59 protein-coding genes and 2 pseudogenes (1 of these 61 cut by a window edge) are annotated in these 55,200 nt (G+C 67.5%); 34 read left to right on the top strand and 27 right to left on the bottom strand.

Annotated elements, in window-relative coordinates:
- The 3 genes from ACYVF3_RS21025 to ACYVF3_RS21015 form a co-directional block, all read right to left on the bottom strand.
- On the bottom strand, positions 1-1,173 hold the 5' portion of the coding sequence (locus ACYVF3_RS21025) for an NAD(P)/FAD-dependent oxidoreductase (RefSeq protein WP_461155929.1). 69 nt of this gene lie to the left of the window's left edge; only the first 1,173 of its 1,242 coding nucleotides appear in the window; the start codon lies at positions 1,171-1,173; its stop codon lies off the left edge, out of view.
- A complete protein-coding gene (locus ACYVF3_RS21020) occupies positions 1,170-2,492 on the bottom strand; it encodes a cytochrome P450 (RefSeq protein WP_461155928.1) in 1,323 nt (440 codons plus the stop codon). The genes ACYVF3_RS21025 and ACYVF3_RS21020 overlap by 4 nt, the downstream gene beginning before the upstream one ends.
- A gap of 174 nt (positions 2,493-2,666) precedes the next feature.
- Positions 2,667-3,776 carry a LuxR C-terminal-related transcriptional regulator gene (locus ACYVF3_RS21015; protein ID WP_461155927.1) on the bottom strand — a complete coding sequence of 370 codons (1,110 nt, stop codon included), beginning with the start codon at positions 3,774-3,776 and terminating at the stop codon, positions 2,667-2,669.
- Positions 3,777-4,120: 344 nt separating this feature from the next.
- On the opposite strand from ACYVF3_RS21015, the gene ACYVF3_RS21010 reads away from it, so the two are divergent.
- From ACYVF3_RS21010 to ACYVF3_RS20975, 8 genes are all read left to right on the top strand, one after another.
- Positions 4,121-4,933: an enoyl-CoA hydratase/isomerase family protein gene (locus ACYVF3_RS21010; RefSeq protein ID WP_461155926.1), complete on the top strand. Its 813-nt coding sequence runs from the start codon at positions 4,121-4,123 to the stop codon at positions 4,931-4,933.
- 75 nt (positions 4,934-5,008) lie between these two features.
- Complete coding sequence (locus tag ACYVF3_RS21005) at positions 5,009-5,791, top strand: enoyl-CoA hydratase/isomerase family protein (RefSeq protein ID WP_461155925.1); 783 nt, start codon at positions 5,009-5,011, stop codon at positions 5,789-5,791.
- 61 nt (positions 5,792-5,852) lie between these two features.
- Positions 5,853-6,863, top strand: a complete 1,011-nt coding sequence (locus ACYVF3_RS21000; protein WP_461155924.1) for a hypothetical protein — start codon at positions 5,853-5,855, stop codon at positions 6,861-6,863.
- A gap of 22 nt (positions 6,864-6,885) precedes the next feature.
- Positions 6,886-7,803: a LysR family transcriptional regulator gene (locus ACYVF3_RS20995; RefSeq protein WP_461155923.1), complete on the top strand. Its 918-nt coding sequence runs from the start codon at positions 6,886-6,888 to the stop codon at positions 7,801-7,803.
- A gap of 163 nt (positions 7,804-7,966) precedes the next feature.
- Positions 7,967-9,136, top strand: coding sequence for an acyl-CoA dehydrogenase family protein (locus ACYVF3_RS20990; protein WP_461155922.1), 1,170 nt, complete (start codon positions 7,967-7,969; stop codon positions 9,134-9,136).
- Positions 9,133-10,197, top strand: coding sequence for an enoyl-CoA hydratase/isomerase family protein (locus ACYVF3_RS20985; RefSeq protein WP_461155921.1), 1,065 nt, complete (start codon positions 9,133-9,135; stop codon positions 10,195-10,197). The genes ACYVF3_RS20990 and ACYVF3_RS20985 overlap by 4 nt, the downstream gene beginning before the upstream one ends.
- The gene (gene mmsB, locus ACYVF3_RS20980) at positions 10,190-11,095 is read left to right on the top strand and encodes a 3-hydroxyisobutyrate dehydrogenase (RefSeq protein ID WP_461155920.1); all 906 of its coding nucleotides are present in this window, start codon (positions 10,190-10,192) and stop codon (positions 11,093-11,095) included. The genes ACYVF3_RS20985 and mmsB overlap by 8 nt, the downstream gene beginning before the upstream one ends.
- Positions 11,092-11,868, top strand: coding sequence for an enoyl-CoA hydratase (locus tag ACYVF3_RS20975; protein ID WP_406691891.1), 777 nt, complete (start codon positions 11,092-11,094; stop codon positions 11,866-11,868). Before mmsB ends, ACYVF3_RS20975 begins: the two co-directional genes overlap by 4 nt.
- A gap of 53 nt (positions 11,869-11,921) precedes the next feature.
- On the opposite strand, the gene ACYVF3_RS20970 is transcribed toward ACYVF3_RS20975, so the two are convergent.
- Both ACYVF3_RS20970 and ACYVF3_RS20965 read right to left on the bottom strand, forming a co-directional pair.
- Positions 11,922-12,461 carry an adenylate kinase family protein gene (locus tag ACYVF3_RS20970; protein ID WP_461155919.1) on the bottom strand — a complete coding sequence of 180 codons (540 nt, stop codon included), beginning with the start codon at positions 12,459-12,461 and terminating at the stop codon, positions 11,922-11,924.
- A 14-nt stretch (positions 12,462-12,475) separates the two neighbouring features.
- Positions 12,476-13,648 (bottom strand): CaiB/BaiF CoA transferase family protein, encoded by a 1,173-nt coding sequence (locus ACYVF3_RS20965; RefSeq protein ID WP_461155918.1) that lies wholly within the window; start codon positions 13,646-13,648, stop codon positions 12,476-12,478.
- Positions 13,649-14,105: 457 nt separating this feature from the next.
- Between ACYVF3_RS20965 and ACYVF3_RS20960 the strand changes: the two genes are divergently transcribed.
- Complete coding sequence (locus tag ACYVF3_RS20960; protein WP_461155917.1) at positions 14,106-15,620, top strand: aldehyde dehydrogenase family protein; 1,515 nt, start codon at positions 14,106-14,108, stop codon at positions 15,618-15,620.
- 81 nt (positions 15,621-15,701) lie between these two features.
- Here the strand turns inward: ACYVF3_RS20960 and ACYVF3_RS20955 are convergent, their stop codons facing one another.
- The 7 genes and pseudogenes from ACYVF3_RS20955 to ACYVF3_RS20925 all read right to left on the bottom strand — a co-directional run bounded on the left by ACYVF3_RS20955 (position 15,702) and on the right by ACYVF3_RS20925 (position 21,393).
- Positions 15,702-16,934: an NAD(P)/FAD-dependent oxidoreductase gene (locus ACYVF3_RS20955; RefSeq protein WP_461155916.1), complete on the bottom strand. Its 1,233-nt coding sequence runs from the start codon at positions 16,932-16,934 to the stop codon at positions 15,702-15,704.
- Positions 16,935-16,978: 44 nt separating this feature from the next.
- Positions 16,979-17,767: an SDR family NAD(P)-dependent oxidoreductase gene (locus tag ACYVF3_RS20950; protein ID WP_461155915.1), complete on the bottom strand. Its 789-nt coding sequence runs from the start codon at positions 17,765-17,767 to the stop codon at positions 16,979-16,981.
- A pseudogene (locus ACYVF3_RS20945) lies at positions 17,764-17,946 on the bottom strand (Rieske 2Fe-2S domain-containing protein); the annotation flags it as partial. The pseudogene ACYVF3_RS20945 and the gene ACYVF3_RS20950, both read right to left, overlap by 4 nt.
- Before the next feature lie 12 nt (positions 17,947-17,958).
- Complete coding sequence (locus tag ACYVF3_RS20940) at positions 17,959-18,090, bottom strand: Rieske 2Fe-2S domain-containing protein (protein ID WP_461155914.1); 132 nt, start codon at positions 18,088-18,090, stop codon at positions 17,959-17,961.
- A 50-nt stretch (positions 18,091-18,140) separates the two neighbouring features.
- Positions 18,141-18,665 carry an aromatic-ring-hydroxylating dioxygenase subunit beta gene (locus ACYVF3_RS20935; protein ID WP_461155913.1) on the bottom strand — a complete coding sequence of 175 codons (525 nt, stop codon included), beginning with the start codon at positions 18,663-18,665 and terminating at the stop codon, positions 18,141-18,143.
- Positions 18,666-18,669: 4 nt separating this feature from the next.
- Positions 18,670-19,980, bottom strand: coding sequence for an aromatic ring-hydroxylating oxygenase subunit alpha (locus ACYVF3_RS20930; protein ID WP_461155912.1), 1,311 nt, complete (start codon positions 19,978-19,980; stop codon positions 18,670-18,672).
- A 60-nt stretch (positions 19,981-20,040) separates the two neighbouring features.
- Complete coding sequence (locus tag ACYVF3_RS20925) at positions 20,041-21,393, bottom strand: MFS transporter (RefSeq protein WP_461155911.1); 1,353 nt, start codon at positions 21,391-21,393, stop codon at positions 20,041-20,043.
- A 254-nt stretch (positions 21,394-21,647) separates the two neighbouring features.
- Between ACYVF3_RS20925 and ACYVF3_RS20920 the strand changes: the two genes are divergently transcribed.
- A complete protein-coding gene (locus ACYVF3_RS20920) occupies positions 21,648-21,929 on the top strand; it encodes a hypothetical protein (protein WP_406691882.1) in 282 nt (93 codons plus the stop codon).
- Positions 21,926-22,990: a DODA-type extradiol aromatic ring-opening family dioxygenase gene (locus ACYVF3_RS20915; RefSeq protein ID WP_461155910.1), complete on the top strand. Its 1,065-nt coding sequence runs from the start codon at positions 21,926-21,928 to the stop codon at positions 22,988-22,990. Before ACYVF3_RS20920 ends, ACYVF3_RS20915 begins: the two co-directional genes overlap by 4 nt.
- Before the next feature lie 45 nt (positions 22,991-23,035).
- Here ACYVF3_RS20915 and ACYVF3_RS20910 read toward each other — a convergent pair whose 3' ends face one another.
- On the bottom strand, positions 23,036-23,845 hold the full coding sequence (locus ACYVF3_RS20910; RefSeq protein WP_461155909.1) for an IclR family transcriptional regulator: 810 nt from the start codon (positions 23,843-23,845) through the stop codon (positions 23,036-23,038).
- Between the two features lie 207 nt (positions 23,846-24,052).
- Between ACYVF3_RS20910 and ACYVF3_RS20905 the strand changes: the two genes are divergently transcribed.
- From ACYVF3_RS20905 to dmpG, 5 genes are read left to right on the top strand one after another with little or no spacing between them, the layout of a single operon-like run.
- Complete coding sequence (locus tag ACYVF3_RS20905) at positions 24,053-25,063, top strand: amidohydrolase family protein (protein ID WP_461155908.1); 1,011 nt, start codon at positions 24,053-24,055, stop codon at positions 25,061-25,063.
- A gap of 33 nt (positions 25,064-25,096) precedes the next feature.
- Positions 25,097-26,068 carry an alpha/beta fold hydrolase gene (locus ACYVF3_RS20900; protein ID WP_461155907.1) on the top strand — a complete coding sequence of 324 codons (972 nt, stop codon included), beginning with the start codon at positions 25,097-25,099 and terminating at the stop codon, positions 26,066-26,068.
- A gap of 29 nt (positions 26,069-26,097) precedes the next feature.
- Positions 26,098-26,949: a 2-keto-4-pentenoate hydratase gene (locus ACYVF3_RS20895; protein ID WP_461155906.1), complete on the top strand. Its 852-nt coding sequence runs from the start codon at positions 26,098-26,100 to the stop codon at positions 26,947-26,949.
- Complete coding sequence (locus tag ACYVF3_RS20890) at positions 26,946-27,890, top strand: acetaldehyde dehydrogenase (acetylating) (protein WP_461155905.1); 945 nt, start codon at positions 26,946-26,948, stop codon at positions 27,888-27,890. Before ACYVF3_RS20895 ends, ACYVF3_RS20890 begins: the two co-directional genes overlap by 4 nt.
- On the top strand, positions 27,890-28,912 hold the full coding sequence (gene dmpG / locus ACYVF3_RS20885; RefSeq protein ID WP_461155904.1) for a 4-hydroxy-2-oxovalerate aldolase: 1,023 nt from the start codon (positions 27,890-27,892) through the stop codon (positions 28,910-28,912). Before ACYVF3_RS20890 ends, dmpG begins: the two co-directional genes overlap by 1 nt.
- A 64-nt stretch (positions 28,913-28,976) precedes the next feature.
- Here dmpG and ACYVF3_RS20880 read toward each other — a convergent pair whose 3' ends face one another.
- Genes ACYVF3_RS20880 through ACYVF3_RS20860 form a run of 5 tightly spaced genes read right to left on the bottom strand, consistent with a single transcriptional unit; the run spans position 28,977 to position 33,915 of the window.
- Complete coding sequence (locus tag ACYVF3_RS20880) at positions 28,977-29,723, bottom strand: IclR family transcriptional regulator (RefSeq protein WP_406691874.1); 747 nt, start codon at positions 29,721-29,723, stop codon at positions 28,977-28,979.
- Positions 29,724-29,733: 10 nt separating this feature from the next.
- The gene (locus ACYVF3_RS20875) at positions 29,734-30,969 is read right to left on the bottom strand and encodes a CaiB/BaiF CoA transferase family protein (protein ID WP_461155903.1); all 1,236 of its coding nucleotides are present in this window, start codon (positions 30,967-30,969) and stop codon (positions 29,734-29,736) included.
- Positions 30,966-32,483 carry a tripartite tricarboxylate transporter permease gene (locus tag ACYVF3_RS20870; RefSeq protein WP_461155902.1) on the bottom strand — a complete coding sequence of 506 codons (1,518 nt, stop codon included), beginning with the start codon at positions 32,481-32,483 and terminating at the stop codon, positions 30,966-30,968. Before ACYVF3_RS20870 ends, ACYVF3_RS20875 begins: the two co-directional genes overlap by 4 nt.
- A 5-nt stretch (positions 32,484-32,488) precedes the next feature.
- Complete coding sequence (locus ACYVF3_RS20865) at positions 32,489-32,947, bottom strand: tripartite tricarboxylate transporter TctB family protein (RefSeq protein WP_461155901.1); 459 nt, start codon at positions 32,945-32,947, stop codon at positions 32,489-32,491.
- Positions 32,944-33,915 carry a tripartite tricarboxylate transporter substrate binding protein gene (locus ACYVF3_RS20860; RefSeq protein ID WP_461155900.1) on the bottom strand — a complete coding sequence of 324 codons (972 nt, stop codon included), beginning with the start codon at positions 33,913-33,915 and terminating at the stop codon, positions 32,944-32,946. Before ACYVF3_RS20860 ends, ACYVF3_RS20865 begins: the two co-directional genes overlap by 4 nt.
- A 238-nt stretch (positions 33,916-34,153) precedes the next feature.
- Between ACYVF3_RS20860 and ACYVF3_RS20855 the strand changes: the two genes are divergently transcribed.
- From ACYVF3_RS20855 to ACYVF3_RS20845, 3 genes are all read left to right on the top strand, one after another.
- Positions 34,154-34,804 carry an MFS transporter gene (locus tag ACYVF3_RS20855; protein WP_461155899.1) on the top strand — a complete coding sequence of 217 codons (651 nt, stop codon included), beginning with the start codon at positions 34,154-34,156 and terminating at the stop codon, positions 34,802-34,804.
- Positions 34,805-34,824: 20 nt separating this feature from the next.
- Complete coding sequence (locus tag ACYVF3_RS20850) at positions 34,825-35,460, top strand: MFS transporter (RefSeq protein ID WP_461155898.1); 636 nt, start codon at positions 34,825-34,827, stop codon at positions 35,458-35,460.
- Between the two features lie 238 nt (positions 35,461-35,698).
- Entirely contained in the window at positions 35,699-36,259 is a 561-nt protein-coding gene (locus ACYVF3_RS20845; RefSeq protein ID WP_461155897.1) for a cytochrome P450, read from the top strand.
- Positions 36,260-36,320: 61 nt separating this feature from the next.
- On the opposite strand, the gene ACYVF3_RS20840 is transcribed toward ACYVF3_RS20845, so the two are convergent.
- Together ACYVF3_RS20840 and ACYVF3_RS20835 are read right to left on the bottom strand one after the other, a co-directional pair.
- Positions 36,321-37,004: a TetR/AcrR family transcriptional regulator gene (locus ACYVF3_RS20840; RefSeq protein ID WP_461155896.1), complete on the bottom strand. Its 684-nt coding sequence runs from the start codon at positions 37,002-37,004 to the stop codon at positions 36,321-36,323.
- A 48-nt stretch (positions 37,005-37,052) separates the two neighbouring features.
- Complete coding sequence (locus tag ACYVF3_RS20835; RefSeq protein WP_461155895.1) at positions 37,053-37,436, bottom strand: carboxymuconolactone decarboxylase family protein; 384 nt, start codon at positions 37,434-37,436, stop codon at positions 37,053-37,055.
- Between the two features lie 100 nt (positions 37,437-37,536).
- Between ACYVF3_RS20835 and ACYVF3_RS20830 the strand changes: the two genes are divergently transcribed.
- From ACYVF3_RS20830 to ACYVF3_RS20770, 13 genes and pseudogenes are all read left to right on the top strand, one after another.
- Complete coding sequence (locus ACYVF3_RS20830) at positions 37,537-37,731, top strand: ferredoxin (protein ID WP_461155894.1); 195 nt, start codon at positions 37,537-37,539, stop codon at positions 37,729-37,731.
- Positions 37,728-38,177, top strand: a complete 450-nt coding sequence (locus ACYVF3_RS20825) for an FAD-dependent oxidoreductase (protein WP_461155893.1) — start codon at positions 37,728-37,730, stop codon at positions 38,175-38,177. The genes ACYVF3_RS20830 and ACYVF3_RS20825 overlap by 4 nt, the downstream gene beginning before the upstream one ends.
- A pseudogene (locus ACYVF3_RS20820) lies at positions 38,105-38,377 on the top strand (FAD-dependent oxidoreductase); the annotation flags it as partial. The gene ACYVF3_RS20825 and the pseudogene ACYVF3_RS20820, both read left to right, overlap by 73 nt.
- 101 nt (positions 38,378-38,478) lie before the next feature.
- Positions 38,479-38,904: an oxidoreductase C-terminal domain-containing protein gene (locus ACYVF3_RS20815; protein ID WP_461155892.1), complete on the top strand. Its 426-nt coding sequence runs from the start codon at positions 38,479-38,481 to the stop codon at positions 38,902-38,904.
- 32 nt (positions 38,905-38,936) lie between these two features.
- Positions 38,937-40,151: a cytochrome P450 gene (locus ACYVF3_RS20810; RefSeq protein ID WP_461155891.1), complete on the top strand. Its 1,215-nt coding sequence runs from the start codon at positions 38,937-38,939 to the stop codon at positions 40,149-40,151.
- Complete coding sequence (locus tag ACYVF3_RS20805) at positions 40,148-40,972, top strand: SDR family NAD(P)-dependent oxidoreductase (protein ID WP_461155890.1); 825 nt, start codon at positions 40,148-40,150, stop codon at positions 40,970-40,972. The genes ACYVF3_RS20810 and ACYVF3_RS20805 overlap by 4 nt, the downstream gene beginning before the upstream one ends.
- A gap of 406 nt (positions 40,973-41,378) precedes the next feature.
- On the top strand, positions 41,379-42,011 hold the full coding sequence (locus ACYVF3_RS20800) for a TetR/AcrR family transcriptional regulator (RefSeq protein WP_461155889.1): 633 nt from the start codon (positions 41,379-41,381) through the stop codon (positions 42,009-42,011).
- Positions 42,012-42,293: 282 nt separating this feature from the next.
- Complete coding sequence (locus tag ACYVF3_RS20795) at positions 42,294-43,532, top strand: NAD(P)/FAD-dependent oxidoreductase (RefSeq protein ID WP_461155888.1); 1,239 nt, start codon at positions 42,294-42,296, stop codon at positions 43,530-43,532.
- Positions 43,529-44,461, top strand: a complete 933-nt coding sequence (locus ACYVF3_RS20790) for an NAD(P)-dependent oxidoreductase (protein ID WP_461155887.1) — start codon at positions 43,529-43,531, stop codon at positions 44,459-44,461. Before ACYVF3_RS20795 ends, ACYVF3_RS20790 begins: the two co-directional genes overlap by 4 nt.
- Complete coding sequence (locus ACYVF3_RS20785) at positions 44,458-44,841, top strand: carboxymuconolactone decarboxylase family protein (protein ID WP_461155886.1); 384 nt, start codon at positions 44,458-44,460, stop codon at positions 44,839-44,841. Before ACYVF3_RS20790 ends, ACYVF3_RS20785 begins: the two co-directional genes overlap by 4 nt.
- A 29-nt stretch (positions 44,842-44,870) precedes the next feature.
- Positions 44,871-46,082, top strand: a complete 1,212-nt coding sequence (locus ACYVF3_RS20780) for a cytochrome P450 (protein ID WP_461155885.1) — start codon at positions 44,871-44,873, stop codon at positions 46,080-46,082.
- A gap of 116 nt (positions 46,083-46,198) precedes the next feature.
- Positions 46,199-46,393, top strand: coding sequence for a ferredoxin (locus ACYVF3_RS20775; RefSeq protein WP_406691857.1), 195 nt, complete (start codon positions 46,199-46,201; stop codon positions 46,391-46,393).
- Positions 46,394-47,245: 852 nt separating this feature from the next.
- Positions 47,246-48,244 carry a hypothetical protein gene (locus ACYVF3_RS20770; RefSeq protein ID WP_461155884.1) on the top strand — a complete coding sequence of 333 codons (999 nt, stop codon included), beginning with the start codon at positions 47,246-47,248 and terminating at the stop codon, positions 48,242-48,244.
- On the opposite strand, the gene ACYVF3_RS20765 is transcribed toward ACYVF3_RS20770, so the two are convergent.
- The gene (locus ACYVF3_RS20765) at positions 48,219-48,815 is read right to left on the bottom strand and encodes a hypothetical protein (RefSeq protein WP_406691854.1); all 597 of its coding nucleotides are present in this window, start codon (positions 48,813-48,815) and stop codon (positions 48,219-48,221) included. The genes ACYVF3_RS20770 and ACYVF3_RS20765 overlap by 26 nt on opposite strands.
- Positions 48,816-49,177: 362 nt before the next feature.
- Positions 49,178-50,299, bottom strand: a complete 1,122-nt coding sequence (locus tag ACYVF3_RS20760) for a hypothetical protein (RefSeq protein WP_461155883.1) — start codon at positions 50,297-50,299, stop codon at positions 49,178-49,180.
- Between the two features lie 284 nt (positions 50,300-50,583).
- Here ACYVF3_RS20760 and ACYVF3_RS20755 point away from each other — a divergent pair, with 284 nt between their 5' ends.
- Positions 50,584-50,799 carry a zinc finger protein gene (locus ACYVF3_RS20755; RefSeq protein ID WP_406691852.1) on the top strand — a complete coding sequence of 72 codons (216 nt, stop codon included), beginning with the start codon at positions 50,584-50,586 and terminating at the stop codon, positions 50,797-50,799.
- A complete protein-coding gene (locus ACYVF3_RS20750) occupies positions 50,796-51,017 on the top strand; it encodes a hypothetical protein (RefSeq protein WP_406691851.1) in 222 nt (73 codons plus the stop codon). Before ACYVF3_RS20755 ends, ACYVF3_RS20750 begins: the two co-directional genes overlap by 4 nt.
- Positions 51,018-51,231: 214 nt before the next feature.
- Here ACYVF3_RS20750 and ACYVF3_RS20745 read toward each other — a convergent pair whose 3' ends face one another.
- The 5 genes from ACYVF3_RS20745 to ACYVF3_RS20725 are packed head-to-tail and all read right to left on the bottom strand — an operon-like array spanning position 51,232 to position 55,039.
- Complete coding sequence (locus ACYVF3_RS20745) at positions 51,232-53,358, bottom strand: cell division protein FtsK (RefSeq protein ID WP_461155882.1); 2,127 nt, start codon at positions 53,356-53,358, stop codon at positions 51,232-51,234.
- On the bottom strand, positions 53,355-54,083 hold the full coding sequence (locus ACYVF3_RS20740; RefSeq protein WP_461155881.1) for a hypothetical protein: 729 nt from the start codon (positions 54,081-54,083) through the stop codon (positions 53,355-53,357). The genes ACYVF3_RS20745 and ACYVF3_RS20740 overlap by 4 nt, the downstream gene beginning before the upstream one ends.
- Positions 54,080-54,409, bottom strand: a complete 330-nt coding sequence (locus tag ACYVF3_RS20735; protein ID WP_461155880.1) for a hypothetical protein — start codon at positions 54,407-54,409, stop codon at positions 54,080-54,082. Before ACYVF3_RS20735 ends, ACYVF3_RS20740 begins: the two co-directional genes overlap by 4 nt.
- Positions 54,384-54,767 (bottom strand): WhiB family transcriptional regulator, encoded by a 384-nt coding sequence (locus ACYVF3_RS20730; protein WP_461155879.1) that lies wholly within the window; start codon positions 54,765-54,767, stop codon positions 54,384-54,386. Before ACYVF3_RS20730 ends, ACYVF3_RS20735 begins: the two co-directional genes overlap by 26 nt.
- Positions 54,764-55,039 carry a helix-turn-helix domain-containing protein gene (locus tag ACYVF3_RS20725; protein WP_461155878.1) on the bottom strand — a complete coding sequence of 92 codons (276 nt, stop codon included), beginning with the start codon at positions 55,037-55,039 and terminating at the stop codon, positions 54,764-54,766. Before ACYVF3_RS20725 ends, ACYVF3_RS20730 begins: the two co-directional genes overlap by 4 nt.
- Positions 55,040-55,200: the final 161 nt, after the last annotated feature.

Below are 55,200 nucleotides of genomic sequence, written 5' to 3'. Positions count from 1 at the left end.
GGACGCGATGAGCTTCTTGCCTGCCATGAATTCCGCTGGGCGATTGGCGGATTCGACGGCGATGATGTTCCTGCCGTCGTGGTGGAAGAGCGCGAACCGGCCGGTGGCGGGGTCTCCACGAAGGGCGGTGCGCGGTGCTGCCGGGATCAAGCCGGCGATCTTGAGCTTGAGGTCGAACTGGTCGGACCAGAACCACGGCACCTCGGCCGGAGAGGGCCCGGTACCGGTGATGGTGGCAACCGCTTGCCGCGCTTGTTCGGTGGCGCTCGGAATGCTTTCCAGCCTCGACATCGACCCGTTGCCGACCGGCCGGATGGTCACGTCTCCGATCGCGAGGATGTGCGGATCGCTGGTGCGCGCGTGCGCGTCGACCACCACGCCCTGCTCGCAGCGCAGGCCGGCATGCTCCGCGAGTTCCTGCCTGGGCACCGCACCGACGCCGACCAGCGCGGCCTGGCAGCCGAGGACACGTCCGTCACCGAGTTCGACGCCGTTGACGCGACCGTCCGAGCCCTCGATCGCCCGCACCTCGGCGCTGGTGACGATCCGGGTTCCGCGGGAGCGATGGTGCGCGGTCATGATCTTCGAGAGCTGCGCGCTGGCGACGCGAGCCAGCACGCGTTCCTCGCGTTCGACGACGGTGACCCGGATACCGGCGGAGCGGGCCACTGCCGCGACTTCGAGCCCGATGTAGCCGCCGCCGATGATGACGAGATCGCGCCGTTCGTCGACGCATTTGCGCAGCACCCGCGCATCGGCGAGGGTGCGCAACGACACGACGCCGTTGAGGTCGGTGCCGTGCACGTTCAGCGGGCGTGGGCGCGCTCCTGTCGCCAGGACGAGATGGTCGTAGCCGCGGGTCTCGCCCGCCGCCGTTCGCACCTGCCGCGCTCGCGCATCGATACTGGTGATTCGCTCACCGAGCCGGAGTTCGATGTCCTGCTCGCGGTAGAACTGCGCTGGTCGCAGCCACTGCTCCAGCTCGCCGTCGGCGAACTTCTTCGACAGCGGTGGACGCTGGTAGGGCAGGTCCAGCTCGTCGCCGTAGAGCTCGATCGGACCGGCGTGGCCGGCCTGCCGAAGCAGGCCGGCCAGCGTGACGCCGGCGTGACCGGTTCCGATGATCAGGACCCGCCCGCCTGAGCCCGATGGTTCGCCCGCGCGCGAAGTCACGCCAGCTCCAGCCGAACCGGCAGCTTCCGCAGTCCGCCGACGAAGTTGGTCATCACCGGCTTGCGCTCGCCGGTGACTGTGACGTTCTGGATCAGCGGGAGCAGCTCTTCGAACATGATCCGCAGCTCCAGCTTGGCCAGGTGCTGGCCGATGCACATGTGCGGGCCGTAGCCGAACGCGATGTGCTTGTTGGGCTTGCGATCGATCCGGAAGGTGTCCGGATCGCCGAACACGTCGGCGTCGCGGTTCCCGGACTGGTACAGCAGCATGAAGCGATCGCCCTTGCGGATCTGCTGTCCGCGCAGCACGTAGTCCTGCGTTGCTTGGCGGGTGAACTGCTTGACGGGGGAGACCCAGCGGAGGCTTTCGTTCACCAGGTCCGGGATGCGTTCGGGGTCCTGCTGCACCTCCGCGAGCTGCTCCGGGTTCTGCGCTAGTGCCTCGATGGCGCCGGACATGGTGCTGGAAGTCGTGTCGTGGCCTGCGGTGGCGATCGCGATGAACCAGCCGTAGGCGACGGTCTTGTCGAAGTACTCGCCGTCGGCCTTCTTCGCCTGCGCGATGATCGTCGCTAGATCGTCGCGCGGGTTGGCCCGGCAGTCCTCGACGAGCTCGTCGAAGTAGGCGTAGAAGTCGTTGATGGCGGCCGACCATTGCTGCGCGGCTGCCTCGGGAGTGAGCGGCTCGACGTCCTCGCGTTGCGCGTCGGGGTCGGCGGTGCCGAAGAACTCCTGGGTCAGCGTCATCATCCGCGGCTCATCGGATTCCGGGACGCCGAACAGGCTCATGATCACGTGCAGCGGGTAGTAGAGCGCGAACTCCTGGACGAAGTCGAGGTCGTTCGTGCCGCTGCGCAGGCGCTTGGCGATGGCCTCCTTCGCCAGTTCCCGGATCCGGTCCTCCCACTTCTTGAGGTTCGCGGGCCGGAACCAGTCGTTGGCGATGTCCTTGACCTCGGTGTGCTCCGGCGGGTCGAGGTAGGTCAGGGTCTCCAGGATCCGGAGGCTGCCGCCGGTGAGGCTCTTGGTGAACTCGTCGCCAGCCTGGTTCTGCAGGATCGGGTTGTGCGAGCCCGGTGCCTCGGCGCCTCCGCTGGTGAACACGTGCGGCTGACGTTCGATCTCCATCAGGTCCGCGTGCTTGGTGACCAGCCAGACCGGGTCGTATCCTTCGACCTCCACCTGTGCCAGCGGGTTGTTCTCGCGCAACCAGCGGTAGGCCTCGAACAGCGGACCGTCGTCGCGATGCCCCTCGGGCAGCACGACTCGACGTGCGATTTCGTCCGGGACCGAGCGGGTGGGCAGATCTGTGGTGGTCATGAACGTCCCTCCAGGGAAGACGGCACCGTTGCGCGTAATGGTCCAATCTTTAATCCGAACCAAGGTGTCGTGCATCACCCGAAGTGGAGAGATTTCTGCCCCCGCGTCTCATCCCACGGGAATGAAAAAGGTCGCCATCCGAGCTCGGGTGGCGACCGATTTTTGTTGTGGCTCTTAGGTGGTCAGCCCGTGGTATCGAGCTGCGGCCTCGGAGCGGTTGGCGGCTCCGAGCTTGCGGAGCAGGTTCTTGACGTGTGTCTTGACGGTGCCGGATGAGACGAACAGGTCGGCGGCGATCTGGCTGTTCGTTCGGCCTCGCACCAAGTGCCGCAGCACGTCGAGCTCACGGCGCGTCAGGTTGGAAAGCGGGCCATCGAGCTGTTCCAGTGGGTCGCTGGTCGGCGAAGCTTCCGACGTGGTGGTGAATCCGCCGATGCCCTCGAGCAGCTCGTCCGTCGCTCGAGCCTGCTCGCTCAACTGACTGCGCAACCGGGCCAGCTGTTCGGCGAAGACGATTCGTTCGAGAGTGCAGCCGAGTCCTTCGGCGAACAGCCCCAGCAACTGGCGATCGAAGGCGTTGACGTGGTCGCTGTCCACGTGCTGATCCGCGTGGACGAACCCGATCACCTCGCCACGGCTGATCAGCGGGGCCACGACGTAGTCACGGGTCCTGGCGAGGTTGATCAGCCGGTGGTGCACGCGCGGGTTGTGCTGCGCGTCCTCCACGAGCACCGGCGCGCGGGTGCGTACGACCTCGGTTTCCGGCAGCTCGCGGCCTAGCTGGCCGGGCACGGCGGTGCCGACCTCGACGAGGTCGTGGGCGAGTTGGGGGTCTGCGTGGGCGAACGCCGAACTCGGTCGCCAGTCCGGCCCGGACAGCCGGGAGAACAATGCTCGCCGGTATCCGAGCCGATTGATCTCCACCGGAACCTGGTCGACCAGGTCGGAGATCGAGTTCGCCGAACGTAGCCGCGCCAGGCATTGCTGGAGCTCGTCCATCGCGGCCGCGCGCGCTACCACGCGGGCTTCGCGCAGCATTGCGAGCAGCTCGACCGTCTGCGACAGCGCCGCGGCGAGCTCGAATCGCGTTGAGCCCACCTCGCAATCCGCCAGTTTCCGGATGAGGATTCGCTCGGCGTGCCCTAGCGCGGTCACCGGATTTCGCAGCGCGTTCGCCGTACTCAGGTCTGACTCGCTGGTCAGCCTGGCGACGGTCCGCAGGAGATCGCGGGACCGCCGCATCAACGCGTCCGGCACGGGGCTGGTTCGAACATCGTTGTTCAACGCCGCCTCCTCGTTCTTGTGGGGACCGTTGGCTGCTCTGCCCGGCAGGTTGTCACCTCGCCTAGCTGCGAAGGCACAAAATTCACCCGTATGGCCCCAGCGGGGCAGAGAAATCTACCAAAGGGGATATGGCGTTGAAGTGCGTTCAAAGATCACTGCCGGGACATCGTTGCCGCGATGGCCCAGCCCTGGATTTTGGTCTGACCTTATGTAATATTAGCACGCTGTGAACGGGAGGCACGCGACGTCGACCTGCTCACCGACTTCCTGCGGTTGGTGAACGCGGCCTTGCTGGTCTCGTCCGCCGCAGCGTCGTCTGGCTGATCTGAGAGTGAGGACCTGTGATGAAGTGCCTGACCTCGACCTACGAGACGCTTGCGCTGGCCGAGATGGCACCCGGCGTCGTCCTGGTCACCTTGAACCGGCCCGAACGGCACAACGCGATGACGAACACGATGTTCGGAGAGTTGGAACGGGTAGCTCACGCGATCGATGACGAGGACGAGTGCCGCGCCGTGATCCTCACCGGTGCCGGTCGCGCGTTCTGCGCTGGATACGACCTGGCTGACGCTGACGAGCTGGCGGGCAAAGGTGCTCTGGGCATGCTCGATCAGCAGGAGCGGGCGGCGCGGGCGTTGCTCGCCATCCGTTCCATGCGAGTGCCCGTGATCGCCGCGGTCAACGGAGCTGCTGCTGGCGGTGGTCTGGCGCTGGCGCTGGCGGCCGACATCCGGGTGGCCTCCACTGAAGCGAAGTTCAACGCGGCTTTCGTCAAGATCGGTCTCTCGGCAGGCGATCTGGGCACGTCGTGGTTGCTGACGCGCCTGATCGGACCGGCTGCGACCAGCGAGATCTGCTTCACCGCGCGGATGGTGCATGCGGCGGAGGCAGGAGCGCTCGGCATCGTGAATTCGGTGGCCGAACCCGATGCGCTGCTGGCAGAGGCCCAGAAGTTGGCCGATTCGATAGTGGCGAACTCTCCCGGTGGTGTGCAGCTGTCGAAGCGCGCGCTGCAGGCCAACATGGAGGTCTCGTCCTACGCGGCTGCGCTGGAGCTGGAGAACCGGGGCCAGGCGTTGCTCACGCGGAGTGCGGACATGCCCGAGGCGCTGGCCGCCTTCAAGGAGAAGCGCTCACCGGTTTTCACCGGTCAGTGACGAGGTGACGGCGAAACGGGAGGTTATGCGTTGACCAGTGTGGACACCGTGCGAGGGTTTCCCGAGTTGGAGACCTTGACCTTCGAGGTCATCGACGGCGAGATCGGTGTGCTGCGGATCAATCGTCCGGAGCGGATGAATTCGCAAACCGTGCGCATGTTCAGCGAATACGGGCTGGCCGCGCAGGCGTTGCGGGACAGCGGGCTGCGCGCGCTGATTCTCACCGGGGCGGGGGAGCGCGCGTTCTGCGCCGGGTTCGACCTCGACGAGATCGAGGTGATCACCAGCATGGGTGTCCGGGAGTTCCTGAAGTTCCAGGAAACCGCTACCGGCGGGATCCATGCGATCCGCCACCTGCCGTTCCCGGTGATCGCCGCGGTGCACGGTGCGGCCACCGGCGGCGGGCTCGCGCTCGCGCTGGCCGCCGACATCCGGCTGATCGCGCCGACCGCGAAGTTCAGCGCCGCCTTCGTGAAGGTTGGCCTGTCGATCGGTGAACTCGGCGTCTCTTTCCACCTCAGCAGGCTGATTGGGCCGGGCCGTGCGGCCGAGATCGGCTATTCCGGACGGTTCGTGGGCGCCGAGGAAGCGACGCGGATCGGATTGGCCAACCGGACCATGCCGACCGAGGAGTTGTTCGGGGAGGCGGTTGAGATGGCCCGGACGATCGCGCGCAACGCGCCGGGCGCGGTTCGGCTCTCGAAGCGGGCTATCCAGCGCAATCAGGAGGTCGGCTCCTACGCCGCAGCTCTCGAACTGGAGAACCGCGGCCAGGCCTTGCTCGCCCAAACAACCGACATGCCTGAAGCCCTGGCCGCCTTCAAGAGCAAGCGGGAACCCCGATTCACCGGGAACTGAGCGAACGAACAAACGGGCTCGTTAAATCGATCCGACCCGAGCCGAAACGATAGGAGAGCTGATGGGCAACGACTTCCACGATGAGCTGGTCGTACCGGGAACTCCCGGCCTGCCCGAGCGGTTCTTCGATCGGTTCATGTTCAACCTGCACCCCACCGAGGCCACCGCACCGTCGGTGATCATGGGCTTCGGTCATTACCCGGCGAAGGATGTTGCCGATGGGTTCGCGATCGTCAGCACTGAGAAGGAGCAGCGAAACCTCCGCTTCTCCACCGAACTCAGCTGCACTGACGGCAAAGGCGCTGGCCCGCTGTCGTTCGAGGTGGTCGAGCCGAACCGGGCCTGGCGGCTCAAGCTCGGCGACAATCCGTCTGGCATGGTCTACGACCTGATCTGGCGGGCACGCACGCCTTACTGGCTCGGGGAAGTCGAGGTGAACAACTCTGATGCCACGCCGACGAAGTTCGAGCACCTCGTGCAGTCGGGCCGTTACGAAGGCACGCTCACCATCGACGGCGTTCGGCTCGACGTCGACGGCTGGTACGGCCAGCGGGACCGGTCGCGTGGAGTCCGCACCATGTCCGGTGGCCAGGGCCTGCACATCTGGTTCCAGGCGCAGTTCCCCGACCGCTCGGTCGGCTTCCTGCTGGTCGAGGACCGACAGGGTGGGCGGATCCTGCTTGAGGGCGCGGTCCTGCACGAGGACGGTGCTCTGGACGACGTCGTCGACGTGCGACATGCGCTGCGCTTCGACGCCCTCGACCTGACTTCGGGAAAGGTCGAAGTGACGACAAAGGGCGGCATTCGGTACGAGATCGATGCCGACGCCTCCGCCGGCGGGGGACTCATGGCGGGCGCCGGATACGGTGGCCACCACGGTCGGCCGAGAGGACGCGATCACGTGGAGCACGAGGTCTACGCGCTGGACGGGTCGGTGAACCAGCTGACGCTCGACTCCTCGTTGACCGACCGCCTCACGGCCTACACCTGGAACGGCGTGCCCGGCACCGGAATCTTCGAGTTCGCCCTCACACGCAGCAGTTCCTACACGTACCGGCCCACGCTGACGTGACGCAAAGCGGACGGTCGAGAACATGAGCAACACGAGCATCGACACCCGACGGCTGCGCGTCGACGATCTCCGGTATCTGCTGGCGCTGGCACGGACGGGCCGCCTGGTAGCTGCGGCGTCCGCTTTGGGGGTGGATCACACCACCGTTTCGCGGCGCATCTCGGCTTTGGAGAAGGTGATCGGGGTCCGGCTCGTCGAACGCGGTGCGGACGGCTGGGAACTCACCGATATCGGGCGGTCGGTCACCGAAAGCGCGCGGCCGATCGAAGAGGCGATCGAGAACGTCGCGGCCGCGGCTGCGGGTGGCGATGTGGCGTCGTTGCGGGGCACGGTGCGAGTGACGGCGCCGGACGGTTTCGGGGCGTTGTTCGTCGCACCCGCGCTGGCTCGGATCCAGCGCGCGCATCCGCATCTGATCGTCGACCTGATCACTGCGACGCGTGAGTTGACCGTGCACCAGTCGGGTTTCGACCTCGCGGTTGCTGTCGGCTCTCCGCAGGGAAGCCGGTTGGTTACCGAGATGCTCGCCGAGTACTCCTTGTCGTTGTACGCGGCTCCGGAGTACTTGGACGAGCACGGTGTGCCGGACTCGGTGGATGGTTTGCGCAACCACGTCTTGATCTTCTACACGGGTTCGATGCTGCGTGTGGGCGACCTCGATCTGGAACGGCACTTGCCGGGGGTGACCGCGCGGTTCAGCTCCACGAACATCTTCGCCCACTTGGAGGCGACGAGGGCAGGTGGTGGCATCGGGGTGCTGCCGGACTTCCTCGCGCGGCGTTGCCCGGAACTGGTACGGCTGGGCAGCTTCGGTGTCGACATGCGCTTGCCCTTCTACCTGGCCGCGCGTCGGGAGAGCGTGTCCAGCCCGGTGGTCCGGGTGATCCGTCAGGCGCTGCAAGACGAGGTTGGGGAGCGGGAAGTCGAGCTGATGCCCTGACTGCGGGGCGCGTGTGCGTTTGTGCACATCAGCCCTGTGTTCTTGCCTCTTGAGTCGACCCGCACTCCTCGGGAGCATCTCAGGCAATAGTCGGTAGTCGAACTGTCGGGCGACCAACCATGTGGGAGTTGGTCTCCGGGTCGGCTCGTGCTGGAGGAACATCATGGACGCACGTGCCGCTGGTGGCGGTGCCTTCTGCCTGAACGAGGACCAGCAAGCGTTGGCCGAAACCTGCCGCGATTTCGCCGCTGAGGCCTTGGCACCGAACGCCGTGGAGTGGGACCAGGCCAAGCACTTCCCGGTCGATGTGCTGCGCAAAGCGGCAGAGCTGGGTATGGGAGGCATTTACGTCAAGGAGGAGTCCGGTGGTTCCGGACTGGGGCGGCTGGATGCGGCGGTGGTTTTCGAGGCGCTGGCGACGGGATGTCCGTCGGTGGCCGCGTACTTGTCGATCCACAACATGGTCGCGTCGGTGATCGATCGCTTCGGCAACGACGAGCAGCGTGCTCGGTGGTTGCCGCGGCTGTGCTCGATGGAGGCGTTGGGCAGCTATTGCCTGACCGAGCCCGGTGCGGGGTCTGATGCCGCCGCGTTGACGACTCGGGCGGTCCGGGAAGGCGGCCACTACGTGGTCAACGGCGCCAAGCAGTTCATCTCCGGGGCCGGTACCTCTGATGTGTACGTCGTCTTCGTGCGCACCGGTGACGACGGATACCGGGGAATCTCCGCGCTGGTGGTCGAACGCGACACCGAGGGGCTCTCGTTTGGTCCGAACGAGCACAAGATGGGGTGGAATGCCCAACCCACCCGCCAGGTCCGTCTCGAAGACGCACGCGTCCCTGTCGCGAACCTGCTCGGTGCCGAGGACGACGGGTTCCGCTTCGCCATGTCGGGCCTCGACGGTGGCCGGCTCAACATCGGTGCCTGCTCGCTGGGTGGGGCCCAGGCGGCGCTGGAGGCGACCGTGCGTCACCTGTCCGAGCGTGAGGCGTTCGGTTCCGCGCTGCGGGACTTCCAGGCGTTGCAGTTCCGGGTCGCCGACATGGCCACCGAGCTGGAGGCGGCGCGGTCGATGTTGTGGCGCGCGGCCGCGGCGGCGGACGCGAAGGACCCTGCGGCGACGCGGTTGTGCGCGATGGCCAAGCGCGTGGCCAGCGACACCGGGTTCGCCGTGGCCAACGAGGCGCTGCAGCTGCACGGTGGTTACGGCTACCTATCGGAGTACGGGATCGAGAAGATCGTCCGCGACCTGCGGGTGCACCAGATCCTGGAGGGCACGAACGAGATCATGCGCGTCATCGTCTCCCGCGACGTGCTGGGGGCCGCCCGATGAGCGAGATGGAGGTCTTGGTCGAGGTTCGGGGGACGCTGGGGCGGTTGACGCTCAACCGGCCCCGGGCGCTGAACTCCTTGACCGCTGAGATGGTGCGCGTGCTGGACCGCACCTTGTCCAGGTGGGAGCGCGATCCGGAGATCGCGTGCGTGCTGGTCGACGGCGCGGGCGACCGCGGTTTGTGCGCCGGCGGTGACATCCGGGCCATCTACGACGCCGCGCTGGTCGGTGATCCGGCGCCGAAGCGCTTCTGGCGCGACGAATACCGACTCAACGCGCGGATCAAGCGCTGTGCCAAGCCGTTCGTGGCCTTGATGGATGGCATCGTCATGGGTGGCGGGGTGGGTGTGTCGGCCCACGGGTCGGTCCGGGTGGTCACCGAGCGCACCAGGATCGCGATGCCCGAGGTGGGGATCGGGTTCGTGCCGGACGTGGGTGGCACGTACCTGCTCAGCTGCGCTCCCGGCGAACTCGGCACGCACGCGGCGCTCACCGCCGGCCAGCTGAGTGCGGGGGATGCGATCCGATGCGGGCTGGCGGACCACTTCGTGCCCAGCGACGCCCTGGGGGCCTTGGTCGAGGACTTGGCCGGCGCTTCGGCTGGCGAGGTCGATGCGCTGGTGCGGCGGTACGCGCAAGAGCCGCCGCCGTCGGTGCTCGAGACCGAGCGCGGATGGATCGACGAGTGCTACGGCGCCGACGACGTCGCTGAGATCGTGCGTCGTCTACAGGCGACCGGTGTTGACGGTGCTCGGCAGGCGGCGGAGGCCATCTGCGCCAAGTCGCCCACTGCGGTGAAGGTGACGCTGCGCGCCTTGCGTAACGCCCGCGCGCTCAGCTCCCTCGAGGAGTGCCTGGAGCAGGAGTACCGCACCTCGTGCGCGCTGCTGTCCTCACCGGATCTGGTCGAGGGGATTCGTGCTCAGGTCGTGGACAAGGACCGCGATCCGCAGTGGAAACCAGCGCTGCTGGACGAGGTCGGTGCCGACATCGTCGAGAAGTTCTTCGCGCCCGGTGACGACGAGCTCGGGCTGTCAACTGGGAGGGAGTGCGATGACTGACATCGGATTCATCGGTCTCGGCAACATGGGTGGCCCGATGGCGGCCAACCTCAGCCGCGCCGGCCACCGCGTCCGCGGCTTCGACCTGTCCGCCGAAGCGTGTGCCGCGGCGGCCGAGAACGGTGTGGAGATCGTGGGCACCGCTGCGGAGGTGTGTGCGGGCGCGGAGATCGTGTTCACCATGCTGCCCAGCGGTCGCCATGTTCTCGACCTCTACGAGGCGGGAGGGCTGCTGGCGGCGGCCGCACCCGGGACGTTGTTCGTCGACACCTCGACGATCGAGGTGGGCGAGTCGCACGCGGCGCGCGACGCCGCGGTGAAGGCGGGACACCGCGCGCTGGACGCCCCGGTCTCCGGAGGTGTGGTCGGTGCGACCGCCGGGACGCTGACGTTCATGGTCGGTGGTGAGTCCGAGGACTTCCAGCGCGCCGAGCCGATCCTGGACGTGATGGGCAAGCGGGTGGTCCACTGCGGGGCCTCCGGTGCGGGGCAGGCGACCAAGATCTGCAACAACATGATCCTGGCGATCTCCATGGTCGGGGTGAGCGAGGCGTTCGTGCTCGGCGAGGAGCTGGGTGTCTCCCACGAGGCGCTGTTCGACGTCATCTCCACGGCGACCGGCCAGTGCTGGGCGCTCAACACCAACTGCCCGGTGCCCGGCCCGGTGCCGACCAGCCCGGCCAACCGCGGCTTCGATCCCGGCTTCGCCACCTCTCTCATGGTCAAGGACCTCGGCCTGGCGCAGCGCGCCGCGGACGCCGCGGGCGTGCAGACAGACCTCGGCAAGCACGTCCACGAGCTCTACGTGCGCTACAACGAGCAAGGCGGTGCCGACCGCGACTTCTCCGGGATCATCAACGCGATCCGCGCATCCGCCGGAGAGGAGTCAACCGCATGAGCGAGTACGCGACGATCGAGGTGGAGCGCCGCGACCGGGTGGGCGTGGTGACGTTGAACCGGCCCGAGGCGCTCAACGCGCTCAACACCCAGCTCATGGTCGAGGTCACCGCGGCGGTGTCCGAGCTGGACCAGGACGAGCAGATCGGGTGCGTCGTGCTGACCGGGTCGCAGAAGGCTTTCGCCGCCGGCGCCGACATCAAGGAGATGCAGTCGCTGTCCTACATGGACGCCTACCGCAGCGACTGGTTCGCCGCCTGGGACCGTTTGTCCGCGGTGCGCAAGCCGTTGATCGCTGCGGTGTCCGGCTACGCCCTCGGTGGTGGGTGCGAGCTGGCGATGCTGTGTGACGTGATCATCGCCGCGGAGAACGCGAAGTTCGGCCAGCCGGAGGTCAAGCTCGGTGTCATCCCGGGTATCGGTGGCACGCAGCGCCTCACGCGCGCCATCGGCAAGGCCAAGGCGATGGAGATGTGCCTGACCGGTCGCATGATGGACGTCACCGAGGCCGAGCGCAGCGGCCTGGTGGCCCGCGTCGTCGCGGTCGATCGCCTGATGGAGGAGGTGCTCGAGACCGCTTCGGCGATCGCGGGCATGTCGACGCCGGTCACGATGATGGTCAAGGAGAGCGTTAATCGCGCTTACGAGACGACGCTGTCCGAGGGCGTGCGTTTCGAACGACGCCTCTTCCACGCCACCTTCGCCACCGAGGACCAGAAGGAAGGTATGGCCGCTTTCACCGAGAAGCGGGCACCGTCGTTCACCGATCGATGAACGCGAAAGCCGGTTCGCCTCGGCGAGTCCGAGGCGAACCGGCTCGTTTCCGCTCACACACCGAGGACGGACAACATCCGTTCGGTCACGTCCTCCACCGCACCACTCGCGTCGATGGTCGCGAGAACACCCTGCCGGCGGTATAACTCCAGCAGGGGAGCGGTGTCACGGTCGTAGAGGTCGAGCCGGTGCTGGATCGCCGCCGCCGCGTCATCGCTGCGCTGCTCCAGCGCACCGGCGCAGTCGTCGCAGATCCCGTACACGGCAGGCGGGTTGAACCGGACGTGCCAGATCCGGCCGCAACTACCGCAGCTGCGTCGACCGGCCAAGCGGAGCGCGGCCTCGTCGCGCTCGAGGAGCATCTCCACCACCAGGTCCACCGGGGTGCCTGCGTCGTTGAGCGCTTCGGTGAGGGATCTGGCCTGGTGCGCGGTCCGCGGGAACCCGTCCACGAGGAACCCGCCTGCGGCGTCGGGCTCGGCCAAGCGTTGCCGCGGCGCTCCGAGCTTGTCGGACACCGCCCGCGCCTGCGTTGTCTTCCCAGAACCGGGCGGACCGACCAGCACGACCCGGCGGATCGATCGCCGGGTCATGCTGCACGGCCGGTTCACTCGCTGTCGAGCCATTGGCTCACAGCCGAGGTGTGCTGGCCGAGCGTGGGCGGTGCGGTGTGCTCGGTGCGCCCCAGGCGCTGCCCGGCGAAGGTCTCGAAGCGCAGCGGAGGACCGGGAATCTCAATCTTGCCGACCACGGGGTGCTCGACTTCGACGACCAGGCCCTGGCTGCGGGTCTGCTCCCACTCGTAGACCTCGTCGATGGTGCGGACCGCGCCTGCCGGGATTCCTGCTTCGTTGCAGCTGGTCAGCCAGAAGTCGCGGGGCCGGGTGCGCAGGACGTCCTCGACCGCGTCGATGAGCGCGGCGCGGTTGGCCGTGCGCACCGAGTTGGTGGCGAAGCGCTCGTCGTCGGCGTCGAGTCCGAGGAGGTCGGCGAACTTGCGCCATTGCGCCTCGCTGCCGACGGCGACCTGCACGGTGCCGTCGGCACACCGGAACGCGCCGTAGGGCGCGATCTGCGGGTGGTGGTTGCCCGAGGCCGCACCGACCTTGCCGGCCGTGGTCCACGCGGTTCCGTGGAAGGCGTGCGCTCCGACCAGCGCTGCCAGCAGGGACGTGCGCACCACGGTGCCGCGGCCGGTCTGGTTGCGGTCGTGCAGCGCCGAGACGACGCCGAACGCGCCGTAGATCCCGGCCAGCAGGTCACCGATGGGCACGCCGACGCGCGTCGGGTGGTCCGGGTCCGGTCCGGTGATGCTCATCAGCCCGGACTCGCCTTGGGCTATCAGGTCGTATCCGGGCCGTTCGGACTCGGACCCGTCGTGACCGAAACCGGAGATGGACAGCACGACGAGACGTGGGTTGAGCTCCTCCAGTACTGCGGGCGGGAAGCCCAGGCGGTCGAACACACCGGGGCGGAAGTTCTCGATCAGTACGTCGGCGCGGCGGATCAGCTCGCGCAGGGCCTCGTGACCGGAGGTGCTCTTGAGGTCGAGCTGGAGGGATTCCTTGTTCCGGTTGGCGGACAGGTAGTAGGTGGCGTCGGTGGAATCATCGCCGACGAACGGCGGGCCCCAGGTGCGCGAGTCATCGCCGTGGCCGGGGGATTCCACCTTGATGACCCTGGCGCCGAGGTCGCCGAGCATCATGGCGGCGTGCGGCCCGGCCAGTGCGCGGGACAGGTCGAGCACCAGGGCATCTGCCAACGGACCGCTGGTCGTCACAGTCAACTCCCGTTCGAATCACCTTGAAGAGATCCCGGAAATCGCGTGGGTGGACCATGCGAATCCGGAGGCGCAGACGCTGGGGAGGGCGCATCGAGGAGATGCGGTCCGATGCGAGGACTGCTCGGTTCCCAGCCTGCCTTTCGGGGGAGTATCGGCACCGGTTTCAGGCGTGGGCAACGCCCAAGTAGGCACAGCGGATGTGCAGGACTGCGCACCCGGCGGTTGTGCAATCCTGCACAGTCGTTCTGCGTTGTTGGTCGTTGTGCGCGGCACAAACGCTCCTACGATCGACCGCTAAGCGGAATTGTCGAAAACCGGCCGGTTCTGGCTGCTTACCGCCATCGACGGCAGGTTCATCCGCGCGATTCGAACAGCGGTGGACCCGTTGAATGAGGCGTGCGCCGAGCCGACGTCGAGTTCTGCGGGTGGCCCGCGCAAGGAGGCAGGCACGAAGATGGGCAGCACAGTGGGAACGCGGTCGGCGGATCTCCTCAGCGGTGCGGCGGACGCTCGTTCGCAGCTCTACCCGATGCTGGTGGACGGGCAATGGGTCACAGCTCAGGACGGCAAGACCGCGGAGGTGACCACTCCAGCGCAGCGGGGGGAGGTCATCGCCCGGGTTCCGGTCGCCGAAGCCGGCGATGTCGAGCGCGCCGTGGCCGCGGCCCGCAGGGCCCAGCCCGCCTGGGCCGCCGAGCACTTCAAGGTCCGGGCGCGCGCACTGGCGCGCATCGCCGCCGACATCGAGGCGCGCGGCGAGGAGTTGGCGCGGCTGACGGCGTTGGACACCGGCAACGCCCTCCGCACGCAGGCCAGGCCCGAGGTAGCCACGCTGGTCGACCTGTTCCGCTACTTCGCCGGCGTCGCGGGTGAGGTCAAGGGCACCGTCCTGCCCGCCGGTGACGGTCAGCTGCAGTACACGCGGCGGGAACCGCTGGGCGTGGTGGCCGCGATCCTGCCGTGGAACTCGCCGCTGATGATCGCGGGCTTCAAGTTCCCGGCAGCCCTGGCGGCGGGGAACGCGGTCGTGGCCAAACCGGCGTTGGACGCGCCGCTGTCACTGCTGCTGCTCGCCGAGATCTGCCAGGAGCACCTGCCGCCGGGCGTGCTCAACATGCTCACCGGCAGCGGGCGGGTTTGCGGCACGGCGCTGGTCGAGCACCCCGGGGTGGACAAGGTGTCGTTCACCGGTTCCACCGAGGTCGGCCGGACGGTGGCGCAGCAGGCCGGCCACCGGCTGGCGCACACCTCGTTGGAACTCGGCGGGAAGAACCCGTCCATCGTCTTCCCGGACGCGGTGAACGACGACCTGATCGACGGGCTGCTGCTGGCCACGCGCTTCCACCGGCAGGGGCAGAGCTGCACCTCCGGATCGCGTCTGCTCGTGCACGCCGACGTCCACGACGAGGTGCTGGACCGCCTGGTCAAGAAGCTGGGCGATCTCGTGGTCGGAAACCCGCTCGACGAGGCCTCGGACATCGGTGCGATCATCAACGAGACCCAGTTCTGCGGTGTCCGCGACTACATCGTCGACGGCACCGAACAGCCCGGGGTGACCCTGGCGCTGGGTGGTCTGCCGCCGACGGATGGTCCTCTGTCGGAGGGCTTCTACCACGTGCCCACCGTTTTCGACGCCGTCGAGCCGAATTGGCGCATCTCCCGCGAGGAGATCTTCGGCCCCGTCCTGGTGGTCACGCCGTGGCGCGACGTGGACGAGGCGATCCGGCTGGCCAACGACACCAACTTCGGGCTGGCGGCGTTCGTGTGGAGCCACGACCTGGACCGGGCGCTGAACACGGCGCACCGGGTCGAAGCGGGTTGGGTGCAGGTGAACCAGGGCGGCGGCCAGGTCATCGGCCAGTCCTACGGCGGTGTGAAGCAGAGCGGCATGGGCCGCGAAGCCTCCCTCGAAGGCATGCTCGAAGGGTTCACCCAGACCAAGCAGATCAACGTCAAACTGTCCGCCTGACAGTTCCGCAGGGCGTCGGCACCGGGCGGTCCTCCTCCTGCAGGCCGCCCGGTGCCGGACTCCGACGTGTTCGTCGAGCTCTTACTTCCTGCCGACCTTCTTGAGGTCGACGGTCGGGTCGGCGAGTTCGTCGGCCCCGACTCGGGCGCCGCGCATGATGAGCCGCTTGGCCGCCCTGAGCACCTTTCCCGCGTCGATCGCCGCGCAGCCGACGAGGACTCCGTCGTTGTCCAGCCGGAAGGCGACCTGCTGAGCATCGGACCGGCGGAGCACGGTGGACCCGGGGGCTGCCATCGAGCCCACGGCTTCCACGTGCACGCCGTAGCGGTCGGTCCAGAACCAGGCCGGCGGACGTGCGGAGATCTCCTCGTCGAGGATCGAGCAGGCCACTGCGGTACCGCTGAGCATGGCGGCTTCCCAGTGCTCGCTGCGCCGGTGCAGGGTGCCGTCGGCCGACCGCGTCCGAACGCCGTCGCCGGCCGCCCACACAGCGGGGTTCGAGGTGCGGCCGGCCACGTCGACCTCGATTCCCGCGTCCACCGCGAGCCCTGCCGAGTCCGGCAGCGTGGTGTCCACGTCGATGCCGATGGCGGTCAAGACCACGTCGGCGACCACTCGTCCGCGACCCTGTCGCCGTTCCACGTCCACGAGCAGTTCGGCCCCGTCGGCGACGATCCGCTCCGGCACGCCCTCGATGATCTCGACGCCGTGCGCGGTGTGCATCCCGTGCAGCTCATCGGCCAGCTCCGCGCCGACGGCGGGAGCCAGTGGCACGGGCACCGGGTCCACGAGCGTCACTCGCGCGCCCGCCTTCGTCGCGGTGGAGGCCACCTCGGCGCCGATCAGCCCGGCGCCGATGATGGTCAGCCGGACTCCGGGCCGCAGGGACTCCCGCAGTGCGTCGGCGTCGGCGCGATCTCGCAGCGAGACCACACCGGGAAGGTCGCCACCGGGCACCGGAAGCCTTCGGGCCCGGCCACCGGTGGCGAGCACGACGGCGTCGCTGTTGAGCCCGGAGCCGCCCGCGAGCACGACGGAACCGCAGTCGACGGCGATCTTCTCCGCGCTGCCCTCGATGACCTCGACCTCGTTGTCGGCGTACCAGTCCGGCGGGGCGAGGTGCAGGGACGCGGCCTCGGCCTCCCTGGACAGGTAGGCCTTGGACAGCGGGGGCCGATCGTAGGGAAGTCCCTGGGGATCGACGATCCGCAGGGTGCCGTCGAACCCGCGAGCGCGGAGCTCGCGGGCGACGGTGAACCCGGCGAGGCCGCCCCCGACGACGGTGACCGAGCGGACCGGGTCGACGGTGGACACGAAACCTCCTGGCGTGGATGGGCGGATGGTGGTGCGCTGTCGATTCAGAGCATCGAGCTGCCGCCGTTGACGCTGATCGTCTGGCCGGTGATGTAGGAAGCCTCCTCCGAAGCCACGAAGGCGACGGCGGCGGCAACCTCGGCGACCGTGCCCGGCCGCTTCATCGGGATCGTCGAGCGGATCTGGTCGGTGAACGCGGCCCAGTCGGCGCGCTCGGCTTCGGATGATGCGGCGATCCGCGCCTCGGCCTCGGGCGTGGTGATCCACGCGGGCGCGACCACGTTCACGGTGATGCCGTGCTCGGCGTATTCGCGGGCGAGACCGGTGGCCACGGCGTGCACCCCGCCCTTGGCGGCGTTGTAGATCGCGTGCCGGAACAGGCCGTTGCGCACGGACTCCGCGCCGACGTTGACGATCCGCCCGTACCCGGCGGCGGACAGCACCGGCAGGGCTTCGAGCGTGCAGTTCAGCGTGGTCCAGAGATTGCGGTCGACGGTCGCCCGCAGGGTCTCCTCGGTGTGGTCGGGAGTGGGCCGGATGACCCCGCCGCCCGCGCAGTTGACCAGCACGTCCAACCGGCCGAAGCGCCCGGTGGTCGCGTCCACGAGAGCGGCGGCGTCCTCGCGCCTGCTGAGGTCGCCGAGCACGGTGTGCACCCGGCCCGGTGCTTCGGCTTCCAACTTGGCGCCGAGGAGCTGGAGCCGCTCCCGGTCGAAGTCGCCCAGCACCACCGCCGCGCCGTCGGCGGCCAGCCTGGATGCGATGCCGAATCCGATGGGACTGGCACCACCGGTCACGAGCGCGACCCGGTCGGCGAATCGCTCGGCGGTCATGCGGACACCTCGGCCCGGGCGACATACACTCGTCCGTCCTCGACGATCGTCGAGTACGGACGCAGGTCCACCGTCGCCGGGAAGCACAGCGCTTTGCCGTTGCGCACGTCGAACCTGGCGTTGTGCAGCGTGCAGGTGACCTCGAACCCGTCGAGGTCCCCTTCCTCGCCCAGCGACCACTTCTCGTGCGTTCACGTGTCGGCGGTGGCGAAGAACTCGTCGCCGACCCGGTAGAGCGCCACGGGCTCGCCGTCGAGCTCGACGGTCATTGTGTCGCCGTCGTCGAGGTCGTCGACCTCGCAGGCGTAGCTCCGTTCCGTCATGGTCTCCTCCTGGCCCATCGTGTCCTCTCCTCCGGTGGTGATGGCCGTCCTCAGAGGACGAACGAGATCTTGCCTTGCGGGTCGAGCCGGTCATGCGCGAGAACACTCTTCTTGCGGCGGATGAGGAAACCTTCGAGCGCGGGCACGAGCTCGTAGTAGTGCCTGCCGACGTACTGGTCGAACTTCCCCGACTTCATCCGCGACACGATGAAGTTGGCCTCGACGAGCAGCGTCTGCTCGAGCCGGTCGGTGATCCGGATGTTGCCGATGATCCGGCTGGTCTGCGAGTGCGGGAACTCCGCGTGGGCCTCGGGCTTCTTGAGCCGGATGATCCGCTGCTCCAGCATCGTTCGCCGGTCGTGGATCAGCGACCAGGTCTGGCCGGGGTCGGTGTCCGGGGCGTCGGTCGCCGGAACCTCGTAGGTGCAGTCGAGGGTGAACAGCTCCACCCATTCCTCGAGTCGCCAGTCGTCGATCAGCGCCGCCTCGGCGTACAGGAATTCTTCGACCTCGCTCCGGGTGATTCCGGAAACGGGGCGGGCGGCCAGCGGTGCCTCGGGTTCGGTGGTGGTCATCGGATCAGGCCTTCCGGTGCTCGCGGGTTTCGAACGGGGTGAACGCCTCGACCTCGGCGGGCAGTTGCTCACCGGTCATGACGTAGTTCCACTGGCGCCACCAGGCGCGCATCTGCAACTCGTCGTTGGCCGCGGGCCGGGCCTTGCCCATGCCCTTGGAGATGTCGGACAGGGGCACTTCGCAGCGGGTGCTGAACCCGCGCTGCGCCTGCTCGAGCGCCTCGACGTCGTCGGGCGTGGCCAGGCCTGCCGGGCCCCAGAAGGTCAGGGCGTTGTCGATCCGGTACTGCAGCGACTCCTGGTCGAGCCCGCGGGGTGCGATGTGCCAGCTCGTGGCCTGGGTGCGGTCCGGACCCAGCGGCATGATGGTTCGGATGATCATCCCGAAGTTCAGGTCGATGAGGACGAAGTTCGGGAAGAAGATCGAGTTGCGGGCGAGGTTGAACACCGCGGAGGCGTACTCCTCGCCATACCTGTCGACCGCCTTCGCGCGGAGTTCGGCGAGGTTGCGTGCGACCTGCTCGTTGGCCAGCGGCAGACCGTTTCCCGGGTAGATCAGCGTCGCGTGTCCGTTGCCGAACTCCGTCCCGAGACCTGCGGGAGGGACTCCGTTGACGGTGCCTTCGCCGAGCATCGGCGGGGTTTGGCCGAGCTCCATCATCATCTCGAAGTAGGTGTGGTGCACCGACTTCGCGTGGTAGCCGTCGACGCTGTTCTCGACGAGCAGCTTCCAGTTCGCGTTGAGGGTGTAGCTGTGCGTGCCCTCCAAGATTTCGACGCCGTCCTCGGACTGGTCGGCCGTGAGGTCGAACAGGTAGGCGGAGGCGCCCAGCCATGTGCGCAGGTCGGGCGCGTGTTCGGAGAAGTTGCAGAAGTAGAAACCGCGGTAGTTCTCCACGCGCGGGGAGCGGAGACCGCCGTAGACGTCGGCGGGTGCCCTCGTGTAGTCCTCACCGGCGGGCACGTTGACGAGCTCGCCGGAGTTGCGGTAGGCCCAGCCGTGGTAAAAGCAGGTGAAGATCTTCTGATTTCCCTTGGGGTGCCTGCAGACTGACGCGCCGCGGTGCAGGCAGGTGTTGAGCAGTACGCGCACTTCGCCGTGGCGGTCCCGGTTGAAGATGACCGATCGTCCGCCGACGTCGCGGGTGCGGAAGTCGTTCTTCTTCGGCAATTCCGACTCGTGGCCCACGTAGAGCCAGGCGTCGGCGAAGATCAGGTCCCGTTCCTTCTCGAAGATCTCCTGTGAGGTGAACACCTCGCGGTCGACCTGGAACAGGCAGTCCTCGCGTTTGTCGATCACATACGGTTGGGGCACGGGTGACTCCGTTCCTCTCAAGTGGCCGGGTCGTGCTGGCGGCCCGGGGTGCGGCGGTGGTCAGACTGCGTCGGCAGCGGGGCGAGCCGCGGTCGTGGTTGCGGTGTCATCGAGCGACCGGCCGCGGGTCTCGTTCAGGAACGCCACGGACACCGTGGCTGCGAAGGCGAACGCTGAGAGCATCACCGCGACGCCGATTCCCCCGAACGCGGCGAGCAGGGGAGCGGCGATGATCGACGGGACGGATGCGCCGACGGCGCTGCCGAGGTTGAAAGCCGCGCCGGTGCCGGTCGACCGGTAGGCCGTGCGGAAGAGCTCCGGCATGAACGCGGTCATCGCGCTGCTGGAGATTCCGACGAAGAACAGGGTTGCCGAGATGCCGAGTCCCATCAGGACGGGACTGCCGGTGTCGGCCAGCGGGAAGAGCGCGAACGCCCAGATGACGCCGAAGCTGGTGGAGATCAGCATGCTTCGCCTGCGCCCGATCCGGTCGGCGAGCCTGCCGCCGATGATGCTTCCCGCGATGTTGAACAGGATTGCCACGATGTTGATGGTGAGCATCGTGTTCCGGGAGTGGCCGACCTCGGCGGTTCCATAGTTGACCAGGAACACGGATGCGATCGTGAAGAACGGCTGCCAGAACAGGATCGCGCCTGCTGCTAGCAGCATCTGCTTCCACTGGTGGCGCAGCAATTCGGTGATGGGGAGCTTCGCCTTCTCCGTCGCGGCGGCTCGCTCCTGCGCGGCCCGGAAGACCGGTGTGTCAGCCACCCCGAGGCGCACCCAGAGCCCCACGAAGACCAGCACGACGCTCAGCAGGAACGGCAGCCGCCAGCCCCATGTCAGGAACGTCTCGGTTGACATCGTGAACCCGGTGACGAGGAACGTCAGCGTCGAAAGCAGCAGTCCGGCGGAGGTTCCCAGAGTCGGGGCGAGGGCGTACAGCCCGCGCTTGCGCGGTGGCGCGTACTCGCCCACGAAAAGCGCAGCGCTCGACCACTCACCGCCGACCGCCAGCCCCTGCAGGAATCGCAGCGCTACGAGGAGGATCGGTGCGGCGACGCCGATGGTCGCCCCGGTGGGGAGCACACCGATGAGAACCGTCGAGACACCCATGATCAGCAGCGTCGCGACCAGCGTGGTCTTGCGGCCGACCCGGTCGCCGAGATGTCCAAAGACCACACCGCCGAACGGCCGTGCCACGAACGCGACGGCGAAGGTCGCGAAAGAGGCCGTCGTCGCCGCTGCGGCGCCCAACTCGGGGAAGAACACCTTGGGGAACACCAGTGCTGCTGCGGTCCCGTAGATGAAGAAGTCGTAGTACTCGATCGTCGTCCCGAGGAAACCGGCTCCGACGACGCGTCGAAGGGTTTTGGGGTCGGCGGTCGGCGAATCCGTTGACGGCGAGCTCACTGTTTCTGCCCTCTGGTGTCAGCGCTGAGCGGTCGAGGTGCTTGCGAGTGCGTCGACGCTAGGCGTGGCCGCGGTCAGCGTGGGGCGCGGTTCCAGCCGCTGGAACCGCGTCGACGATGCGCGGCAAAAGCGGTTCCAGGCACCGGAACTCGTCCGCCCCCGCAGCGCGCGGAACGTTAGCGTCGCCCAAATTCCCAACCATGTGAATCGGGTCGGTTCGGCCGGTCTCGACAACCCAACGCCAGGGAGTGCTGATGCGCATCGTCGATCACCTGACGCCCGACGGTCCGGACAAGATCCTGCACGTTCGCTCGGTCGGCTGCGACGTCAACATCATCGTCGGGACCCACGACCCCAACGGCGTCCCCTTCACGACCATCGAGGTCATGCCGCACCAGCCTGATGACGAGGGCATGCGGTGGATGCAACTCGGGACTTCGAACGTGGTCGTCATGCCGGTCTCGCACGACGGGTTCCCGACCGAACCGCCGGCCGACGCCACATCCACACCCCTTCACGGAGAGGCACGACGGTGAGCCGCTTCCTCGGCATCGGAATGACCCACTACCCGCTGCTGGCGGGCACGGATGAGCACATGGCCGGTCTGCTGCGCTGGACCCTCACCGACCCGGACATCCCGGAGGAGGAGAAGGACCCGGCGAACTGGCCGGAAGCCATGCGCGAGGAATGGGGCAACGACCAGGGGCGCGCCTCAGCGGCCAGTCACCGCGCCCGATTGCTCGACGGGCTGCGGCGCTGTCGTGGGGCGCTCGACCGGTTCGCGCCGGACGTGGTCGTGGTGTGGGGGGACGATCAGTACGAGAACTTCCGCGAGGAGGTCGTCCCGCCCTTCTGCGTGCTGGCCTACGACGATCTGGAGGTCCCGGCCTTCGAGGTGATGAACGAGCGGGGGAGCCCCAACGCCTGGGGGCTGCCCGACGACTTCACGATCACGCTGCGCGGTGATGCCGCGCAGGCCCGCGCCATGACGGACGGGTTGATCAACGATGGCGTCGACATGGCCTACTCCTACCGGAAGCGGGCAGGCGCTCACTTCCCGCACGCGATCCTGAACACCCAGCTGTTCCTGGACTACGAGCACGCGGGCGCGGAGTTCCCGTACAAGCTGCTGCCGATCACGGTGAACTGCTACGGGCAGCACGCGATCGCCCGCAAGGGCGGCCTGGCCCGCTTCGCCGACATCGAGCAGGAGACGCTGGACCCGTCGGGTCCGAGTCCGGCCCGCTGCGTGGAGATCGGGCGGGCGATCGCCCGGTACTTCCGGAACACCGACCTCCGGGTCGCGTTCGTGGCGTCCTCGAGCTGGTCCCACGCGTTCCTCGCCGACTCGTTGTGGCACATCCGGCCCGACACTGCCTCGGACGAGCGGCTCTACGAGCTGCTGGTGGAGGAGCGGTACGACGAGCTCGCCGCCACGACCAGCCGCGATGTGGTCGAGGCCGGTCAGCACGAGATCCTGAACTGGTTCTGCCTGGTCGGGGCCGTCCAGGAGCTCAAGTTGACGCGGGAGTGGTCGACGATGGTCACCACGGACGTGTTCAACTCCAACAAGCCCTTCGCCCTCTACAACGGGTGAGGACCTGCCGGGTCGGCGTTACGACGCGGCGCCGACCCGGCTCGGTCAGTCGATACCGGGGAACCAGCTGTCGTTGCCCTGGGCGAGCACGCGTTCGTTGTCCCGCGCGACGCGGTGCGCTGTCACGCTCACCGCATCGATGAGTGCGCGGTCGACGACGGCGTCCTTCGCCGTCGTCGACACCGAGATCGCGCTCACGGCACGCCCTCTGATGAGGATCGGGGCGGCAACGCAGGTGACGTCCGGGTGCGATTCGCCGCGGGCGATGGCCACCTGCCGCCGTCGGACCTGGCGCAGCTCCGCCATGAGCTCGTCTGGATCGGTCACGGTGTGGGGCGCCAGCGGCGGCATCGGTTCGGCGAGAACCGCCTCCAGTTCCTCGGGGGTGAGGAAAGCCAGCATCGCCTTGCCCAACGCTGTTGCGTAGGCCCCGATGTCCGTCCCGGGACAGGCGGAAGGCAGCTCTTCGTCGGGGAGCAGGAACCGCTCGATGAACACCACCCGGCTCCCGCGCAGGCCACCGAGGTGGACGTGCCGCCTGGACCAGCGGTGCAGTTGCCCGAGGTGGGGCAGCGCTGACTGGCGCAGGCTTTCGATCGGCATGGCCGACGCCAGCCGGCGCATCGGCAGTCCCACCTTGAACCCGGTGCCGTGCGGTTCGATGACACCGAGCGGGATGAGCCGGCGGATGAGCCGGTGCGCCGTGGACTTCGGCAGGCCGCTCGCGCGCGCGATCTCGGTCAAGGTGAGCACCCGCTGGTCCGGGCCGAACGCCCAGAGCAGGTCGAACGCCTTCGACAGGATCGAGGCAGGTTGCTCGTCGGTCTCCGGGGAATGCTTCTCCACAGTGGCCACCAGCACCTCCATTGCTGCTCGGTGGTGAACAGCGACCCGCACGGGGTCGTTGGAACACGATAACGCGCGCGGGTGGGCAGGACGAGGAGCTGAGCAGGTCGGTTCCGGCCACTAGAACGAAACCTACGAGGGCGCCGCACGATCGTTAGCGTCGCTCGGGAACGGCGTGACAGCAACGACGTTCGAGATCCGTTCGAAGGAATTCTCATGCCCGCAGCCACGGCCATCGATGTCCACGCGCACTACCTGGGGACCGATCTGCTCGCGTCCGCCGGGCACGGCGCCGATGCCCCGCGACTCGTGGTCGACGATGAGCGAAGGGGGCGGATCCTGTGTGGCGAGTCGACGTTCCGGGTCGTCACCGCGTCCCTCTGGGACGTTGGCCTCCGGTTGCGGGACATGGACGAGGCCGGGGTGTCCCACCAGGTGATTTCGCCTGTTCCCGTGACGATGGAGCACGCGTGGCACCCCGACGCCGATCCCGCCTACGCGGGTTCGCTGAACGATTTAGTCGCTGCGGCCTGCGGGCGGTCCGAGGGGAGGCTGATCGGTCTCGGCTGCCTCCCACTCGCTGACGTCGACGCCTCGATCCACGAGCTCGGCAGGTGCGTGGAGCTGGGGTTGCGGGGCATCGAGGTCGGGACCCGGATCGGCTCCCGAGACCTGGATGACCCGGTCCTTGATCCGCTCTGGGCGGCCTGCGAGCGGACGGGTGCAGCGGTGTTCGTCCACCCGATCCTCGGCGGTCAGGGCGTGGTCCGACGGGCCGGGCAGCCGTTCGACCTTGGGCTGGGCATGCTCGCCGACACGGCCATCGCGGCCTCTTCGCTGGTCTTCGGCGGCGTCCTGGAGAAGTACCCGCGCCTACGGGTCGCCCTCGCCCACGGGTGCGGCGCCTTCGCTTGGGCCTACCCGCGGCTCAAGGTGGCCGCAGGCCTGGGCGGCGGGGCCACGCCCGAGCTCTGGGACGCGCTGACTCGCAGGCTCTACGCCGACACGCTCGTCTTCGACGACGAGCACCTCCGCCTGCTGGTGCACCGCTTCGGCGTCGAGCGATTGCTGCTCGGCAGCGACACGCCCTTCTTCGCGGACCAGATGCGGTTGTCGATGCGGTCGATCGATGACGCGCGCAAGTCAGGGGCCTTGCCGGTCGAGGCAGGGGCCGATCTCCTCGCCCGCAACGCGCTCGAGTTCCTCGGGCTCGCGGACGAGCGCTGAAAGAACGCACTACGAAACCGAAGGACGACACTGATGCCTCTTACGGACGAGAACCTGGTCGAGGTCCCCGGGATGGCGAGCCGCTGGGTGCGGCTGGCCGACGGGTCCCGGGCCCACTACATGACCTCCGGCGACAGCGGCCCTGCTGTGGTGCTGCTGCACGGCGGGCTGCCCGGATCCTCGGGCCTGGCCGGATGGCGCTTCATGACTCCCTACCTCGCGGAGCAGGGCTTTCGCGTCTACTGCCCGGACATGCCGGCCTTCGGGCTGTCGGACCTCCGCGAGGAGTACTGGCCGAAGGGCATGGAGAGCTTCGTGGACTTCATCGGGCAGTTCGTCGACGCGCTGTGCCTGGACCGGTTCCACCTCGCGGGCAACTCGATGGGCTGCATGAACACGGTGAACTACATGCTGTCCCGGCCGGACCGGGTGATCAGCTTCGCGCTCATCGCCGGTGACGTCGGTGACGTGGTGCCCGAGGACGTCGCGCCGCCGAAGGGCCAGTTCCACATGACCGCCTACGACGGCACCCGCGAGGGCATGCGGACGATGATGGAGGCGATCATCCACCGCAAGGAGGCCGTCGGCGACGACCTCGTGGAGATGCGGTACCTCTCCGCCAGCCAGCGACTCGAGGCGCACGCCCAGTTCTGGCCGACCCTGCTGCAGTACCGCCACATCGTGCCGTGGACCGACCAGAACCGGGCTGCCCGCCTGGCCACCAAGGGCCGCCTGGACCGGATCGACATTCCCGGCATCTACCTGTACGGGCGCCAGGACATCCTGACCCCGGTCGAGTGGGGTCACGTGCAGGAGGACCACCTCCCGAACATCCAGTTCTTCTACCCGGACGACTGCGGGCACCAGGGCCAGACCGACCGTCCGGACCTGTTCAACCCGGTCTTCGCCGAGTTCTTCGCCACCGGCACCGTGAGCGGTGAGCTCGCCGACAAGGCGGGGGTGTCGGACCGGCGCCCCGAGCTTCCGCTCGTCAAGCGGGGCTGACTCGATTTCCCGACGACGAAGGGACACACATGTCGGAGAACCCCGGAATCCGGGAGGCCGCACACCGCTTGCTCGCCGCAGCGCGCACGCGGACCCCGTGCGCACCCGTCCGCGACGTCCTGCCGGACGGCAGGGCGGAGACCGCCTACGCCGTACAGAACATCCTGACGGCTGACGCCATCGCCACCGGTAGGCGGATCGTGGGCCGCAAGGTCGGCCTGACCTCGCCCGCGGTCCAGCAGCAGCTCGGGGTGGACCAACCGGACTTCGGCGTGCTCTACGCCGACATGGCGGTGCCCGACGGCGGGGTGGCGGACTCGGCGGCGCTGCTGCAGCCGAAGATCGAGGCCGAGGTCGCCTTCGTGCTCTCCGACGACCTCGAAACCGAGGACCTCGACGCGGATGCGGTTCGCGCCGGAACCGAGTACGTGGCGGCGGCACTGGAGATCGTCGACAGCCGCATCGAGGGCTGGGACATCACCTTCGCCGACACGGTGGCCGACAACGCCTCGAGCGCGATGTACGTGCTCGGGCCGCTGCGGACCTCGCTGGACGGGCTCGACCTCACCCAGGTGCGGATGAGCCTCGTCGACGGGTCCGGGCGAACGGTCAGCGAGGGGACGGGGGCAGCCTGCCTCGACGATCCGGTGGAGGCCGTGCTCTGGCTGGCCCGGGTCTGCCGCGACCTGGGCTCGCCGCTGCGCGCAGGGGAGGTGGTGCTGTCCGGGGCGCTGGGACCGATGGTCCCCGTGGCCGCCGGCGGCCGGTACACCGCGACGCTGTCCCCCCTGGGCACGGTCTCGGTCGGGTTCTCCGATCCGGGCACCGCCGCGACGGAGCAGCGCTCGGCGAGCGCCTCGGTGAACGGAGGCCGGCGATGAAGGCGAAGGTCGCGATCATCGGGTCCGGCAACATCGGTTCCGATCTCATGATGAAGGTCATCCGGCTCTCCGAGACGCTGGAGATGGGGGCGATGGTCGGTATCGATCCGTCCTCCGACGGGCTCGCCCGGGCCGAGTGCCTCGACTACGCCACCACCGCCGAGGGGGTGCGGGGCCTGCTGGAACTGCCGGTGTTCGACGAGATCGGCGTCGTCTTCGACGCGACCTCGGCGAAGGCGCACGTCGCGAACGCCGGGCTGCTCGAGCCGCACGGGAAGATCCTGGTGGACCTGACTCCGGCGGCGATCGGGCCGTTCGTGGTGCCCGCGGTGAACCTCGACGATCATCGCGCCGCGCGGAACGTCAACATGGTTACCTGCGGCGGTCAAGCGACGATCCCGATGGTTGCCGCGGTCTCCAGGGTGACCGAGGTGCCTTATGCGGAGATCGTCGCGTCGATCGCGTCGAAGTCCGCGGGACCGGGGACGCGGGCGAACATCGATGAGTTCACCGAGACCACCAGCAAGGCGATCGAGGCCGTCGGCGGTGCGCGGCGCGGCAAGGCGATCATCGTGCTCAACCCGGCCGAGCCACCGATGATCATGCGGGACACGGTGCTCTGCCTGGCTGCCGGAGGTGACCCGGAGGAGATCGAGGACTCCATCGCTCGGATGCACGCCGAAGTCTCCCGGTACGTGCCGGGCTACCGGCTCAAACAGCAGGTCCAGGTCGACGCGATCCAGGACGACGAGCCGCTGGGCACCTTGATCGGGAACGCGCCGCGGCCGCGATGGCGGGTGTCGGTGTTCCTCGAGGTCGAGGGCGCCGCGCACTACCTACCCTCCTACGCGGGCAACCTGGACATCATGACCTCGGCTGCGCTGCGCACGGCCGAGCAGCTGGTCGCCGCTCAAGGTGAGCAGAAGGTGGAGGTGGTCTGATGGGCGAGCAGCCCGTGCTCTACGTGCAGGACGTGACCTTGCGGGACGGGATGCACGCCGTCCGGCACCGGCTCACGCCGGACCAGGTCAAGGCGATCGCGTCCGCGCTGGACAAGACCGGGGTGGATGCGATCGAGGTCGCGCACGGCGACGGACTGGCCGGTGCCAGCCTGACCTACGGGCCGGGCAGCAACACGGACTGGGAGTGGATCTCCGCGGCGGCCGAGGTCGTGGAGAACGCCAAGCTCACCACCTTGCTGCTGCCGGGGATCGGGACGATCGAGGCGCTGGAGAAGGCCCACGACCTGGGCGTGGTCTCGGTGCGGGTGGCCACTCACGCCACCGAGGCCGACATCGCGATCCAGCACATCGGCAAGGCTCGTGACCTGGGCATGGACGTGTCCGGATTCCTGATGATGTCGCACATGGCGCCGCCGGCGGAGTTGGCGGCGCAGGCGAAGATCATGCAGGACGCGGGCGCGCACTGCGTCTACGTCACCGACTCCGGCGGCCGGCTCACCATGCGGGACGTCCGGGACCGGGTGCGCGCCTACCGTGACGTGCTCGAACCGACCACCCAAATCGGCGTCCACGCCCACGAGAACCTCTCGCTGTCGGTGGCCAACTCGGTCATCGCCGTCGAGGAGGGAGTGACCCGGGTCGACGCCTCGCTGGCCGGGCACGGCGCCGGGGCGGGCAACTGCCCGATCGAGGCGTTCATCGCCGTGGCCGACATCCACGGCTGGAAGCACGGCTGCGACCTGTTCGCCCTCCAGGACGCCGCGGACGACATCGTGCGACCCCTGCAGGACCGGCCGGTGCAGGTCGACCGGGAGACCCTCACCCTGGGCTACGCCGGGGTCTACTCCAGCTTCCTCCGGCACGCCGAGCGAGCGGCGACGCACTACGGCCTCGACACCCGCGAAATCCTGGTCGAGGTCGGACGTCGCGGCATGGTCGGCGGCCAGGAAGACATGATCGTCGACATCGCCCTCGACCTCGCCGGCGGCAAGGCGGTCTGAGCGGTCATAGGGCGGCGGACCGATTCCGGGAGTTCGGGATCGGTCCGTTCAGGTCGATGAACGGTTACGGCGAGGCATTTCGGCTTCCGGCGGACAGCACGGTCTCGATGCCTGCGGTCGCCTCGCGAAGAGCTTCGGTGATCTCGTCGGATCGCGCGTCGATTCGCCGACTCGGCCCGCCGAGGGCCAGGCAGGCGAGGACGCCCTGGTCGCCGGTGATCCGCGCGGCGACGGCGCTGAGGTCCGGGAAGGTGTCACCGTGGTTGTAGGCGACGCCGGTGGTGCGGGCCTCGCGCACCTCCGCCAGCAGCCGTTCTCGCTTGTCCTCGCAGATGTTGGCGGCCACGTACTTCTCGAGGTCCGCGTCGTCGAGCTGGGCGAGGTAGAGCTTGCGGATGGAGGAGGGGTGGTCCGTCGCTGGCCTGACCTGCGGTGGCGAGTAGCGCACCACGTGCGTGGACTCCAGGGAGTGCAAGTACACGAGGGTCTCGCCGACCACGCTGCCGAGCATGACCGTCTCGTTGAACTGCTGGAGCAGGTCCTCCATGAAGGGGCGGGCGACCGGTACGACCGCGGGGTGTTGTGCCATCGCCAGCGTGTCGATCGCCGGGCCCGGGCGGTAGCGGTTGTCCTCGTGGACGAGGTAGCCGCGGAACACCAGTGCTCGCAGCAAGGGGTGCAGCGAGGACTTCGCCGCGCCCACGTGCTCGGCGAGCTCACCGAGGGTCACGCCGGTTTCGCTGGCTACGGTGATCTCGAGCGCATGCAGCGCTCGGGCCACCGACCGGTGCCCTTCGTTCTGCGTCCCCATTCGCTCCAATTTACTGGCCTGGAACACGTGTTGTGGAATCGCGCACCACGCCGCGCCGCACGAGCTCGTCGATCGCCGCTCCGTCGCGCCCGAGCTCGGCGAGCAGCTGCCGGGTGTGCTGTCCCAACGCCGGCACGGCACCAACCGGGTACTGCTTGCGGCGCTCGGTGATGACCTGCCGCAACGTCGGCACCGGGCCGACGGGCGTCGAGGTCTGCGCCCAGCGGTCGCGCTCCACGAGCTGCGGGTGCTCGGAGACCGACTTGAGGTCGTTGACCCGGGCGCAGGCGATGCCGATGTCGTCGAGCAGCGCCGTCAGCTCAGCGGCGGTGAATCGCCGGAGCGTCTGCGAGATCAGCGCGTCGACCTCATCGCGACGCCGGGTGCGGGCGACGTTGGTGGCGTACTCGGGCTCTTCTGCCAGCTCCAGTCGCCCGAGCACGTGTTCGGCGAAGCGCGCCCACTCGCGGTCGTTCTGAATGCCGACGACGACGGGCGTGTCCCGCGTGGCGTACTCGCCGTAGGGGACGAGTGAGGGGTGGCCGAGGCTGATGCGTTCGGCGGGGATCCCGTTGTGCTGGGCGTAGTAGATGTGGTTGGCGATGAAGTCGGTCATCGCGTCGATCATCGCGACGTCGACCACCGTTCCCACGCCGGTGCGCTCCCGCTGGTACAGGCCCATCAGTGCGGCTTGCGCCATGTACATCCCACTGGCCACGTCGGCGGCCGAGAAACCCGGCTTGACCATGATGCCCTTGGTGCCGGTGACGGCCACGGTGCCCGACTCGGCCTGCACCAGCGCGTCGTAGGCGCGCTTGCCCGCGTAGGGGCCGGGTTCGCCGTAGCCGGTGTTGGAGACGACGATGAGCCGGGGGTTCTCCTCGGTGAGCTCGTCGGGACCGAGGCCCAGCCGCTCGACCGCGCCGGGACTCATGTTCTGGATGAAGATGTCGGCCCCGGCCAGCAATTCTCGCACGAGCGCGATCCCCGCCGGGTTCTTGAGGTCGACCGCGAGTGATTCCTTCCCGCGCCCCGTCCACAGGAACACGCTCGACAGTTCGCCTGCCACGACGTCGTCGTAACCTCGGGCGAAGTCGCCGCCGTCGAGGCGCTCGATCTTGATGACGCGGGCACCGAGGTCGGCCAGCTGCCTGCTGGCGATGGGCACGGCGACGGCGTGCTCGAGCGCGACGACGGTGACTCCGTCGAGAGGCGGGCTCGATGGTGGGGGCGCGGACGTCGTCATGCGTTCACCTTCTCGGGATCGGTTGGGGTGCGGGTGTTCTTCCGGGCCCGGACCGACTTCACGGTCATGACGATCGTGGCGATCGCGGCGAGGCCGAGCATGGTGCCGGAAATGGGTCTGGTGACGAAGACGGTGGGGTCACCGCCGCTGATCAGCAGGGACTGGCGCACGGAGGGTTCGAGTAGACCGCCGAGCACGAAGGCCAGCACCAGCGGTCCGGGTTCGAAGCCCGCCTTGCGCATGCCGTAGCCGAGCACGCCGAAGGCGAGCACGACCCACAGGTCGAAGACGCTGTTGTTGATGCTGAAAACGCCGAGCATCGTTACCACGGCCGCTAGCGCGGCGAGGATCGCGACGCGGATGTTGAGGATCTTGATGAACACGCGCACCAGCGGCAGGTTCAGCACCAGCAGGATGATGTTGCCGACGAGCATCGAGGCGATGACGCCCCAGAAGATGTCGGGGTTCTCCACGATGAGCTGCGGCCCTGGTGTCACGCCCTGGATGAGCAGTGCGCCGAGGATCAGCGCGAGCACCGGGTTGGGTGGTAGGCCGAGGGTGAGCAGCGGGATGAAAGCGGCCTGGGATCCTGCGTTGTTGGCGGTCTCCGGGCCGGCGACGCCTTCGATGGCGCCCTTGCCGAAGCGTTCCGGTGCGGACGAACGTCGTTTCTCGGTGGCGTAGGAGGCCAGCGACGCGACCATGCCGCCGCCGCCCGGCAGCAACCCGAGGACGAACCCGATCACGCTGCCGCGGGCGATCGCTCCTCCGGACTGCCGGATCTCGGCGCGGGAGGGCAGGACGTGGCCGACCGGAGCGATCTGCCCGCGGGCCCGGCGCGAGGTTTCCAGCGTGTGCAGGAGTTCGCCGAGCCCGAACAGGCCCATGGCGACCGCGACGAAGTCGAGTCCGTTGAGGAGTTCGAGGCTGCCGAAGGTGAACCGCGGGCTTCCCTCGATGGAGTCCTGCCCGACCGTGGCCAGCAGCAGGCCGAAGGCCGCCATCGCCAGCGCCGCGGCGAACCGGCGCGAGCCGAGGTAGGCGGCCAACGCGATGCCGAGCAGGGCGAGCACGGTGAATTCCGGAGGGCCGAAGCGCAGGGCGAACGAGGCCAGCAGCGGTGCGAACAGCAGCAGTCCGACCACGGAGACCAGCCCGCCGACGAACGAGCCGATCGCGGCGATGCCCAGCGCCGGTCCCGCACGTCCCTGCTTGGCCATCTGGTAGCCGTCGAAGGTCGTGACCACGGAGGCGGCTTCGCCGGGCAGGTGCAGCAGGACCGAGGTGATGGTGCCGCCGTACATCGAGCCGTAGTAGATGCCGGCGAGCATGATGATGGCCGTGGCGGGCTCGATGCCGTAGGTCAGCGGCAGCAGGAGCGCGATCGTCGCCGTCGGCCCCAGCCCGGGGATGACGCCGATGACCATGCCGACGACGACACCGATGAGCACGAACAGCAGGTTCGTCGGCGTCAGCACCGTTTCGAAACCGGCCAGGATCTCGGAGAAGTTCATCGCGCTCAGCTCCCCGGGGCCAGTGGCCCGACCGGCAGCGGGACCGCGAGCAGTTCGACGAAGACGATCTGCAGGCTGACGACGGCCAGCACCGCGGTGGCGATCGTCAGCCGCCACGACTCCCCGAACAGCCGGAGCCACACGACGATCGCCACCAGAGCGGGCACCGGCATGCCCACGAGCGGGAGCAGCACGACGAACAGCGCGAGGGCGCCGACGGCTGCGAGCACTCTGCCGAGATCGGTGAGCGCGACGAGCTCGGGGCGTTCGACGCCGGTGACGGTCAGCCAGGCTCCACTGAGGACGACTCCGGCGGAAGCCACGAGCGGCCAGGCACCAGGTCCCGGCTGCGTCGTGCTCCCCAGCCCCAATCCGACGGAGACCACGACCGCGACGGCTCCGAGCGCGGTCAGTGCGGCCGGGACCGTCCGGTGTGGTCGGTCGGCAGCTCGTGCGCCGGTCATCGGCCGACCGCCTTGCGCCACGAGGCTTCCGAGGTGGCGAATTCCTCGCGCATGACGGCCGGTCCCGGGTCGTCCTGGCGCACGAACTCCTCGCCGAGCACGTCGGCGGTGTGCGGGTCCTCGAGGCACTTCTGCATGGCGTCGGCGAGCCGCTGCTCGATCTTGTCGTCCAGTCCGCGCGGTGCGACCAGCGCGACGTTCACGGTGGAATCCGGAAGATCGCGGAAACCCAGTTCGGCGAAGGTGGGAACGTCGGGCAGGAATTCGAGGCGTTGGGGCGCACCGGTGGCGATCGCGCGCAGCTGGCCCGACCGCAGTTGTTCGAGCAGGTTCGGTGAGGTGCTCAGGTAGGCGCTGTCGGAGTTGCCGCCGAGAACCGCAGCCACGGATTTGTCGTTGCTCTCAAAGGGAACGTTGGTGAACTTCGGCCCGCCAGCCTGAGTGATCGCGTTCGTGGTGAGGGAGAAGATGCCGCGAGAACCGGGCATGGCGACCGTGAACCCGCCGTTCTCGCTCTTCGCCGCGGCTAGCAGGTCTTGGGCGGTGAGGTGCGGGCTGTCGTTCTTCACCACCAGCACCGAGGGGGCGAGCGTCACACCGGAGATCGGCTCGAAGCTGGCCCCTTCGTACTTCGCTCCCTCGGTCACGAGCGGCACCAGCGCGGCGGTCGACACTGACACCACGGACAGGGTGCTGCCATCCGGTTTGGCCTGCGCCACTTCCGTCATGCCGACGGCGCCTCCGCCACCGTCCTTGTTCTCGACGATGAACGTGCCACCGAGGTCCTTCTCGAGGCACTGGGACGCCACGCGAGCGGTCGTGTCCGAGATCCCACCCGACGCGAAGGGCGTGATGATCCGGACCGTGGACGAGGGGTAGTTCTGCGCTGCGGACGGCGCCTGCGCACAGCCGGCCGCAGCCAGCCCTGCCACGGCGAGCACCGCGACGATGTGAGTCGGTCGAAGCATCATTGATCCGTTCCGATATAGGAATGCCGCATTCGCAATTGGGTTTTCGGACCATAGGCTCGCGCAATCGTGGTGTCAATCAGGGGGCTTGGTGCCGACTTGGATTCAGACGATCGTCCCATTTTGGTCATATCTTGACAAAGGACGGACCAAATCTCATGCTTCGTGACCCACCACAGCACTGAGGAGAGGTCCTTGGCCAGCGAACCGCGAGGTTCGCCGACAGACAGGAGTTCGCATGAGTGCAGGCAGCGTCGCCGCATTCCCGACGCGATCCCGGCACATGAACCGGTGGTGGTACGTCGTTACCGGCTTCCTGACGCTGCTTTTCGGCACGAGCACCGTCAACGTCCTGTTCAACGTCGTCGGCGGGCCCATGGCAGCGGAGTTCGGGTGGGAGCGCAGTGTCATCGGCAACGGCCTGTCGATCGAAACCGTGCTGGTGGGTATCAGCATCGTGGCGCTCGGCATCCTCATCGACCGCTACGGTCCCAAGGCGCCGTCAGTCTCCATGGCCCTCACCTTCGGCATCGGATTCATGGGGCTGTCCGTCCTGCCGAACAACCAGATGTTGTTCTACCTCGCCTGCGTGGTAATGGGCGCCGGTAGCGGCGCCGTGAACCCGATCGTCCACGCGACCGTGGTCAGCGCGTGGTTCCAAGACCGGCGCGGTGTAGCACTGGGGACTCTCATGGCAGGGCTGGGCGCATGCGGGGTCCTGATGCCGTTCCTCGCGAACTGGGTCCTCGAGCTCGCCGGGTGGCGGTTGACCTGCTTGGTGATTGGAGCCATGTGCACGGTCATCCCGGTGGCGGTCTACCTCTTCGTCACCAGGATGCCCGCCGAACACGAGGGCGAGAGAAAGGCCGCGCGCGATGAAGGCGGGTGATCGGTGAGTCGCTGTGGACTGTGGCTCGCAAGTATCGGCAGTTCTGGCTGTTGTCCGTGTCGATCTTCCTGGTGTCCTCGGCGACCTTCGGGCTCATGTCGCAGGTCGTGCCGATGACCACGGACAAGGGTATCGACAAGGCCGTGGCCGTGTCCGTCCTGTCCGTGCTGAGCCTGTCGTCGCTGTTGGCCCGCCTGCTGGTCGGCTACCTGCTTGACCGCTTCTACGCCCCGGTCATCGCCGCGATCATCTTCGCGCTGTGCGCAACCGGCGTCGCCATGCTGATCATCTCGGCCGAGGTAGGCCTGCTGTTCGTGGGTGCCGCCCTGATCGGGCTCGGGTTGGGAGCCGAGGGCGATGTCGCCGCCTACATGACAAGTCGCTACTTCCCCAAGCACTCGTACGGTCGGGTGCTGGGATTCGTTTACTTCCTCTACGCGCTGGGAGCGGCCTCTGGGATGTTCCTGCTCGGTCAGATCTTCGCAGCCACGGGTTCCTACCGGGCCGGCACCATCCCGATCGTCGCTCTTGTCGCGATGAGCATCGTCTGCGTGCTTCTCATGGGTCCGTACCGCTTCACGCTCGATCACCGTGAGACGGAGGAGGCCACCGGCGACGGTGCCGCCGCGAAGCCTTCCGCCGATATCGGTCGTTAGGTAGCCGCTGGCGCGCCTTCATATCGCCGAGTCGGAACTGGCGCCGCGTGCTGGGATCTGACGTGAGTTCGCGACGTTCGGTGGTGGCTCTCTTCTCGACTGAGGACTCACGCCTGGAGCTGGGGCCGGTCGGGTGCTCGGTGCTTCTGTAGGCGCCAGCGATGGACGGGCGCGGTGGGGCGTTCGTCCACGCGACTGTGAGACTTGAAAAATGGTTTCACTTGTGCAACCAAAGTCGATGGTGCGTGAGCACGGCGACGAGCTCGACGCCGAAGCACTGACCAACATCGCCGGGCTGTTGCTCACCGCAGGCCATGAGACCACGGCGAACATGCTCGGCATCGGTACTCTGGCTCTGCTGCAGCACCCTGATCAGTTGGAGTGGCTGCGTGCCAACCCCGATCAGATCGGCTCGGCCGTGGAGGAGCTGCTGCAATTCCTCAGCGTCGCCCACTCCGGAATTCCGCGGGCGACCAAGCAGGAGGTTCGGTTGGGCGACCAGACGATCCCGGCGGGTTCGCAGGTGCAGTTCGGGCTCGCGGCGGCAAACCGCGATCCGCGTTTCTTCGACGACCCCGATCGGCTCGACCTGACACGCAATCCCACCGCGCACGTCGCGTTCGGGCACGGTCCGCACCACTGCCTGGGTGCGCCGCTGGCGCGGATGGAGATGGCCGCGGCGTTTTCGACACTGTTGAAGAGGTTCCCGACGCTGGCGCTCGGTGTGCCGTTCGAGGGTGTGGAGTTACGTCCGCACCGCGTCGTCTACGGTCTTGCGGCGCTGCCCGTCACCTGGTGATGGGCAGCGCCGGCTCGGTGGCGCTGACGACCTGGCTCCGACCCCAGTGGACGTGCTGGTTTCAGGCGGTCGGGAGTCTGGGCAGGCCGACCTTCACCAGTGACTCCACCAGCCTCTCGATGTAATCGTGCACGTCGCCGAGTGGCCAGATCGATTCCACAGTGGAGGTGAGTGCCAGTCGGCCGTGCACCGATGCCCAGATGAACATCGCGGCTTGTTCGGGTGGCTGGCTGAGCTCGATGTCCTGCTCGCGCAGCCGGGCGACCGCGATGCGCCATCGTTCGGCAAGTTCGGCGGCCATGTGCGGCTCGGTGATCGAGGAGGCGAAGCGCATGAAGTCGGTCTTGAACATGATCCGGTAGTAGCCCTTGTGCTCCTGGGCGAACCGACAGTAGGCCTGCGCCTGGGCGATCAATCGCTGGCTGGGCAGTCCGGAGGCGACCGAGGCGTCGGCAGCGTCCATGGCTGCGATCAGTCGCTCGAACCCGTCGATCTCGACGGCGCGCCCCAGTTCTTCCTTGTCGGCGAAGTGCCGGTACAGGGCGGGAGCGGTGACACCTGCCTCGCGCGCGACCTCGCGCAGCGACAGCGGCAGTGGGCGCATTCGGTCGTCGTCGTTGACCAGGCGAACCAGCGCGGCGATCACCTCTTCGCGCAGCCGGTCCCCCTGGCCTCGCGGGTTTCGCTCGCGCCGCCCCCGCGCGGTGCCCGAATCTTCCTTTGAGGACGAATCGTCTGCACGCATGGCTCCAGCCTGCCATGTCCGGATGCTGGTCACGGTGTTCGACCCTGGTCAGGAGGTGGCGTCGTCGCCGAGTGACCGCATCGCCACCAGGCGTGCCGCGGAGGCTGCGGGGAATCCGGCGTAGGCGGTGGCGTGGTAAACGACCTCCTCGATTTCGTCGCGGGTGAGCCCGTTGCGAAGGGAGATGGGGAAGTGGAAGGCGAGTTCTTCGTTCGCGCGCAGGGCGATCAGGATGCCCAATGTGACCAGGCTGCGGCTGCGCCGATCTAGTCCTGGGCGGGTCCAGAGCGCGCCGAAGACGCTCTGCAGGCTCAGCTCGGCCAATTCGCCTGCGAAGCCCTCCATCTGGAGTTCGTCGCCGGTCTGGCTGTCGAGCATCTCGGGCAGCATCTCGCGCAGCAGTTCGAGTCCTTCATCGCGGTCGGTGCTCATTCGAACCTCCGGTGTGGTGGGGGTCATGTTCGCTCGCTATCGGTAAACAACTGTATAGTAACGACTGTTCACTTATCTATTCGTGAGAGCGGAGTTGGCCGTGGAGATCACCCTCGAACAAGACAAGTGCTGTGGAGCCGGTCAGTGCGTGCTGGCGGCGCCGGAGGTGTTCGACCAGCGTGATGAGGACGGGGTGGTGGTCCTGCTGGACGCCGCACCGCCTGTTGAGCAGTACGACAACGTCCGCGAAGCCGCCGCCATCTGCCCGGCCGCTGCCATCTTGGTGCGCGAATGACGACGGGGCTTGATCGGATCGTGGTGGTCGGCGCTTCGGCCGCCGGTCTGTCCACGGTGGAAGCACTGCGGCGCGGCGGTTTTCACGGGGAACTGACTCTAGTCGGTGACGAACCGCATCTGCCCTACGACCGGCCGCCGCTGTCCAAGCAGCTGCTGGCCGGGGAGTGGGAGCTAGAGCGCCTGACCCTGCGCGCCCCGGAGGCATTCGACGATCTCGGCGTGCGCACGGTGCTCGGCTCGCCTGCCGAGAAGCTGGACACGGGAGGACGGGAAGTGCTGCTCGCCGACGGCAGCCGACTCGGTTATGACGCGCTCGTGGCAGCCACCGGGGTCCGGGCGCGCACCGTGCCGGAGTCGACAGCGTCGAAGGCGTGCACCTGCCGCGGACGCTGGATGACGCGCAGGCGCTGCGCCGACCGCTCGACGATCGTGGGCACCTGGTGATCGTCGGTGGCGGTTTCATCGGTGCCGAAGCCGCCGCGGTGGCCTGCTTGATGGGCTGCGAGGTCACGATGGTGACCGAACGTCCGCTGCCGCTGATCGACGCCGTGGGTGAGGAGATCGGCGCGATGCTCACCGACCTGCACCGCGAGCGCGGGGTGCGGGTGATCGGCGACTCGATGGTCACGCGCGTGTGCCACGACGGCAGCAGGGCCACCGGTATCGAGCTGGCCGACGGCCGCACCATCGATGCGGACGTGGTATCGGGACCCTGCTCAACATCGAATGGCTCGCCGGCAGCGGTGTGCCCGTCGGCAACGGTGTCGAGTGCGACGAGACGCTGCACGCCGGTGGCGGTGTCTGGGCGGCCGGCGACGTCGCCTCGTGGCTGGATCCCGTCAGCGGGGAGCGCTTGCGCATCGAGCACCGCACCAACGCCGCCGAGCAGGGCATGGCGGTGGCCCGCAACATCCTGGCCGATCAGCCATCGGCGTTCACCAGCGTGCCGTACGTGTGGTCCGACCAGTACGAGCACAAGATCCAGATCTACGGTCGTACCCGCGGCGCCGATCGGATGCAGGTGATCGACGGCAGCCTCGCCGAACGGCGGTTCACCGCGCTGTTCGGCCGCGTCACCGCGGCGTTGGGCGTGAACATGGTCCGCCGGCTGCGAGCGCTGCGAAAGCTGGTCGCCGACCGAACCGATTGGGACACCGCACTCGTGGCCTGAACCCACCTCCCACCGTGAAACGGAGAATCGACATGACGACAGCGCAAGAACACGTCTCGGCTCCGGACTTCCCGCTCAACCGCGGCTGCCCGTTCGCCCCGCCCGAGAAGGCCACAAAGTTCCGCGAAGCCGGTGCGCCGGAGCGGGTGAAGATCTGGGATGGCAGCACGCCCTGGTTGATCACCCGGCACGACCAGATCCGGGAGGTGCTCTCGGCCACGGACCGCTTCGCCGCTGATGTCACGCTGCCGGGATTCCCCAACACCAGCGACGCTCAGCCGTTCGTCGAAGGCGGGATCTTCTTCCGCAAGGACGGCGACGAGCACCTGCCGGTGCGCCGGATCCTCAACCCCGACTTCACCGCCAAGCGCTCCGAGGCATTGCGTCCGCGGATGGTCGAGCTCACCGACCGGCTCATCGACGACCTGCTGACCCTGCCGCGGCCGGTGGACCTGGTCGAGCAGTTCGCGCTGGCGCTGCCGACCGTGGTCATCTGCGAGGTGCTGGGTGTTCCTTACGAGGAGCGGCACGCGGTGCACGAGTCTTCGAAGAAGCTCGTTCAGCTCGAACTGCCGCAGGACGAAAAGCACGCCGCTCACGAGACCATGTTCGCCACCATCGGTGAGCACATGCAGCGCAAGCGTTCCGAGCCGGACAGCGGTCTGCTGTCGCGGCTGGTCAACACCCACGTCGACGAGCGTGGCGAGCTCACCTTCCAGGAGGCCGTGGGGCTGGGTGTGCTGGTCATCGGCGCTGGGCACGAGACCACCGCGAACATGATCGGTCTGGGAATCCTGGCGTTGATCCGCGAACCCGAGCAGCGCGAGATCCTGCTGTCGGACCCGGCCAAGTACGCGCCGAGCTGCGTTGAAGAGATGATGCGCTACTGGAGCATGGTGCAGACCGAACCGCGCCGGGTCTGCGTGCAGGACACCGAGGTCGGTGGCGTGCTCATCCGCGCTGGCGAGGGCATCATCTGCAACCTGCCGGCCGCCAATCGCGACCCCGAGGTGTTCGCCGAGGCCGAGAGGCTCGACATCACCCGCGTCGAGCGCAAGCACATCGGCTTCGGCTTCGGTGTGCACCAGTGCCTGGGCCAGAACCTCTCCCGCGTCGAGATGCAGGTCGCCTGGCCGCGACTGTTCCAGCGCATCCCGGACCTGCGACTGGCCGTCGAGGAGAGCGAGCTGCACTTCCACAACAAAGCCCTGACCTACGGGCTCGAAGAACTACCGGTGACCTGGTGAGCGCGGAAGGGCGAGCGATGACGGGCAAGCTCGAAGGACGGACCGCGGTCGTGGTCGGTGGTGGGCAGACCCCAGGTGCCACCACCGGCAACGGTCGCGCGGTCGCGCTGACCTTCGCCCAGCAGGGCGCGAAAGTGCTGGTCGTGGACCGGGACGTCGACTCCGCGCAGGAGACCGCCGACCTGGTGACCGGCAAGGGTGGTATCGCGGTGGCCCACAAGGCCGACATCACCGGGGAATCCGAGTGCGAAAGCATCCGCGACGCAGCGCTGGAGACGTTCGGCGCCGTCGACGTGCTGCACAACAACGTGGGCATCGTGCCGGCCGGGCCGACCGAATCCTTGCCTGCGGAGAAGTGGCGGCAGGGATTCGAGGTCAACCTCACCGGGATGTGGCTGACCTGCAAGTACCTCCTGCCGCACATGCGGGAACGCGGACGGGGTTCGGTGGTCAACATCTCCTCGATGGCCGGGCTGCTCGCCGGGGGAGAGGCGATCGCCTACACCACCTCGAAAGCCGCGGTGCACGCCATGACCCGCAGCCTCGCTTTGGAGTACGCACCCCACGGCGTGCGGATCAACTGCGTGGCTCCCGGCATGATGGACACTCCCATGGGGGTGGATTCGGTCGCCAGGGCCAGCGGCACCGAGCGCGACGAGATCGCCGCGAGACGCGCCGCCATGGTTCCGATGGGACACCAAGGCGACAGCTGGGACGTCGCCAACGCGGCGCTGTTCCTCGCCTGCGACGATGCGGCGTTCATCACCGGCGTCGTGCTCCCTGTCGACGGCGGTTTCACGCTCCGAGCCGCTGCGCACTGACGCATGTGGCCGGTTTCATCCCTGACGTTGGTGAGGTGGTGGCGCGCGCCTGCCGAACGTGGGCGTGCCTCGCCTCGCCGCGGGGAGGGATCCTGATCTAGGACGCCGCTGATCACGTCGTCGATTCCACCGCCACCGTCGAGTCTCGGAGGGCCCGTGCGCTCGGGCGAGATACGTGACGAGGCGGCTTCGATTGCGTTTGCCGGTTGGCCTGTCGTGTGCTGTGCGAAGCCGTCGCAGCGGGAGCACGCTCGGTTGGCCGCAGCGCTCAGCCAGCCGACGATCGCCCGAACAGCGTCGGAGATGAACCGCTCGCGAGGCTGGTGCGCTCCCAGGTGTGAAAATGGGCGTTATGAGTGGTCGTCCCCGTAGTCCCCGTGGTCACGGCGAGCAGCTTCGTGCGGAGGTGCTCGCCGCAGTGAACCGGCTGCTGGCCGAGTGGGGCAGCGATGAGAAGCTCACGATGCGGGCGGTGGCCAAGGAAGTCGGGGTCTCGGCTCCGAGCATCTACCTGCACTTCGCGGACAAGGCGGAGCTGGTGTGGGCCGCGCTGGCGGACAAGTACGAGCAACTGGCCGATCGCATGCGCGCGGCGGACGAGGCCGTGGCAGGTGAGAACGCCCGTACGCGACTGGTGGCCCAGGTCCGCACGTACTGCCGGTTCGCGATGGAGAACCCGGGGCACTACCGCCTGATGTACGAGATTCGTCAGCCCGCGGTGGAGCCCGACCGCGTGGGTCGGCATCCGTCGCGTTTGGTGGCGGCCCGTTTCCGGCGCGCGGTGCAGCGTTGCCTGGACGAGGGATATGTGGTCAGCCTGCCGTCGCGTCAGGCGGCGCACACGCTCTGGACCGGCCTGCACGGCATGGTCTCGTTGCAGCACAGCCTCTCGCTGAACTCGGCCACCGAGCTGATCGACGGCCTGGCGGACGGGCTGCTCGGTGTGATCATCAGCGCCGAGCCGGGCGAGGGCGCTCGTGTTCCGGAGACGAGGATCGAGCGGATGCTCGCGCTGGTGGTCGCCGACGCGGAGGACTGACCCCTCCGTGAATTTCGCATCGGGCGGAGTGCCCCGCCGCGCTCGGTGAAATGTGAGTGGGCACACCCCCGCTTGTGGTTTTCAAGTCCTGGGAGAGGTCTATATTCATAACTGAACTTAGTTAGGTTACTGTGCGATGCGGCCCGCTGACTCACTCGCGGGCGTGCCGGAAAGTGAGGTTCCCGTGGCTGAACTGGTTGATCTTGACGTTCGAGGGAGAGCGCTCCGGACCGCCTCGACGGGGCTCTGTCGACCAGAAACCGAGCGGCCCACCGTCTCGTCGTGGGTCGCCGCGTGAGCCGCCCGGACCGGATCGCGGTGGTCGGTGCCTCCGCGGCCGGACTCGGGGTCGCCGAGGCGCTGCGTCGGCGCGGTTTCGAGGGTGCGGTGACGCTGGTCGGAGCGGAAACCCATCTGCCATACGACCGCCCGCCGTTGTCGAAGCAGCTGTTGTCCGGGGCTTGGGAGACCGATCGGCTGCGACTGCGTTCGGACGAGGCGGTGCGCGATCTCGACCTCGACCTGCGCCTGGGCAAGGCCGCGACCGCGTTGGACCCAGTTGCCCGCAAGCTCACCGTCGATGACGGCGAGGTCGTCGGCTACGACGAGCTGGTGATCACGACCGGCGTGCGGCCGCGGCGGCTGCCCGGCACCGAAGACGTCGCCGGCGTGCACGCGCTGCGCACGCTCGACGATGCGCTGGCGCTGCGGGAAGCACTCGCCGGTCGTCCCAGGCTCGTCGTGGTGGGCGGGGGATTCATGGGCGCGGAGTCCGCCGCAGTGGCGCGGGAGCTCGGGGCCGAGGTCACGATGGTGACCGACACGCCGATGCCGCTCGCGGACGTGCTCGGCGACGTGCTCGGCGGGGTTCTGACCGCGACCCACCGTGATCACGGTGTGCGGGTCGAGGCCGGTGTGCTGGTCGAAGGCGTGCTGGCTGAGGACGGCCGGGTGACCGGTGTGCGGCTATCCGACGAGCGGACACTGCCCGCCGACCTCGTGCTCGTGGCGATTGGCGCGATCCCGAACACTGAATGGCTGGCAGGCAGCGGTGTTCCGGTGGGCAACGGGGTTGAGTGCGATGCGATCTGCAGCGCGGGACCGGGTGTCTGGGCCGCCGGTGACGTCGCGTCCTGGCCCCACCCCGATCTCGGGCAGCGGATCCGGATCGAGCACCGGACCAACGCGACCGAGCAGGCCATAGCGGTCGCGCGGAACCTGCTCGCCGTCGACGGCGAGACCAGCGAATTCGCCCCGGTTCCCTACATCTGGTCCGACCAGTACGACCGCAAAATCCAGATCTACGGCCGCCCCCAAGGGGCGGACCGGGTTGACGTCGTCGAGGGCTCGGTCGCCGAGCGCAAGCTCGTCGCCGTCTACAGCAGCCAGGGACGCGTCTGCGCGGCGGTCGGGATCAACATGGCGCGCGCCGTGCGCGGATTCCGGCCACTCGTCGCGGAGCGGCGCCCGCGGCCAGAGGCAGGCCAACTCGTCAGCGCCGACAGAGGAGAACACGCATGAACGCACGGCAGAGCACCGTTCCGTTGCGGGCCGGTGTGGTCGGGCTCGGCATGATCGGCGGCGGCGTCGCGATCAGTCTCGCCCGCAGTGGCCGGGTCCCGGTCGTGTACGACATCCGACCCGAAGCGGCCGAGCTGAGCGGGAATCCGGAGCTGCTGGGCTCCCCGGCGGAGGTGGCTGCGCGCGCCGACGTGGTGATGGTCGCGGTGGTCTCGGCGGAGCAGGCGCGCGAGGTCATCACCGGTGAGTCCGGGTTGCTGGCTGGCACGCGTCCGGGATCGGTGATCGTGCTGCTGAGCACGATCGAGCTGCCGGTCGTGCGGGAGCTGGCGGCGGCCTGCGCTGAGGCTGGTGTTGGATTCCTCGACTCCGGTGTCACTCCTGGCGACAAGGCCGCCGAGAACGGCCTCGTCACGATGGTCGGCGGTGACGCGGGAACGGTCGAGCGGGCCCGGCCGGTGCTGGAGGACTTCGCGAAGGCGGTCGTGCACTGCGGCCCTCTGGGAGCCGGTATGGCCACCAAGCTCGCGCGCAACATCGTCACCTACGGCAGCTGGCGGACCGTCGCCGAGGCCACCGCGCTCGTGACCGCCGCCGGGGTCGAGCCGGAAACGCTCATGGCGGTCATCAACACCGCCGACCCCGATGGCCGCACGTTGCTGAACCTGCTGCAGATGCAGCGCATCGGCGAGGACGACGCGCTGGCGATGAGCAAGCAGCTCCCCGCGCTGATGAACGAGGACCTCGACGGACCGGGAGCGCTGGCCGCGATCCGGGGCATGATCCCCGGAATCGAGGCGTTGATGGACAAGGATCTCGGGGCCGCACAGGCGCTCGCCTCCGACCTGGACATCGACCTGCCCCTCGTGGACGTCACCCGACGCATGGAGCGGGACACCCTCGAAATTCGGGAAGGACACGACGCATGAGCGACGACAGCCACGAGCGCGGCCTGAAGGTCATGGATGAGGTCTACGGCGCTGGGTTCAGCAAGTCCCTCGACGGGCAGTCGGGAGCGTTCCTCGACGAGACCGTCGGCCATCTCTTCGGCGAGATCTGGAACCGCCCAGGTCTGTCCACCCGGGACCGGAGGCTGCTCGTGCTGGGCGCGACTGCAGCGCTAGGCCGCGCGGATCTGGTGCAGGTGCAGGCTCGCGGCGCGCTGCTCAGCGAGGACTGCTCAGAAGAAGAGCTGTACGAATCCGTGCTCCAGCTGGCCTTCTACGTCGGCTGGGGCAACGCGACCTCGGTGCAGCAGGGAATCGCCCAAGCCGTCGCGCAAATCGCAGCGGAATCCAAACAGGACTGAACTCGACCCACGCAAGAGTAAGGACGAACATGACTCAGTCGATGCCCACCACCCGCGCCACTGAGGCGCCGCTGGACCCGCCGCCCGAATACCAGGCGCTGCAAGAGGAAAGCCCGATCCACTGGGTGACGTTCCCGAACGGAACCGAGGGCTGGCTCGTGACCCGTTTCGACGAGGGCAGCCAGGTCTTCTCCGACCCGCGCATGAGCGCCCGTCGCCCGCGCCACGACAACCCGCCCGGCGAGGAGCCGGAGGGTGCCGGTGCGGGCGAAGGCGGCCTGCCGCCGCTGTTCGTGATGATGGACGAGCCAGACCACGGCGCCTACCGTAAGTTGCTGGCCGGCAAGTTCACTCCGAAGGCCGTGCAGAACCGCCTCCAGCCCTACATCGACCGCATCGTTGACGAGCACCTGGACGCCATCGCCGCCACGGACGGGCCGGTGGACCTGGTGCAGGCGCTGTGCCTGCCGATCCCGTGCCTGGTGATCTGCGAGCTGCTGGGCGTGCCGTACGAGGACCGCGACGGGTTCCACGGCGCGACCGAACAGATGATGGACATGAGCAACCCGCGAGAGCAGCGCGACGCGGGCGCGAAGTGGCTCATGGACTACATCAACAAGCTCGTAGAGCAGAAGCGGAACAACCCGGACTCGCCCGGACTGCTGGCCGAGCTGATCCGCATCGCCGACGAAGGCGGAACGATCCTCACCAACAGCGACCTGACCGGCATCGGAGCGCTGCTGCTGTTCGCAGGCCACGACACCACCGCGGCCATGATGGGCCTGTCGATCATGACGCTGCTGACCCACCCCGAACAGTGGCAGCAGCTGCACGACGACCCGGCCAAGATCGGCCCCGCGATCGAAGAACTGCTGCGCTACCTCACGATCGTCCAATTCGGACTCGGACGCGTCGCCAAGGAAGACTTGGAGATCGGCGGCGCCCAGATCCGCGAGGGAGACCTGGTCGTCGTGGCGATGCCGGCGGCCAACCGCGATCCCCGCGCGTTCGACAACCCCGACATCGCCGACTTCGACCGCAAGATGAGCCGCCACCTCGCCTTCGGCTACGGCGTGCACCAGTGCCTCGGGCAGAACGTCGCGCGCGCCGAGCTCAAGACCGTGCTTCCCAGGCTGATCGAGCGCTTCCCCGACCTGAAGCTGGCCGTGCCGCCATCGGAGGTTCCGATGGACACCCACGGCACCAACTACGGAGTCCGGAAGCTGCCGGTCACCCACTAGCCACGCGAGCTCGGAGCGCCGTGCCCGGGCGACGACGGGTCACGGCGTTCCCAGCTCCCGACCCAACCCACCCCCAGCCGTGATCAGCGGCCGGATCCGAACCAGGAGCAAGTTCCATGAAGGTCACGATCGACGAATCCAAGTGCTGCGCCGCCGGTCAGTGCGTCCTGGCCGCACCGGAGGTGTTCGACCAGCGAGACGACGACGGCGTGGTCATCCTGCTGACAGAAAACCCGCCGGACTCCGAGCACGAGAACACCCGCAACGCCGCGATGCTCTGCCCGGCAGCCGCCATCGAGATCCACGAGTAACCGCATCAGTCCGCACAACACCTCGTCTCCTGTGGGGCCATGGAACAGGTGACCAGGTAGAGGCATTTGATGGCGGCTTCTTCGGTGGCGGCCGAAGGAGGCCTGGCCAAGCCGAAGCTGTCCGACGTCGATCACCAACGACGTGGGTTCGTCTGGCTGGTGTTGGCGCAGTGCAGGCCGTGGGAGGTCGGGGATGGGCTGTGGGAACGGATCGAGCCGCTGTTGCCCGTGGTCGTGACTGCCCGCAGTCGAACTCGAGGCGAGATCGTAGGCTATTCAAACCCACTTGAAACGTGATGTGCGACACATTTCAAAGGGTCGGTCCGAATTCCTGACTCACGTAGCGGCTCGCCCAATTTAGGTGATCTGCCTGCGGAAACAAAATATTGCAGTGGCGCTGCAGAGGGCATTGGGAAAGCGTTTCGAGTGCCGAGGCTCCCCAGTGCACCCAGGTGTCGTCGGGTGCGGCCGGTACCCTGAGTGATGCCCGACACGGAGTTCGGGTCAGGATCGCCCTTAAGGCTGATGGTTTGGCTACCGGCAGCTTACTTGGCGCCGCAAGCCTCGATGATGGTGGGGCTCGCGGCGAGGTGGCGGTCCTGCGGGCCATGCGCCCGGCTTGTGACCGTGAGAGGGGCTATGTCGGGTACTGATCGATGCGCCGCTACGAACTCTTCCGCTAATGCCCAGGCCTTTCCGTTCCCGGAAACCGAGACGGCTGGGGCGCCCGCCTCAAGGGTCAGGCACTTTCGCTGGCACGATGACCTTCAGGGGACGCTGTTCGTTCAATGCCGAGCCGATCAGGCAGCTGCTGCCTCAGAGCTTGTGCGGGGGCGGGCGGGATCGGGTCTCGTGCTTTCCGGGGGCGGGGCTCTCCATGCCAGCCGGGCTCTCAAAGGTTACGGATTCGACCGACCGATCCTCTGTGATGCCGAGCGGTACAAGGGGAGGAATCGCTATCTTGCCGAGGCGGCGTTCGACCAGGAGTGGATCGCCTCGCAGCGGCGGCTCCAGGGGCCTGTGCTCACGGATTCTGGATACGTCGAAGAGGGAGACGTCACTGGTCTGCGGAGCATCCTGGAGCGAACCCGCAGGCTCGGTGACGATGCCATCGCGTGCCTACCACTCCATCTGAGCTGGCTTAAGAACAGCGACGATGTGGAAAAGCTGTGTGCTGAGATCGTGGCGCACAACGTCCCGGTCGCGCTCGTCCTGGAGCACCGCAACGACCCTCTCGGTGTGCAGGCGGCATTACGGAACTTGCTCAAGCTGCTGAAACTTGGCACTCCGATCATGTTGCTGCGCAGCGACGTGTCGGCTCTTGGTGCACTATGTTTCGGTGCATTGTGTGCCGCCGTCGGTACGATGCCCGCGCTTCGACACCTATACCCGGTCGCCTCTGGTGGGGGTGGTGGCGGTGAGCGGCCTGTGTCGATTCTGGTGCCGCACTGCATTTCCTATGTCACGACGGACAAGGTGGCCGGTGCAATCCCCTTGACGCCGGATCAGGCCCACCACTGGGTCTGCGAGTGCGACACCTGCTACGGACGTCAGCTTGACCACTTCGTCACGATCGACGACTACGATGCGCGGGTCGAAGCTGCGTTCTGCCACTCGTTTCAGTGGCTGCTCGACATCCGGGACGAGCTGTTCGAGCCTCGGTTGACAGCCGCGGCACGGCGCAACAGTTGGATTGAGCGTTGCAAGAGCGCGGCGTTCTATCACGAAGAGCTCGCAAAAGCCCCACTGTACCGAGATTGGCCGGTACCAGCCTTCTTGAAGGCGTGGGAGACCGTGGGCAGTCCCGAGCCTTGGCGGAAATCGATCAGCCGAAAGCCCCATTCTCGATGAGATCTCGGTAGAGCAGTTCCTCGATCCAGCGATCCAGCGTCCGGCGTTGTGATTGTGGAGCCCGCCCCTGCTGTGCGGGCTCCACAACACGGATCTCGGCTGATTCTCCGACCTGTACGAGGCCAACGCCGCGCAGCTTGCATTCCAGCAAACACTCCGACTCCTCTGCACTCATGAGGGAGTCCACCAGGACGGCAGTGCTGCAGAACCCTCGTAGCCGTGCAGCACCTGACAATGCGCGACGCCATGATCGCCCTCGACTTAGAATGCCGACGATCTTGACAACCTCGGGCGCACATACCGGCCCGGCTTCCGGCCATTCCCACATCGCCAGGGTGTCCCGGTCCAGCATGGGAGGCTGATCGTTCTGCTTTCGCATGGCGTGTGCTCGGGTGTCGATCTCAACCACCGGATGAACATCGGCCCCCAGCAGGATCCTCCGCGGCGCCAGAAGCGCGCCCCAACCCAGCGCCCGCGAGGACCGCAGGGCGGCCGCATCGGGGTTTCCCGCTAGGTGAAGCTGTTCCGACTGGGCTGCGTGTTCCGAGAACAGCCCCGACTGCGAAGTCACTCATGAACCTCTCTAAGCACCTATGAACCAGCACGTACACCCGTGGTCCCGGGTTCAGTGCCTGGAACAACCTACGCGCTGACGGTCGTCTGCGCGACGCAAACGATAGAAGTCACTCGCTTGTGCAGCCGATTGTGGATGCCGGTGCTGATTGCGCGCTATTTGGTCTTAGCGGCTCGCTGCTTGTTGTCGGGCATGCCGATTCGGCGTCAGTGCCGTCGCCTGGCGGTTGTTCGGCACAGTGCTGACGGCGTATGGCTCCGTGGAGCTTCCTGTGTGCGTTCGTGAAGCAGTGGACAAGGTGCAGCGCGAGGATCGATCAGGCCGGCCCGTACCTGGTCATCGGGAGCAACATTGTCCGGTTATCCGCACTCCAATGCCGCGATGCGGCGTTGTTGACGGACTGAGCCGATGTTTTCAGCTAGTGATGAGGCCATGCTGACCTGAGGTTTAACCGCTTCGTAGTTATCGGCGGCCGCGAAGGCTCTTGCCAGGTCGATGCGCAGCGAGGTCTCGGCTCGGACGAAGGTCGGGTCGAGCTCGTTTAGTGCTGACGTCAATGTCTCGATCGCTTCAGGGGCTCCGAATCGGGCAAGGGCGTGGCCTCGCCAGCGCCCCAGGTGTACGGAGTCGAGCGCTACGTAGGGGCCGTCCAGGTTGATGCTGTCGGTCGGCAGCAGCTTTGAAGCGGTGTCGAAGGCTCGGAGGCTGTTGGCAGGTTGGTTGTCGGCGGCGAGTGCTTCCCCGTGAGCGGCTGCGAGCCACGAGTTCAACACCGGTGGTGATCCGGCTTTGCTCCGGTTGCGCGCTGCTTCGAGGAGTTCTGTCGCGGCTTTGGTTTCGCCGATGTCGAGCAGCACGAATGCCTGCTCAGCTGCGGTGTGGATTTCGTAGGACTCGAGTCTGGACTCGCGGGCTGCTCGCTTGGCTTGTTCGTAGTGCTGCCACGAGCTGTTGGTCTTACGGAGGTCGAGGGCTTGCCAGCCCGCGAGGGTGTGCAGCTCGGACAGCAGGGCGGCGAGTTGTTCGCGGACGGTACCGGGAAGGCTGTGAGTGAGGAGCGTGCTGACCTGCGCGGCCTTCAGGCAAGCCTCCTCGTGGGCCATGACTGCGCCGAGCTGACGATCAAAGCGACGGATCGTTGCAAGCTGCTCGCGCAGGAGGTTGAGTACCTGGTCGTCGACCTGCCGCGAGGTGTGCAGCATCTGACGTAGCTCGTTTGCTGGTTCGTCGGTCGCGGCCGGGCTCGTCACCGGCGAAAGCAGCTCTTCGATCTTCGCGTCGAGCATCTTCTCGAGGAGCCGGGCTGTGGCCGGCCGAACGGGGCCGAGTGGCCGCCCGTTGGGTCCTCGACCGGAGACGAGACGCTGCAGGTGGCGCACACCGAGCGTGCCCGCCTCGCCGTGATCGCGGGCGAACCGCTCTGCTGATTCAGCGAACTCCTCTAGCGTCTGGCGTCGCTCTCGGATCTTCTGCTCAAGCAATGTGCGAGGTGGTCGCACGGTCTTCCCTCCCGTCCGCGCGCGGGTGGTCCTCAAGACGTCCTTGTGTCGTGTCCCTGGCATGGCGCTTATATCGCTCAGTTGACAAGCTTATTTCAGTGTGATCGGGATAGCTACTCGCGGTCACACCTCGGCCTGGCGGCGTGTTCTCCGCGCTTTCGCGCGTCGCCGGGCTCGAAGGCAGGGGCCGGGGCCGGAAGTGACCGACCCCTCGGGCTCCGGTCCCTGCGCACGGTGTTCGAGCTGGGGAACTTGGAGGTGTCAGGATGCATCCGTTTCGCTGGGTGCCTGCGGACGGCGGTCGCCATGCCACGGCGGACATCCGCCTCGCCGGCGCATATGCGGTGGGGGAGAGCATCACTGCGCTGTGTCGGCGTTCCGTGACCGTCGCTCGGGGAACCGAGCTCGCATGGCTGTGGCCCACCTGTGCGGAGTGCAACCGCGAAGCCCATGCGTTGGTCGAGACGGGAGTGAGTCAGTGACCAGCGATGTCGCGGCTCTGGCGGTCCTGCTGCGGAAGACCCAATGGCTGCTCGACGACGTTGCGTACGAGGTCGCTGCCGGACGTATGGATGAAATTGACCTGGGTCAGGTGGCTGGAGTGCTGGAGGGCGTCGCGAAGCTCCTGCGAAGCCAGGGTGAGGTACCAGCTCTTGCTACCGAGGATGGCGAGGTCGAATCCGCCAAGCACGGACGCTGAGAGAGCGCTCGTGGGACAGGTTGCCGTCGTGAGGCTCGTGAAGTCGACATGAGGCCGGGTTAGGGACAGCTGGGACGGGTGCGCGGACACCCGTCCCAGCCGTCCCGCTGAGTGGCTTGCCTGGTCAACGGCTACTTGGTCGTGTCCTGTCGCATGGGACGGGTGCGGACGTGGGTGTCAGGTTTGGGACGGGTTCGCGGTTGTCATGGGACGCCTATTCGCCTTCCTTCTCCTGGGCCGTGTGGGCCTCGTCCACTGCTTCCCGGAGGTCCGCGGTGTAGTAGCCGCGGACCTGGCGCACGGTGCCGTCTTCGGATGCGACGCGGGCGCGTCTTGGTTGGCAGCCGAGCTCGCCCATCTGCCGGCCGAACAAGGTCGGTTCAGTGTCGAGTGCGTCGATGAGCTCGGCCGTCGGTACGAAATCGCGCCGGTCGATGTCGTCTCCCAGGTAGTCGACGACCGACGACAGGGGCTCTGGCAGTTCTGAGCGGTCGCCCGGAATCTCGGAGCCGCTGCCGAGTGCCTTGGCCACTGCCGCTGGGTCGACTGCCCGTTGCAGGTCATCACCAGCGGCATGGCCGGTCAACGTTCCGGCTGCCTCGCGCAGAGCTCTTCCGCGGCCGCAGATGGTTCGCCATTCCGGGTTCGGCATGAAGAACGTGCGGACCAACGTGGCGATGGTGTCCGCGCCGGTTTCGCTGTCCGGTCGCAAGATGCCGACCCCTTTGTGTCTCGGGAGCAGCGTCGAGGCATCAAAACCCCGGGTGTTCATCTGCTCGCCGAGCACGATGTTGGAATCACGCCAGTCCATGACCCGCAAGGCGAATCGCGAACCGAGCACCGCGCGCAGCCGGGACGGGATCGTGGTCGAGTCGGGGCGCTGGGTGGCGAGGATGACCACGATGCCAACGGCCGGACCTTTCCGCGTGAGGTACGTGAGCAGGTCAGCGATGTAGGCGCCGATCGTGCTCTTCTTGCCGCCGACGTCTTCGCGGGCAGGGTTCTCCAGGTAAACCTGCACCTCGTCGATGATCACACCCGTGATCGGCATGTCGAGGTCGGCGTCCCGGGAGATAGCAGGGGTGATCTTCGATTCCGGGCAGATGTCGTCGTCAAGCCTGGACATCCGCGCGTAGCGGGATTGGACTTCGGCCACCAGCTCCACGAGGTGATCGCGAACGGCCTCGACGTGCTCGATCTCGTCACCGCACACGAACCGGTGCGCGACGACCTCCGCAGCTTCCCAGTCCTTGCCTCCCTTGCCGTCGAAGACGTACAGCCTTGCGTGCGGGTCGAGGATCAGCCCTGCGGCGGGTAGCCGTGTCGAGAAGGTCTTGCCCTGCCGGGGAATCGCGCCGATCAGCAACGATGTCCACACAAGCTGTAGGTCGACCCGGCGGTTGCGAGCGTCGCGCCCGAACGGGATCGCTCGCCACGCGTCCCACCGCTCGACGTCGAGGAGCGGAAATCGCATCGGAGGCCCTGCGTACGGGTCGACGTCGGCGACCCACAGGAAGACGCGACCGGCGTGCCCTCCGCGGCCTCGAACCCGTTCGATGATGAGCTGCAGCTCGTCGACCGCGAGCGCTGATGCGAGCGCCTCCCGGTGCTTGATGACGTCTGCTGCCTTGCGCGTCGCCGGCAGGTCGACGGTGACCGCCCAGCCCGAGCCGTCGTGCGCAGCCCTTTCGACCAGGCGGAGGGACTCGTCCTTGCCGATCAGCTTGGCATCCCGGAACGCTTCGACGAGGACCTGCGGATCCATCGTCCAGGTCAGACTTCGGGGACCGGACAGCACGGGTTTCCGACCCGGTGATCCCTCCTTGCGGCGTCCGAAGACTGCCAACGTCGCGGCCACCACGCCACCCGCCGCCCACAGAGCTGGCGCGCCGTACAGGACGTATGCGACCACCACGACGGCGGCGGAAGCCAACGCGGCTGTACCGGTCACCTTCCACCGGAACAGGGTCAGCTCTCGTATCTCGATGAACTTGTCCGCGAGCTTCTCGGACTGCTCCGCGGCGTCCCGGTAGTCGTGAACCCGGACCCACTGCCGCCAAGTTCGCACTGCGGTGACCGTCCCGCGGCCCACGACGCTGACGAACCGCCACGGGAGGCGTACGACGAACAGGAGGAAATCTAGGAGGGCCTGCTTGGCGGCCTTCCGCAACTTCAGTGCGGCAGGCACGCGTGGTGAACGCTGCCACCAGTTCATGAACCGCTGCCATGGCGTCAGCTTCGGGACCGACGGCGCATCGTCCACGAGCTCGGCGTCGAAGATGGCGGACTCCACTTCGCTGGATGGCCGTGGCGCCGGGAGTGGCTCGCCCTGCTCCTTCATCGCGGATCACCGCCTTCGTCTACTTCGGATGCAAGCGCGGCGGCCAACCGCGACGAGAGTCCACGCGAGCAGCCAGTTGCCTCCCGAATCCACGAGGGCGACACGGTCACGTCTGAGCTCCACGCGCTCCGCGCCCGCTCCAGGTACTCCTCGAACGACGTCCGTCGCTTGACTTTTGCTGGGCGAACCGACCGCTCGTGGTTTTCGGTAGCGCTGTCGGGCGAGGCGGCCGCTGCGTTCGTGAACGCTGTTCGGACGGCCTCGCTGAGTTTGTCCCGCAGATCGGTCACGGCCTCGGCTGCGACGAACACGACCAGTGGAGGCACCGAGTGCAGAACCACCGAGTCGGCTTCGCCGGCCGCGTATGCGGCCCAGGTGTTCATGACGTACGTGGCCGCGAGCGTGAACCACTTCGCGGCACGTACCCAGCCACCGGTGCGGATGCCGTACCTCGCGGTGACCTGCTCGGCGCGCAGGATCGCCAAGAGCACCAGCGACACCATCGGGTCGAGCAGCCACGCCGCCAACCACACCAGTGACCACGGTGGCGAGTCAGCGGCGGCGAACTGCTGGACGTTGGTCATCGTGAAGGCCAGGCCGAGCAGGATGCCCGTCCAGCACAAGCGGTCGACCTGCTTGCGGACCTGTTCGACGTGCTCGGCCTCGGCCCGGGTGGGCGGCAGCTGCCGCCCACCCTTCGCCGGAGGTGGAACCTGCCCGATCATCGCCGCCGACTCCTTCGCCGCGGAGCGTCGAGCGTGGTGACGGTCAGAGCTCGAGTGAGCGTGTACGACGCCAGCAGCGCCGGCACCGCGAGCACCGAGAGCAGGAGCATCGTGTTGCCGGGATTGACTATTACGATCCACTGAACCCCGACGATGACCGCCGCCGTCAGCAGCACCCGCCCGGTGAGCGACATCAGCCGGACTCCAGCCCGCGTCGCCTCGGAAGCTCGGTGCGCAGCGCGCGCACTCGCGCGCCACATGGCGAACAAGGCGACGACGATACCCAGGCCGATCAGCACTTCAACGGGTGTCAGTTGCACCATCATCGCCGGTCACCTCCTCGTTGCTAGTTGGTCCATGCTGTCGATGCGCCAACCAGTTCGGGTAGAGCACTCGTCGGTCCTGATCGGACATTGCTCCCCACACGCCGAGCGTTCGTCCGCCGTGCAAACGGAAGTCGAGCTCCAGGCATGCGTCCTGGACGGTGCAGCCCGAGCACAGATCGGCCGCGAGCTGCCGATCGGGGTTTGCGCCGTTGGCTTCCGGCGGTTCCTCGCCTGTCGTGATCTGCATGCACCTGCCGTCGCGCACGACGACCTCGGCGAGTACGTCGGTCGGGACGTGCCGCAAGCGATCCAGCTGTGCGGCGATGCGCTGGAGACGTTCGATGTCGAGGTGGTTCATCGCGCACCGCCCGTCAGCCGAGCGATCTCCTGAGCGGTGCGGTGCTCGGCGGCCATCTGGGCGACGTCAACGCAACCGCCCGAGGTGCTGGCCTCGTTGGCGAGTTTGTCCACCGCTGCGGCGGGGACGACGTAGCGGGTGCGGACCCGAACTGCGGGGAACGCACCTTCGCGGATGGCTCGGTAGAGGGTCGAGGGATTGCATCGCATGATCTGGGCGGCTTCACGGACCGTGTAGAAGGTCGGCCGCGCGTTTTCAGCGCTGGTGTTCATGGCGGTTTGCCCTTCGATTGAAGAGAAAGGAATTGTTTCAGCGCGCAATGTCGCTAATTTCAGCGGTCGATTGCGCGGATCGGTCGAAACCCGGCGATTTGTGGGCCGGGTCGGTCTTTCGGATTCGCTATTGCGCGCTAATCTCGGCGCTGAGGCGGAGC

Source organism: Saccharopolyspora tripterygii (genome assembly GCF_054778355.1).
This window is presented reverse-complemented; position numbering and strand designations above follow the sequence as displayed.

Coding starts and splice junctions, on each gene's coding strand:
- ACYVF3_RS20900 (WP_461155907.1), top strand. CDS start 25,097: ATGCCTCTTACGGACGAGAACCTGGTCGAGGTCCCCGGGATGGCGAGC.
- ACYVF3_RS21020 (WP_461155928.1), bottom strand. CDS start 2,492: ATGACCACCACAGATCTGCCCACCCGCTCGGTCCCGGACGAAATCGCA.
- ACYVF3_RS20790 (WP_461155887.1), top strand. CDS start 43,529: ATGAACGCACGGCAGAGCACCGTTCCGTTGCGGGCCGGTGTGGTCGGG.
- ACYVF3_RS20835 (WP_461155895.1), bottom strand. CDS start 37,436: ATGAGCACCGACCGCGATGAAGGACTCGAACTGCTGCGCGAGATGCTG.
- ACYVF3_RS21010 (WP_461155926.1), top strand. CDS start 4,121: ATGAAGTGCCTGACCTCGACCTACGAGACGCTTGCGCTGGCCGAGATG.
- ACYVF3_RS20785 (WP_461155886.1), top strand. CDS start 44,458: ATGAGCGACGACAGCCACGAGCGCGGCCTGAAGGTCATGGATGAGGTC.
- ACYVF3_RS20940 (WP_461155914.1), bottom strand. CDS start 18,090: ATGACGGAACGGAGCTACGCCTGCGAGGTCGACGACCTCGACGACGGC.
- ACYVF3_RS20920 (WP_406691882.1), top strand. CDS start 21,648: ATGCGCATCGTCGATCACCTGACGCCCGACGGTCCGGACAAGATCCTG.
- ACYVF3_RS20775 (WP_406691857.1), top strand. CDS start 46,199: ATGAAGGTCACGATCGACGAATCCAAGTGCTGCGCCGCCGGTCAGTGC.
- ACYVF3_RS20950 (WP_461155915.1), bottom strand. CDS start 17,767: ATGACCGCCGAGCGATTCGCCGACCGGGTCGCGCTCGTGACCGGTGGT.
- ACYVF3_RS20895 (WP_461155906.1), top strand. CDS start 26,098: ATGTCGGAGAACCCCGGAATCCGGGAGGCCGCACACCGCTTGCTCGCC.
- ACYVF3_RS20745 (WP_461155882.1), bottom strand. CDS start 53,358: ATGAAGGAGCAGGGCGAGCCACTCCCGGCGCCACGGCCATCCAGCGAA.
- ACYVF3_RS20870 (WP_461155902.1), bottom strand. CDS start 32,483: ATGAACTTCTCCGAGATCCTGGCCGGTTTCGAAACGGTGCTGACGCCG.
- ACYVF3_RS21000 (WP_461155924.1), top strand. CDS start 5,853: ATGGGCAACGACTTCCACGATGAGCTGGTCGTACCGGGAACTCCCGGC.
- ACYVF3_RS20825 (WP_461155893.1), top strand. CDS start 37,728: ATGACGACGGGGCTTGATCGGATCGTGGTGGTCGGCGCTTCGGCCGCC.
- ACYVF3_RS20865 (WP_461155901.1), bottom strand. CDS start 32,947: ATGACCGGCGCACGAGCTGCCGACCGACCACACCGGACGGTCCCGGCC.
- ACYVF3_RS20860 (WP_461155900.1), bottom strand. CDS start 33,915: ATGCTTCGACCGACTCACATCGTCGCGGTGCTCGCCGTGGCAGGGCTG.
- ACYVF3_RS20780 (WP_461155885.1), top strand. CDS start 44,871: ATGACTCAGTCGATGCCCACCACCCGCGCCACTGAGGCGCCGCTGGAC.
- ACYVF3_RS20735 (WP_461155880.1), bottom strand. CDS start 54,409: ATGATGGTGCAACTGACACCCGTTGAAGTGCTGATCGGCCTGGGTATC.
- ACYVF3_RS20935 (WP_461155913.1), bottom strand. CDS start 18,665: ATGACCACCACCGAACCCGAGGCACCGCTGGCCGCCCGCCCCGTTTCC.
- ACYVF3_RS20970 (WP_461155919.1), bottom strand. CDS start 12,461: ATGACCCGGCGATCGATCCGCCGGGTCGTGCTGGTCGGTCCGCCCGGT.
- ACYVF3_RS20855 (WP_461155899.1), top strand. CDS start 34,154: ATGAGTGCAGGCAGCGTCGCCGCATTCCCGACGCGATCCCGGCACATG.
- ACYVF3_RS20985 (WP_461155921.1), top strand. CDS start 9,133: ATGAGCGAGATGGAGGTCTTGGTCGAGGTTCGGGGGACGCTGGGGCGG.
- ACYVF3_RS20845 (WP_461155897.1), top strand. CDS start 35,699: ATGGTGCGTGAGCACGGCGACGAGCTCGACGCCGAAGCACTGACCAAC.
- ACYVF3_RS20840 (WP_461155896.1), bottom strand. CDS start 37,004: ATGCGTGCAGACGATTCGTCCTCAAAGGAAGATTCGGGCACCGCGCGG.
- ACYVF3_RS20755 (WP_406691852.1), top strand. CDS start 50,584: ATGCATCCGTTTCGCTGGGTGCCTGCGGACGGCGGTCGCCATGCCACG.
- ACYVF3_RS20905 (WP_461155908.1), top strand. CDS start 24,053: ATGCCCGCAGCCACGGCCATCGATGTCCACGCGCACTACCTGGGGACC.
- ACYVF3_RS20990 (WP_461155922.1), top strand. CDS start 7,967: ATGGACGCACGTGCCGCTGGTGGCGGTGCCTTCTGCCTGAACGAGGAC.
- dmpG (WP_461155904.1), top strand. CDS start 27,890: ATGGGCGAGCAGCCCGTGCTCTACGTGCAGGACGTGACCTTGCGGGAC.
- ACYVF3_RS20880 (WP_406691874.1), bottom strand. CDS start 29,723: ATGGGGACGCAGAACGAAGGGCACCGGTCGGTGGCCCGAGCGCTGCAT.
- ACYVF3_RS20890 (WP_461155905.1), top strand. CDS start 26,946: ATGAAGGCGAAGGTCGCGATCATCGGGTCCGGCAACATCGGTTCCGAT.
- ACYVF3_RS20875 (WP_461155903.1), bottom strand. CDS start 30,969: ATGACGACGTCCGCGCCCCCACCATCGAGCCCGCCTCTCGACGGAGTC.
- mmsB (WP_461155920.1), top strand. CDS start 10,190: ATGACTGACATCGGATTCATCGGTCTCGGCAACATGGGTGGCCCGATG.
- ACYVF3_RS20810 (WP_461155891.1), top strand. CDS start 38,937: ATGACGACAGCGCAAGAACACGTCTCGGCTCCGGACTTCCCGCTCAAC.
- ACYVF3_RS20725 (WP_461155878.1), bottom strand. CDS start 55,039: ATGAACACCAGCGCTGAAAACGCGCGGCCGACCTTCTACACGGTCCGT.
- ACYVF3_RS20740 (WP_461155881.1), bottom strand. CDS start 54,083: ATGATCGGGCAGGTTCCACCTCCGGCGAAGGGTGGGCGGCAGCTGCCG.
- ACYVF3_RS20975 (WP_406691891.1), top strand. CDS start 11,092: ATGAGCGAGTACGCGACGATCGAGGTGGAGCGCCGCGACCGGGTGGGC.
- ACYVF3_RS20730 (WP_461155879.1), bottom strand. CDS start 54,767: ATGAACCACCTCGACATCGAACGTCTCCAGCGCATCGCCGCACAGCTG.
- ACYVF3_RS20995 (WP_461155923.1), top strand. CDS start 6,886: ATGAGCAACACGAGCATCGACACCCGACGGCTGCGCGTCGACGATCTC.
- ACYVF3_RS20960 (WP_461155917.1), top strand. CDS start 14,106: ATGGGCAGCACAGTGGGAACGCGGTCGGCGGATCTCCTCAGCGGTGCG.